55 protein-coding genes, 1 tRNA gene, 1 rRNA gene and 1 pseudogene (1 of these 58 only partly in view) are annotated in these 54657 nt (G+C 74.1%); 16 read left to right on the top strand and 42 right to left on the bottom strand.

Features of this window, described 5'->3' with window-relative positions; genetic code table 11:
- Together EAH89_RS23810 and EAH89_RS32755 are read left to right on the top strand one after the other, a co-directional pair.
- Positions 1-219: the 3' portion of a cache domain-containing protein gene (locus EAH89_RS23810; RefSeq protein ID WP_140886204.1), read on the top strand. The gene continues 180 nt to the left of window position 1, outside the view; the window shows 219 of its 399 coding nt (coding positions 181-399); its start codon lies off the left edge, out of view; it ends in the stop codon at positions 217-219.
- Positions 183-1667: pseudogene (locus EAH89_RS32755) on the top strand (cache domain-containing protein); the annotation flags it as partial. The gene EAH89_RS23810 and the pseudogene EAH89_RS32755, both read left to right, overlap by 37 nt.
- A 321-nt stretch (positions 1668-1988) precedes the next feature.
- Here EAH89_RS32755 and EAH89_RS23790 read toward each other — a convergent pair.
- Both EAH89_RS23790 and EAH89_RS23785 read right to left on the bottom strand, forming a co-directional pair.
- Positions 1989-2462 carry a VOC family protein gene (locus EAH89_RS23790; RefSeq protein ID WP_140886202.1) on the bottom strand — a complete coding sequence of 158 codons (474 nt, stop codon included), beginning with the start codon at positions 2460-2462 and terminating at the stop codon, positions 1989-1991.
- A gap of 7 nt (positions 2463-2469) precedes the next feature.
- Positions 2470-2886, bottom strand: a complete 417-nt coding sequence (locus EAH89_RS23785) for a VOC family protein (protein WP_140886201.1) — start codon at positions 2884-2886, stop codon at positions 2470-2472.
- A gap of 60 nt (positions 2887-2946) precedes the next feature.
- On the opposite strand from EAH89_RS23785, the gene EAH89_RS23780 reads away from it, so the two are divergent.
- The 4 genes from EAH89_RS23780 to EAH89_RS23765 all read left to right on the top strand — a co-directional run bounded on the left by EAH89_RS23780 (position 2947) and on the right by EAH89_RS23765 (position 6957).
- Entirely contained in the window at positions 2947-3642 is a 696-nt protein-coding gene (locus EAH89_RS23780) for a winged helix-turn-helix transcriptional regulator (RefSeq protein WP_140886200.1), read from the top strand.
- A 50-nt stretch (positions 3643-3692) separates the two neighbouring features.
- On the top strand, positions 3693-6101 hold the full coding sequence (locus EAH89_RS23775) for a heavy metal translocating P-type ATPase (RefSeq protein WP_140886199.1): 2409 nt from the start codon (positions 3693-3695) through the stop codon (positions 6099-6101).
- A 22-nt stretch (positions 6102-6123) separates the two neighbouring features.
- Entirely contained in the window at positions 6124-6525 is a 402-nt protein-coding gene (gene cueR, locus EAH89_RS23770) for a Cu(I)-responsive transcriptional regulator (protein ID WP_140886198.1), read from the top strand.
- A gap of 135 nt (positions 6526-6660) precedes the next feature.
- Positions 6661-6957, top strand: a complete 297-nt coding sequence (locus EAH89_RS23765) for a hypothetical protein (RefSeq protein ID WP_140886197.1) — start codon at positions 6661-6663, stop codon at positions 6955-6957.
- A gap of 85 nt (positions 6958-7042) precedes the next feature.
- On the opposite strand, the gene EAH89_RS23760 is transcribed toward EAH89_RS23765, so the two are convergent.
- The 8 genes from EAH89_RS23760 to EAH89_RS23725 all read right to left on the bottom strand — a co-directional run bounded on the left by EAH89_RS23760 (position 7043) and on the right by EAH89_RS23725 (position 14208).
- Positions 7043-7738 carry a 4-carboxy-4-hydroxy-2-oxoadipate aldolase/oxaloacetate decarboxylase gene (locus EAH89_RS23760; RefSeq protein WP_140886196.1) on the bottom strand — a complete coding sequence of 232 codons (696 nt, stop codon included), beginning with the start codon at positions 7736-7738 and terminating at the stop codon, positions 7043-7045.
- Positions 7735-8463 carry a PIG-L deacetylase family protein gene (locus EAH89_RS23755; protein ID WP_140886195.1) on the bottom strand — a complete coding sequence of 243 codons (729 nt, stop codon included), beginning with the start codon at positions 8461-8463 and terminating at the stop codon, positions 7735-7737. Before EAH89_RS23755 ends, EAH89_RS23760 begins: the two co-directional genes overlap by 4 nt.
- An 11-nt stretch (positions 8464-8474) precedes the next feature.
- Complete coding sequence (locus tag EAH89_RS23750) at positions 8475-9341, bottom strand: amidohydrolase family protein (protein ID WP_140886194.1); 867 nt, start codon at positions 9339-9341, stop codon at positions 8475-8477.
- A gap of 8 nt (positions 9342-9349) precedes the next feature.
- Positions 9350-10324: a tripartite tricarboxylate transporter substrate binding protein gene (locus tag EAH89_RS23745; protein WP_241667179.1), complete on the bottom strand. Its 975-nt coding sequence runs from the start codon at positions 10322-10324 to the stop codon at positions 9350-9352.
- Positions 10325-10392: 68 nt separating this feature from the next.
- Positions 10393-11274, bottom strand: a complete 882-nt coding sequence (locus EAH89_RS23740) for an NAD(P)-dependent oxidoreductase (protein WP_140886193.1) — start codon at positions 11272-11274, stop codon at positions 10393-10395.
- Between the two features lie 10 nt (positions 11275-11284).
- The gene (locus EAH89_RS23735; RefSeq protein ID WP_140886192.1) at positions 11285-12184 is read right to left on the bottom strand and encodes an ABC transporter substrate-binding protein; all 900 of its coding nucleotides are present in this window, start codon (positions 12182-12184) and stop codon (positions 11285-11287) included.
- Between the two features lie 51 nt (positions 12185-12235).
- Complete coding sequence (locus EAH89_RS23730) at positions 12236-13243, bottom strand: LysR family transcriptional regulator (RefSeq protein WP_140886191.1); 1008 nt, start codon at positions 13241-13243, stop codon at positions 12236-12238.
- The gene (locus EAH89_RS23725; protein ID WP_140886190.1) at positions 13240-14208 is read right to left on the bottom strand and encodes a Gfo/Idh/MocA family protein; all 969 of its coding nucleotides are present in this window, start codon (positions 14206-14208) and stop codon (positions 13240-13242) included. The genes EAH89_RS23730 and EAH89_RS23725 overlap by 4 nt, the downstream gene beginning before the upstream one ends.
- 143 nt (positions 14209-14351) lie before the next feature.
- Between EAH89_RS23725 and secD the strand changes: the two genes are divergently transcribed.
- The 4 genes from secD to EAH89_RS23705 are packed head-to-tail and all read left to right on the top strand — an operon-like array spanning position 14352 to position 19150.
- Positions 14352-15953, top strand: coding sequence for a protein translocase subunit SecD (gene secD, locus EAH89_RS23720; protein ID WP_140886189.1), 1602 nt, complete (start codon positions 14352-14354; stop codon positions 15951-15953).
- 14 nt (positions 15954-15967) lie between these two features.
- Complete coding sequence (gene secF / locus EAH89_RS23715) at positions 15968-16981, top strand: protein translocase subunit SecF (protein ID WP_140886188.1); 1014 nt, start codon at positions 15968-15970, stop codon at positions 16979-16981.
- A complete protein-coding gene (locus tag EAH89_RS23710; RefSeq protein WP_140886187.1) occupies positions 16978-17946 on the top strand; it encodes a tripartite tricarboxylate transporter substrate-binding protein in 969 nt (322 codons plus the stop codon). Before secF ends, EAH89_RS23710 begins: the two co-directional genes overlap by 4 nt.
- A gap of 52 nt (positions 17947-17998) precedes the next feature.
- On the top strand, positions 17999-19150 hold the full coding sequence (locus EAH89_RS23705; RefSeq protein ID WP_140886186.1) for an EAL domain-containing protein: 1152 nt from the start codon (positions 17999-18001) through the stop codon (positions 19148-19150).
- A 51-nt stretch (positions 19151-19201) separates the two neighbouring features.
- On the opposite strand, the gene EAH89_RS23700 is transcribed toward EAH89_RS23705, so the two are convergent.
- The 30 genes from EAH89_RS23700 to EAH89_RS23560 all read right to left on the bottom strand — a co-directional run bounded on the left by EAH89_RS23700 (position 19202) and on the right by EAH89_RS23560 (position 47014).
- Positions 19202-19984 carry a DUF4394 domain-containing protein gene (locus EAH89_RS23700; RefSeq protein ID WP_140886185.1) on the bottom strand — a complete coding sequence of 261 codons (783 nt, stop codon included), beginning with the start codon at positions 19982-19984 and terminating at the stop codon, positions 19202-19204.
- A gap of 108 nt (positions 19985-20092) precedes the next feature.
- Positions 20093-20809 (bottom strand): anti-sigma factor, encoded by a 717-nt coding sequence (locus EAH89_RS23695; protein WP_140886184.1) that lies wholly within the window; start codon positions 20807-20809, stop codon positions 20093-20095.
- Positions 20806-21339 carry a sigma-70 family RNA polymerase sigma factor gene (locus tag EAH89_RS23690; RefSeq protein ID WP_241667178.1) on the bottom strand — a complete coding sequence of 178 codons (534 nt, stop codon included), beginning with the start codon at positions 21337-21339 and terminating at the stop codon, positions 20806-20808. Before EAH89_RS23690 ends, EAH89_RS23695 begins: the two co-directional genes overlap by 4 nt.
- 7 nt (positions 21340-21346) lie before the next feature.
- Positions 21347-22531, bottom strand: a complete 1185-nt coding sequence (locus tag EAH89_RS23685) for an iron-containing alcohol dehydrogenase (protein WP_140886182.1) — start codon at positions 22529-22531, stop codon at positions 21347-21349.
- Between the two features lie 71 nt (positions 22532-22602).
- On the bottom strand, positions 22603-23064 hold the full coding sequence (locus EAH89_RS23680) for a hypothetical protein (protein WP_140886181.1): 462 nt from the start codon (positions 23062-23064) through the stop codon (positions 22603-22605).
- Positions 23065-23072: 8 nt separating this feature from the next.
- On the bottom strand, positions 23073-24815 hold the full coding sequence (locus EAH89_RS23675) for an amidohydrolase (RefSeq protein ID WP_161993727.1): 1743 nt from the start codon (positions 24813-24815) through the stop codon (positions 23073-23075).
- Positions 24816-24914: 99 nt separating this feature from the next.
- Positions 24915-25991 (bottom strand): ABC transporter ATP-binding protein, encoded by a 1077-nt coding sequence (locus EAH89_RS23670; RefSeq protein ID WP_140886179.1) that lies wholly within the window; start codon positions 25989-25991, stop codon positions 24915-24917.
- Positions 25988-26986 carry an ABC transporter ATP-binding protein gene (locus EAH89_RS23665; protein ID WP_140886178.1) on the bottom strand — a complete coding sequence of 333 codons (999 nt, stop codon included), beginning with the start codon at positions 26984-26986 and terminating at the stop codon, positions 25988-25990. Before EAH89_RS23665 ends, EAH89_RS23670 begins: the two co-directional genes overlap by 4 nt.
- Positions 26983-28413 carry an amidohydrolase family protein gene (locus EAH89_RS23660; protein ID WP_140886177.1) on the bottom strand — a complete coding sequence of 477 codons (1431 nt, stop codon included), beginning with the start codon at positions 28411-28413 and terminating at the stop codon, positions 26983-26985. Before EAH89_RS23660 ends, EAH89_RS23665 begins: the two co-directional genes overlap by 4 nt.
- Positions 28414-28472: 59 nt before the next feature.
- Positions 28473-30065, bottom strand: a complete 1593-nt coding sequence (locus EAH89_RS23655; protein WP_140886176.1) for an ABC transporter substrate-binding protein — start codon at positions 30063-30065, stop codon at positions 28473-28475.
- Positions 30066-30085: 20 nt separating this feature from the next.
- Positions 30086-30967, bottom strand: a complete 882-nt coding sequence (locus EAH89_RS23650; RefSeq protein ID WP_140886175.1) for an ABC transporter permease — start codon at positions 30965-30967, stop codon at positions 30086-30088.
- Positions 30964-31905, bottom strand: a complete 942-nt coding sequence (locus EAH89_RS23645; protein ID WP_140886174.1) for an ABC transporter permease — start codon at positions 31903-31905, stop codon at positions 30964-30966. The genes EAH89_RS23650 and EAH89_RS23645 overlap by 4 nt, the downstream gene beginning before the upstream one ends.
- 3 nt (positions 31906-31908) lie before the next feature.
- Complete coding sequence (locus EAH89_RS23640) at positions 31909-33549, bottom strand: amidohydrolase (RefSeq protein WP_140886173.1); 1641 nt, start codon at positions 33547-33549, stop codon at positions 31909-31911.
- A complete protein-coding gene (locus EAH89_RS23635) occupies positions 33546-34328 on the bottom strand; it encodes a class II aldolase/adducin family protein (protein ID WP_140886172.1) in 783 nt (260 codons plus the stop codon). Before EAH89_RS23635 ends, EAH89_RS23640 begins: the two co-directional genes overlap by 4 nt.
- Positions 34329-34503: 175 nt before the next feature.
- Entirely contained in the window at positions 34504-34947 is a 444-nt protein-coding gene (locus EAH89_RS23630; RefSeq protein WP_161993726.1) for an acyl-CoA thioesterase, read from the bottom strand.
- Positions 34948-34955: 8 nt separating this feature from the next.
- Positions 34956-35648 (bottom strand): class I SAM-dependent methyltransferase, encoded by a 693-nt coding sequence (locus EAH89_RS23625; protein ID WP_140886170.1) that lies wholly within the window; start codon positions 35646-35648, stop codon positions 34956-34958.
- Positions 35645-36352 (bottom strand): RraA family protein, encoded by a 708-nt coding sequence (locus tag EAH89_RS23620; RefSeq protein ID WP_140886169.1) that lies wholly within the window; start codon positions 36350-36352, stop codon positions 35645-35647. The genes EAH89_RS23625 and EAH89_RS23620 overlap by 4 nt, the downstream gene beginning before the upstream one ends.
- Before the next feature lie 129 nt (positions 36353-36481).
- Positions 36482-37027 (bottom strand): hypothetical protein, encoded by a 546-nt coding sequence (locus tag EAH89_RS23615; protein ID WP_140886168.1) that lies wholly within the window; start codon positions 37025-37027, stop codon positions 36482-36484.
- A gap of 205 nt (positions 37028-37232) precedes the next feature.
- Positions 37233-37952, bottom strand: coding sequence for a phosphate regulon transcriptional regulator PhoB (gene phoB, locus EAH89_RS23610; RefSeq protein ID WP_140886167.1), 720 nt, complete (start codon positions 37950-37952; stop codon positions 37233-37235).
- 3 nt (positions 37953-37955) lie between these two features.
- Positions 37956-38687: a phosphate signaling complex protein PhoU gene (gene phoU, locus EAH89_RS23605; RefSeq protein ID WP_140886166.1), complete on the bottom strand. Its 732-nt coding sequence runs from the start codon at positions 38685-38687 to the stop codon at positions 37956-37958.
- Positions 38688-38707: 20 nt separating this feature from the next.
- Entirely contained in the window at positions 38708-39490 is a 783-nt protein-coding gene (pstB, locus tag EAH89_RS23600) for a phosphate ABC transporter ATP-binding protein PstB (RefSeq protein WP_140886209.1), read from the bottom strand.
- A gap of 138 nt (positions 39491-39628) precedes the next feature.
- Positions 39629-40519, bottom strand: coding sequence for a phosphate ABC transporter permease PstA (gene pstA / locus EAH89_RS23595; protein ID WP_140886165.1), 891 nt, complete (start codon positions 40517-40519; stop codon positions 39629-39631).
- A 5-nt stretch (positions 40520-40524) separates the two neighbouring features.
- Positions 40525-41502: a phosphate ABC transporter permease subunit PstC gene (gene pstC, locus EAH89_RS23590; RefSeq protein ID WP_140886164.1), complete on the bottom strand. Its 978-nt coding sequence runs from the start codon at positions 41500-41502 to the stop codon at positions 40525-40527.
- Positions 41503-41531: 29 nt separating this feature from the next.
- Positions 41532-42572 carry a phosphate ABC transporter substrate-binding protein PstS gene (pstS, locus tag EAH89_RS23585; protein ID WP_408906319.1) on the bottom strand — a complete coding sequence of 347 codons (1041 nt, stop codon included), beginning with the start codon at positions 42570-42572 and terminating at the stop codon, positions 41532-41534.
- A 189-nt stretch (positions 42573-42761) separates the two neighbouring features.
- Positions 42762-43184 (bottom strand): hypothetical protein, encoded by a 423-nt coding sequence (locus EAH89_RS23580; protein WP_140886163.1) that lies wholly within the window; start codon positions 43182-43184, stop codon positions 42762-42764.
- A 13-nt stretch (positions 43185-43197) separates the two neighbouring features.
- Positions 43198-43500 carry a DUF883 family protein gene (locus EAH89_RS23575; protein WP_140886162.1) on the bottom strand — a complete coding sequence of 101 codons (303 nt, stop codon included), beginning with the start codon at positions 43498-43500 and terminating at the stop codon, positions 43198-43200.
- A 96-nt stretch (positions 43501-43596) separates the two neighbouring features.
- Positions 43597-45510, bottom strand: coding sequence for a sensor histidine kinase (locus EAH89_RS23570; RefSeq protein ID WP_140886161.1), 1914 nt, complete (start codon positions 45508-45510; stop codon positions 43597-43599).
- A gap of 5 nt (positions 45511-45515) precedes the next feature.
- Entirely contained in the window at positions 45516-45674 is a 159-nt protein-coding gene (locus EAH89_RS31485) for a NepR family anti-sigma factor (RefSeq protein ID WP_408906318.1), read from the bottom strand.
- A gap of 53 nt (positions 45675-45727) precedes the next feature.
- Positions 45728-46381 (bottom strand): sigma-70 family RNA polymerase sigma factor, encoded by a 654-nt coding sequence (locus tag EAH89_RS23565; RefSeq protein ID WP_241667176.1) that lies wholly within the window; start codon positions 46379-46381, stop codon positions 45728-45730.
- A 93-nt stretch (positions 46382-46474) separates the two neighbouring features.
- Positions 46475-47014, bottom strand: coding sequence for a sigma-70 family RNA polymerase sigma factor (locus tag EAH89_RS23560; RefSeq protein ID WP_140886160.1), 540 nt, complete (start codon positions 47012-47014; stop codon positions 46475-46477).
- Between the two features lie 131 nt (positions 47015-47145).
- Between EAH89_RS23560 and EAH89_RS23555 the strand changes: the two genes are divergently transcribed.
- The 6 genes from EAH89_RS23555 (at position 47146) to EAH89_RS33175 (ending at position 54142) form a co-directional block, all read left to right on the top strand.
- Positions 47146-47862 (top strand): response regulator, encoded by a 717-nt coding sequence (locus EAH89_RS23555; RefSeq protein WP_140886159.1) that lies wholly within the window; start codon positions 47146-47148, stop codon positions 47860-47862.
- Between the two features lie 114 nt (positions 47863-47976).
- The gene (locus tag EAH89_RS32005) at positions 47977-48393 is read left to right on the top strand and encodes a CsbD family protein (protein WP_194152363.1); all 417 of its coding nucleotides are present in this window, start codon (positions 47977-47979) and stop codon (positions 48391-48393) included.
- Between the two features lie 85 nt (positions 48394-48478).
- Positions 48479-48640: a DUF1328 domain-containing protein gene (locus tag EAH89_RS23545; protein ID WP_043834752.1), complete on the top strand. Its 162-nt coding sequence runs from the start codon at positions 48479-48481 to the stop codon at positions 48638-48640.
- A gap of 10 nt (positions 48641-48650) precedes the next feature.
- Positions 48651-49355 carry a hypothetical protein gene (locus EAH89_RS23540; RefSeq protein WP_140886158.1) on the top strand — a complete coding sequence of 235 codons (705 nt, stop codon included), beginning with the start codon at positions 48651-48653 and terminating at the stop codon, positions 49353-49355.
- A 61-nt stretch (positions 49356-49416) separates the two neighbouring features.
- Positions 49417-51273 carry an ABC transporter ATP-binding protein/permease gene (locus tag EAH89_RS23535; RefSeq protein ID WP_140886157.1) on the top strand — a complete coding sequence of 619 codons (1857 nt, stop codon included), beginning with the start codon at positions 49417-49419 and terminating at the stop codon, positions 51271-51273.
- A gap of 136 nt (positions 51274-51409) precedes the next feature.
- Positions 51410-54142, top strand: coding sequence for a response regulator (locus EAH89_RS33175; protein ID WP_140886156.1), 2733 nt, complete (start codon positions 51410-51412; stop codon positions 54140-54142).
- A 113-nt stretch (positions 54143-54255) separates the two neighbouring features.
- Here EAH89_RS33175 and EAH89_RS23525 read toward each other — a convergent pair.
- Positions 54256-54332 (bottom strand) — tRNA-Met (locus EAH89_RS23525).
- Positions 54333-54367: 35 nt separating this feature from the next.
- A 5S ribosomal RNA gene (rrf, locus tag EAH89_RS23520) occupies positions 54368-54482 on the bottom strand.
- Positions 54483-54657: the final 175 nt, after the last annotated feature.

Genomic DNA, 54657 nt, shown 5'->3' with positions numbered 1-54657 from the left:
CGCTTCGAGGCGGAGGAGAAGGCGGGCCGGATGGACCGCGACGCCGCCCAGGAGGCCGCCGCCGCCGCCATCCGCGCCATCCGCTACAGCGGCCAGGAGTACCTCTGGATCAACGACGCCGAGGTGCGCCCGCNGCCTCCTGGCCCATCGCGCTTCGCCTCCACCTCTGCACGCTCGTTGCCGTGCTCGGGCTGGTCGGCCTTGCCGCCTACGAGGTGAGGGGCCGCTCGGAGGAGCTGGAGCGGAACCGGATCGGCCTGCTGCGCGCCGTGGTGGACACCGCGCTCGCCACCGCGAAGCGCTTCGAGGCGGAGGAGAAGGCGGGCCGGATGGACCGCGACGCCGCCCAGGAGGCCGCCGCCGCCGCCATCCGCGCCATCCGCTACAGCGGCCAGGAGTACCTCTGGATCAACGACGCCGAGGTGCGCCCGCGCCTCGTCATGCACCCCTTCCGCCCCGACCTCGAGGGCAAGGACGTCGCCGATCTGCGCGACCCCACCGGCTTCGCCCTCTTCAGCGCCTTCGCCGAGCGCGTGCGGACGTCGGGCGGCGGCGTCGTCGGCTATCTCTGGCCGCGGCCGGGCGCGGAGGCGCCGGTCGAGAAGCTCTCCCTCGTCGCGGGCTTCGCCCCCTGGAACTGGGTGATCGGCACGGGCGTCTACGTCGACGACCTGCGCGCCGCGCAGCGCGCGCTGATGCTCCAGGGCGCGCTGGCGGCCGGCCTCGCGGCCCTGGTCGTCGCGCTCCTCATCTCCCTCGTCGCCCGCAGCATCACGCGGCCCCTCGCCGTCACCACGGCCGCGACCGCCGCCATGGCCGACGGCGACCTCGACCGCCCCGTGCCGGGCACCGACCGCGGGGACGAGCTGGGCCTGCTCGCCCGCGCGCTGGAGACCTTCCGCGAGGGCGGGCTGCGCACGCGGCGCCTGGAGGCACAGGCGCGGGCCGAGCGCGCCGCGCGGGACAGCCGCCAGGCCGCGATCGAGCGCCACACCCAGGACTTCGGCGCCTCGGTCTCGGGCGTCCTCGCCATGCTCGCGCGCTCGGCCGACGAGATGCGCGGCGCGGCCGGCGAGATGGCCGCGGTGGTGGAGCGCACGCGGAGCGGCGCGACCAGCACGGCCGCGGGGGCGGAGGACTCCTCGCGCAACCTCGCGACCGTCGCGGCCGCGACCGAGGAGCTGAGCGCGACGGTGGCCGAGATCGCCCGCCAGATGGCGCGCAGCACCGAAGCCGCCCGCGCCGCGGTCCGCCGGGTGGAGGCGACGGACGCCGCGGTGCGCGGGCTGAGCGACGCCGCCGGGCAGATCGGGGAGGTGGTGAGCCTCATCACGGAGATCGCCGGGCAGACGAACCTCCTCGCCCTGAACGCCACCATCGAGGCTGCGCGCGCCGGGGAAGCCGGGCGGGGCTTCGCGGTGGTCGCCTCGGAGGTGAAGCAGCTCGCGGCCCAGACCGCGGGCGCGACGGACCGCATCGGCGAGCAGATCCGCAGCATCCAGTCCGCCACCGGCGAGGCCGTGGCCGCCGTGCGCGAGGTAAGCGAGGCGATTGACGAGGTGGAGACGATCGCAACCGCCATCGCCGCCGCGGTGGAGCAGCAGGGCGCGGCAACGCGCGAGATCGCCTCCAGCGTGGGGAACGTCTCGCAGACCACCGACGAGGCGACCCGCTCCATGCGCGGGGGCGCGTCCCGGGCCGCGGCGCCCGCGCCCGCCTCGTCGCCCCGGGGCTGCCCGAGGGCGGGGAGGAGGTGGAGATCCGCGACGCCAGCCGCGGCGGCGCCGCCCTCGCCTCTGCCTGGGAGCCCGCGCCCGGCACGCCGCTCGAGATGGCGGTGCCCGGCCTCGACGGCACCCTCCCCGCCCGCGTGGTCCGCAGCGGCAACGGCGCGGTCGCGATCGCCTTCCGCCAGGACACGACCAGCATGGGCCTGGCCGACCGGATGCTGGAGCGCATCGCCGGGCCGCCGCTCGCCGCCTGAGCCCTCAGGCGGCCTCCAGCGCGGCGATGTCGAGCCGCGTCATCCCCATCATCGCGCGCATGACCCGGTCCGCCCGCGCCCGGTCGGGGTGGCGCAGGAGCTCCGGCAGGACGCGGGGCACGACCTGCCAGGAGAGGCCGAAGCGGTCGGTGAGCCAGCCGCAGCGGCCGGTCTCCCCGCCCTCCGAGAGGGCCTCCCAGAAGCGGTCCACCGCCGCCTGCTCCTCGCAGGTCACGGTGAGGGACACGGCGGGGGAGAACGGGAAGGCGGGGCCGCCGTTGAGCAGGACGACCTCGTGCCCGTCGAGCGTGACGGTCGCGACGAGGACGGCGCCCTCCGGCCCGGGCCCCTCCGCTCCCTGGCGAAGCGGGGGACCGGCCTCGGCCGCGCGGCCGGCGCGGCGGAAGGCGGCGACGTAGAAGGCGGCCGCCTCCTCCGCCCTTCCGTCCAGCCAGAGGCAGGTGGCGATGCCGCCCATCCCCGCCTCAGCCCGCCGCCGCGGGGAGGGCCGCGAGGTCCATCCACATGGGCTCCCAGATATGCCCGTCGGGGTCCTCGAAGCTGCGGCCGTACATGAAGCCATGGTCCTGCTTCGGCCCGGGATCGGCGGCGCCGCCCCGCGCCGCGGCGGCCTCGACCATCGCGTCCACCTCGGCGCGGCTGTCGCAGGAGAGGCAGAGCAGAACCTCGCTCGCGGCGCGCGCGTCGGCCACGGGGCGCGGCGTGAAGCCCCGGAACTTGGCGTGGGTGAGGAGCATGACGTGGACGGTGTCGGAGAAGACCATGCAGGCCGCCGTGTCGTCCGAGAACCGGGCGTTCCGCGCGCCGCCGATCGCCTCGTAGAAGGCGACGGAGCGCGGCAGGTCGGCGACCGGCAGGTTCACGAAGATCATCCGGGCCATGGCGGCCTCCCCTCCCCTTGTGCTTGACGAGGCTGGCACGCAGGGTCACTTTCCGCAACCATGAAGTTAGAAAAAGTAACCTCCACTGAGCGGCGCCGCTGGTACGACGACGCCTGCGCGGCCGCCCACGCGCTCGACCTCGTCGGGGAGCGCTGGGCGCTGCTCGTCATGCGCGAGCTGGTCTTCGGCCCCCGCCGGTTCAGCGACCTGCGGGCCTCGCTGCCGGGGATCAGCGCCAACGTCCTCACCCAGCGGCTGGAAGGGCTGGAGGCCGCGGGGGTGGTCGCGCGGCGCCGCCTGCCGCCCCCCGCCGCGGCCCAGGTCTACGAGCTAACGCCCTGGGGGCGGGAGAGCGAGCCCATCTTCGTGGCGCTGGGCCGCTGGGCCGCGCGGTCGCCGCTGCACGACCCGACCCGGCCCCTCAGCGCGGCCTCGCTCCTGCTCTCCCTGCGGACGATGCTCGATCCCGACCGGGCGGAAGGGATCGAGGCGCGGATCGGGCTGCGGCTGGGGCGGGAGGCCTTCGCGCTCCACCTGCGGGAGGGGCATCTGGGGGTGGCGGCGGGCGAGGACCCGGCGGCGGACGCGGTGATCTCGGGCGAGCCCCCGGCCCTCGCCGCGGCCCTCTACGGCGGCCAGGCGCTGGAGGCGCTGGAGGAGGCGGGCGCGCTGCGGGTCGAGGGGGACCGGGTGCTCGCGCGCTGGTTCGTCACCCTCTTCCCGCTGCCGCCGAAGGCCGGGCCGGCCGCGGCTTGACCTTCCCATGATGGGAAGCCCCATCTTCCCCTCGAGGAAGGATCCCCCCGATGAGCACCATCGAAGCGACGCGCCTGAGCCTGCCCGTGGAGGGGATGAGCTGCGCCTCCTGCGCCGGGCGCGTGGAGCGGGCGCTGGCCGCCGTGCCGGGGGTGGAGGGCGTCTCCGTCAACCTCGCGACCCACCGGGCGACGGTGGAGGGCGCGGCGCTGGACCGGGCGGCGCTGCGGGAGGCCGTGGCGCGCGCCGGCTACGCCTCGCCCGAGGCGGTCACGGAACTCGACGTCGAGGGGATGAGCTGCGCCTCCTGCACCGGGCGGGTGGAGCGGACGCTGGCGGCGGTGCCGGGCGTGGACGGCGTCTCGGTGAACCTCGCGACCCACCGCGCCACCGTTCGCCACGCACCGGGCGCGGTGGGGCGGGACGCGCTGGAGGCCGCCGTGGCCGGGGCCGGCTACCGCCCCGTGCCCGAGCCGGCGCCCGACGCGGCCGCGGCGGAGGAGGCGCCCCCGCCGGGCGCGGGGGAGGAGGCGGGGCTGCGGCGGGACGCGCTCCGGGCCATCGCGCTCGCCGCGCCGCTCTTCCTCGTGGAGATGGGGGGGCACCTGCTGCCGGCGCTGCACCATGCCGTGGACGGGACGGCCTGGCGCTGGCTGGGACTTGCCCTGGCGACGGCGGTGATGTTCGGGCCGGGCTGGCGCTTCCACCGGACGGGCTGGCCCGCGCTGTTCCGCGGCGGGCCGGAGATGAACAGCCTCGTCGCCCTCGGCACGCTCGCGGCCTGGGCCTATTCGGTCGTGGTGACGCTGGCGCCCGGGCTGGTGCCGGAGGGGCAGCGGCACGTCTATTTCGAGGCCTCGGCGGTCATCGTCGCGCTGGTGCTGCTCGGGCGCTGGCTGGAGGCGCGGTCGCGCGGGCGGGCCTCCTCGGCCATCCGGCGGCTGCTGGATCTGCGGCCGGCGACCGCGCGGGTGGAGCGCGGCGGGGCGGAGGAGGAGGTGCCGGCCTCGGCGCTGCGCGTCGGCGACGTGATGCGGCTGCGGCCGGGGGAGCGGGTGCCGACGGACGCGGTGGTGCTCGAGGGCGAGAGCCATGTCGACGAGTCCATGGTGACCGGCGAATCCGTGCCCGTCCGCCGCGGCCCCGGCGACGCCGTGGTCGGCGGCACGGTGAACGGCCGGGGCGCGCTGCGGCTGCGCGCGACGGCGGTGGGCGCGGGCACTGTCCTCGCCCGCATCACGCGGCTGGTGGAGGAGGCGCAGGGGGGCAAGCTGCCGGTCCAGGCGCTGGCGGACCGGGTGACGCGGGTCTTCGTGCCGGCGGTGATCCTTGTCGCGGCGCTGACCTTCCTCGGCTGGCTGGCGGCGGGCGCCGGCCCGGCGGGGGCGCTGGTGCCGGCGGTCGCGGTGCTGATCATCGCCTGCCCCTGCGCGATGGGGCTCGCGACGCCGGTCGCGGTCATGGTGGGCACGGGGCGGGCGGCCGCGCTCGGCGTGCTGTTCCGGCGGGGCGCCGCGCTGCAGGCGCTGCGCGAGGTCTCGGTCGTCGCGATGGACAAGACGGGCACGCTGACCGAGGGGCGGCCGGTGCTGACCGACCTGGTTCCCGCGCCGGGCTTCGAGCGGGACGCGCTGCTGCGGCTCGTCGCCGCGGCGGAGGCTTCGAGCGAGCACCCGCTGGCCGGGGCGCTGCGGGAGGCGGCGAAGGGGATGGAGCTGCCGCGCGCCGCGAAGGTCGAGGCCGTGCCGGGCATGGGGCTGCGGGCCGAGGTCGAGGGGCGGCGGGTGGAGGTCGGCGCGGACCGGTTCATGGCCTCGCTCGGCCTCGACGTCGCGCCCTTCGCGGCGGCGGCGTCGCGGCTGGCGGAGGCGGGCCGCTCGCCCGTCTTTGCGGCGGTGGACGGGCGGCTGGCCGGGGTGCTCGCGATGGCGGACCCGCTGCGCGCGACGACGCCGGCGGCGCTGGCCGCGCTGCGCGGCATGGGGCTACGCCTCGCGATGGTGACGGGCGACAACCGCCGCACGGCGGAGGCGGTGGCGCGGCCACTCGGCCTCGACGCCGTGGAGGCGGAGGTGCGGCCCGAGGGCAAGGTGGAGGCGGTGCGCCGGCTGCGGGGCGCGGGGCGGATCGCCTTCGTCGGCGACGGCGTGAACGACGCGCCGGCGCTGGCCGCGGCGGACGTCGGCATCGCGATCGGCACGGGCACGGAGGTCGCGATCGAGAGCGCGGAGGTGGTGCTCATGTCCGGCGACCCGCGGGGCATCGCGACGGCGGTCTCGCTCAGCCGCGCGACGATGGCCAACATCCGGGGGAACCTGTTCTGGGCCTTCGCCTACAACGTGGTGCTGATCCCCGTCGCGGTGGCCGGGCTGCTCTCGCCCGTGCTGGCGGCGGCGGCGATGGGGTTGTCGAGCGTCTTCGTCGTCGGCAACGCGCTGCGGCTGCGGCGCGCGTCGTGAGGCGCGGGACGGGGCGCGGCGCATGAGGATCGGCGAGGCGGCGCGGGCGTCGGGCGTCTCGGCGAAGATGATCCGGCACTATGAAGCGGTGGGGCTGCTGCCGGCCGCGTCGCGCCGGGAATCCGGCTACCGCGACTACGGCGAGGCGGAGGTGCACGCGCTGCGCTTCATCCGCCGCGCGCGCGACCTCGGCTTCTCGCTCGCGGAGATCGCGGGGCTGCTCGCGCTCTGGGCGGATCGCGGGCGGGCGAGCGCGGAGGTGAAGCGGCTCGCGCTCCGGCACGTCGCGGATCTCGAGCGGAAGGCGCGGGACCTCTCGGCGATGGCGGACACGCTGCGGCGGCTGGCGGCGAGTTACCACGGCGACGCGCGGCCGGACTGCCCGATCCTCGAGGACCTCGCGGGGCACGCGCCGGGCGCGTGAGGCGACGGGGCGGAACGGCGGGCGGCGCTTCCCGGTAACGTGATGGTGACGAGCGTAGGCATGCCGGAACCGTTCAGGAATGCTCCGTGTAACGGGGGGCGATTCCGCGCCTTCCGAACGGGGGATGAGGACCAGATGATCAGGCTGCATTCGATGATGGGCGTCGCCGCGGTCGCGCTCGGGCTGCTCTCGGCCTGCGGGCAGACCACGCCGCCGCCCACGCCGACGACGGAGCCGATGCGCGGCGGCGCGCTGCCCGTCGGCCCCGCGAGCGCGGGCACCGGCAACACGGCCATCACGACCGAGCCGATGCGCGGCGCGCCGCTGCCGACCGGCACCGCGCGGCCGAACGCCGCGGGCAGCCCGGTCGGGATCGGCACCGAGCCGATGCGCGGCGGCTCGCTGCCGACGAGCACGGACCAGCGCCGCTAGGGCGCGCCCGGGCGGGCGCCGCCCGCTGAAGATCGCGACGAGGGCGGGGGCCGCGGGTCCCCGCCCTTTTTTCGTCGCGCGGGCGTCAGAGGTCCTCGAGGCGATCGACGTAGCGCAGGCCCGCCTTCTCCAGCGCAGGGCGCATGTCGTAGAGGTCGAGGCCGAGCACGCCCGAGGCGAGTTTCGCGCGCTTCGCCTCCTCGTTCGCCTGGCGACCCTCGGCGGCGGCGAGCGTCGCGGCGATGTCGGCGGCGGGGACCACCACCACGCCGTCGTCGTCGGCCACCACCACGTCGCCGGGCCGCACGGCGACGCCCGCGCAGACCACGGGGACGTTCACCGCGCCGAGCGTCGCCTTCACCGTGCCGCGGGCGGAGACGGCGCGCGACCAGACGGGGAAGTCCATCGCGCGCAGCGCGGCCACGTCGCGCACGCCGGCGTCGATGACGAGGCCGCGCACGCCGCGGGCCTTGAGCGAGGTGGCGAGGAGGTCGCCGAACATGCCGTCGGTGTTGTCGGTGGTGCAGGCGACGACGAGGATGTCGCCGGGCCGGCACTGCTCGACGGCCACGTGGATCATCCAGTTGTCGCCGGGCTGCGCCAGCACCGTGACGGCGCTGCCGGCGGCCGCTGCGCCCGGCCAGGCCGGGCGCATGTAAGGCTTCATCAGGTGGGGCGCGCGGCCGGACGCCTCGTGCGTGGTGGAGACGCCGAGCGGCGCGAAGCGGTCGATGGTGGCGAGGTCGGCGCGCGGGTTGTGGCGGACGACGACCGGCGTCATGCCAGCACCTCGACGGCGTCGGGGAAGATCGTCTGGTAGGCCTCGCCGTACTTCATGGACTTCCCGGAGTTGCGGCCGCCCTGCATGCCGCGGTTCAGCGCGACGCGCTCGTAGTAGTCCCAGAGGTGGCGCTGGGCGGGAAGCTGCTCGAAGGCCTTCCACTTCTGGTCCCATACCTCGGTGATGTTGAGGATGCGGTTGGGCTTGAAGTCGCACTGCTCGGGCTGGTGCGGCTCGAACTGGAAGACCTGGGGCGCGGAATAGGTGACGCCCCCGGGGCCGGGCTTGTGGCCGGCGGCCTGGGCCACGATCCGCGCCTCCTGCGCGATGCGCGAGGCCTCGGGGTGGTCGACGTTGTAGGGGTCGCGGATCGCGTGGGTGAGGACGAAGGAGGGGTTCACCTCGCGGTAGACGTCGATCAGGCGGTCCATCATCGCGGGGGTGACGTGGAGCGGGTAGTCGCCGGCGTCGAAGAACTCGATCTCGGCGCCGAGGATTTCCGCCGCGGCCTCGGCCTCGGCGCGGCGGCCCGCCTTGCAGGCCTCCAGCGTCATGCCCGGCTGCTTCCAGGCGCCCTGGCTCTCGCCGCGCTCGCCGTAGGAGAGGCAGACGATCTTCACGCGGTAGCCCATCCTCGCGTGCAGCGCGATGGCGCCGCCGGCGCGCCAGACGAAGTCGCCGGGATGCGCCGTGACGACGAGGCCGCTTTTCTGGGTTCCGGACATCGCGGGGCTCCTCAGCTCGCCCAGTAGAGGGTGTTCGGGTTGTCGACCAGGATGCGGCGGCGCTGCGCCTCGTCGGGGGCGGCGAGGCCGAGGAGGTCGACGAGGTCGCCGTCGTTGGGCATGTCGCCGGCGATGTTGGGGTGCGGGAAGTCGGTGCCCCAGAGGGTGCGGTCGGGCGCCGCCTCGATCAGCTTCTGGGCGAAGGGCACGGCGTCGTGGAAGGGGGCGCCCTGCGAGGTCACGCGCTCCGGCCCGCAGACCTTCACCCAGGCGAGCGGGTTGCGCATGAGGTCGAGCAGGCGGCGGAAGGGCTCCTGCTCAAGCCCGTTCCTCGCCTGCACGCGGCCCATGTGGTCGATGACGAAGGGCACCTTGATGCGGGAGATGCGGGGCGCGTGCTCCACGATGTCGCCGGCGTCGAGGTGCAGCACGACGTGCCAGCCCAGCGGCTGGATGCGGTCGAGCACGCGGTCGAAGACGTCGAGGTCGGGCGTGCCGCCGAGGTGCTTGACGAAGTTGAAGCGCACGCCGCGCACGCCGCCCTCGTTCAGTTCCTCCAGCGCGCGGTCGGTCACGGTGCCGTCTACGATGGCGACGCCGCGGTAGGCGCCGTTGCTGCTCGCGATGGCGTCGATCATCGCGCTGTTGTCGGTGCCGTGGCAGCTCGCCTGCACGATCACCGCGCGGTCGATGCCGAGGATCTTGTGGACGCGGCGGAGGTCCTCCACGGGCGCGTCGGGCGGGGTGTAGGAGCGGTCGGGGGCGTAGGGGAACTTATCCGCGGGGCCGAAGACGTGGCAGTGGGCGTCGCAGGCGCCCTCGGGCAGCGCCAGCGTGGGCGTCTTCGTGTTCGGGTCGGGGGGCTGGCAGGTCTTCATGGCCGGGCTCACTGCTTTTCAATTCCGGCGCGCTCGATTACCGCGCGCCACTTCTCGGTCTCGCTCGCCATCAGCTGGGCGAGCTGGGCGGGGCTGTTGCCCTTGGCCTCGACGCCGGCCTCCAGCAGCTTCGAGCGCACGGCGGGGTCGGCCAGCGCCGCGTTCAGCTCGCGGTTCAGGCGCTCGATGACGGGGGCCGGGGTGCGGGCGGGGGCGACGACGGCGTTCCAGGAGGTGACGTCGAAGCCGGCGAGCCCGGCCTCCTGCAGGGTGGGCACCTCCGGCAGGTTGGCGGCGCGGGTGGCGGAGGTGACGGCGATGGCGCGGAGCGAGCCGTCCCGGATCTGTCCCATCAGCGGCGCCACGATCTCGAAGGCCGCCGTCACGTCGTTGCGCAGCAGGCTGGTGAGCAGGGCGGGCGTGCCGGAGAAGGGCACGGTGGTGGCGTCGACGTTCGCCGTGGTCTTGAACAGCTCGGCCGCCAGGTTCTGCGTGCTGCCGACGCTGATGGTGCCGATGTTGGTGTTCTGCGGGTCCCGCTTGAGCGCCGCGAGGAGGTCCCCCGCGGTGCGGATCGGGGAGTTCGGCGCGACGAGGATGGCGATGGCGAAGGTGCCCATCAGGCCGATCGGCGCGAAGTCGCGGACGGGGTCGAAGGGCAGGCTGCGGAAGAGGGACTTGCTGATGGCGTTGGCGTTGGTGGCCACCATCAGCGTCGCGCCGTCGGCGGGGGCGGTCAGCAGGGTCTGGCCGGCGACGATGCCGCCGGCGCCGGGGCGGTTTTCGATGACGACGGGCTGCTTGATGCGCTCGGACAGGGCGGCGCCGACCGTGCGGGCGGTGAGGTCGGCGACGCCCCCCGCGCCGTTCGGGACGATCAGGCGGACGGGCTTGTCGGGCAGGGCCTGGGCGCGGGCGGCGGCGGGCGCGGCGAGGGCCAGGGCGGCCCCCAGGCGCAGGGTGTCGCGGCGGGTGACGGGCATGCGCGTTCCTTCTCGTGTCGGGCCCTTGCCGGGCCGGCTCGTTGCGGGCGGGTTCGTGCCCGGGGCGGCTACTCGGCCGCCTGCTTGCGGTGCATCGCCTCGGCGAGGCCGTCGAGGAGGGCGTCGAGGTCGGTGGTGGCGAGGAGGGCCGGGCCCATCTCGCGCCCGCGGGCGGCGGCCCAGTCCTGGCGCTCGGCGATGGGGGCGCTGAGGAGGGGGGCGACGCCGGCCTCCTCCACGGTGCGGGCGACCTCGCGCATCTCCTCCGCGCGGCGCTTGCCGTGGAGGAGGGCGCGGCTGATGACGTAGCGGGCGAGGCCGCGCCAGTCCTCGTGCGGCAGCGTGTCCGAGAGGGAGCGGAGGACGTCCGCCTCCACGCCGTAGTGGCGGGCGGCGAGCAGGCACTCGGTGGTCAGCGCCTCCAGGCCCTTCACCATGACGCTGCGGCACATCTTCACCGAGGAGGCGCGGCCGATCTCCTCGGAATAGGGCTTCAGGTCCATCCCGAAGGGGGCCATGGCCTCCATGAAGGCCGCGGCGTGCGGGCCGCCGAGGAGGATGGGGGTGCGCAGGCCCTTGGGGGGCACGCTGGCCATGACGGCGGCCTCCACGTAGCGGCCGCCCGCCTCCTCCACCGCGCGCCCGTTGGCGATCTTGGTGGAGGGGGAGACGGAGTTCACGTCCACCACCAGCGGCGCCCCGGCCAGGCCGCCGGCGAGGGACCCGGCGGCGGCGAGGGCGGAGCCGGCGGTGACCGCGACGAAGACGACCTCGGCCGCGGCGGCGGCCTCGGCGGCGCTCGCGTGGAGGGTGGCGCCGGACGCGCGGGCGCGCTCGCGGGCGGCCTCCTGCACGTCGAAGGCGTGGATGGCGTCGGCGCCGCCGGCGCGGAGGTCGCGGGCGAAGAGGCCGCCGACCTCGCCGAAGCCGATGATCGCGAAGCGGGTCATGGGGGGATCCTTACTCGATGCCGGGGGGCAGGCCGGCCCAGGCCTCGTCCACGGTCAGGGGGCGGGGGAGCATGCCCTGGTCGGCCATGTAGCGGAGGGCGAGCTCGATCGCGGGGCGCAGCGCCGCGCGGGTGGCGGGCGGGGGGCCGCGCTCGCCGGGCGGGACGGAGGCGGCCGAGGCGCGGACCATCCGGAGGAGTTCGAGCACGAGCTCGGGGCGCCTCTCCGCGATTTCGGCGCTCACGGTCAGGAGGTGGTTCACGGGGACGAAGCCGTGGCGGGCCCAGAAGGTCTCGGCGGCGGCCGCGGGGTCGGGGAAGACGGTGCGGAGGCCCGGGTCGTCCGGCACGTCGTTCCCGACGATGGCCGCGTCGATCTCGCCGGCGCGCAGCATGGCCAGCAGATCGGCGCCGGGCGGCGCGCGCTCGGCCCAGGGGGGATCGGCGATGCCCTCGACATGGGCGCTCTCGAAGGTGACCCAGCGGCTGGCCGAGGGGGGCGGGCCGCCGTGCTCGGCGACGATGCCGCGCAGCCACATGCCCGTGGTCTGGCTGTAGGCGCGCACCCCGACGCGGCGGCCGGCGAGGTCGGCGGGGCCGGCGATGTCGCTGCCCGCGCGGCAGAGCAGCGCGGATTCCTGGAAGCGGGCGGCGAGGACGACGGGCAGCAGCACGAGGGGCCGCCCCATGGCGCGGGCCTGGAGGAAGGTGGCGATGGCCATCTCGGAGACGTCGAAGCGCCCCTCCCGCACCATGGGCGCGAAGGCGCGGCTGATGACGGGGATGTCCGCGAGGTCGAGGCGGAGGAGGTCCGAGGCGACGGCGCCCTCCTTCAGGGCGCGGGTGCGGGGATAGGTGCCGATGGCGGCGCGCAGCGTGGCGGGGGCCGGCGGGGGGGCGGGGGGCGTCACGGCGGGTTCCTCCTGGCCGAAGGCCTCTGTCCGGGCCGGGTGATCTATACCCTAACCCCCTGCCCTTCCCCTTGTCCTATCGCTTTCCGCGCCGGAACTATAAGGTGGGATTATAGCGGTGAGGCCGCGCTGGCCGATCTCGGCGAGATGGGCGCGCAGGCAGCCGACGAAGGCCGCGCCGCCCGGGGGGATGGCGCGGTCCTGCGGCAGGATGAGGCCGGCGGGGCGCGGGGGCGCGGGGACGGGCAGCGGCACCACGCGCAGCGTGCCGCGCAGCAGGTCCCCGGCCATCATCAGGCGGGGCATGACGGCGATGAGGTCGGTCGCGTGCAGCATCTCCCGGATGAAGCCGTAGGAGCTGGAGCGGAGCGAGGCGGCGGGGGCCAGGTCGAGGAGGGCGAGCAGGCCCTCGATCTCCTGGCCGACGCGCTGGCTGACGGTCGGCAGGATCAGCTCGTAGCGGCGCAGCGCCCCGGGGGTGACCTCGGGGAGGGCGAGGATCGGGTGGCCGTCGCGGGCGAGGACGGAGATGGGCTCCTCCCAGAGCGGCTCGCGCGGGAAGCCGTCGGGCACGGCGGGCTCGTAGAGGCGGCCGACGATGAGGTCGATCTCGCCGGCGGCGAGCTTAGGGAGGAGCTCCTCGGTGCGGCCCTGCTCGAGGCGGACGCGGATGCCCGGGTATTCGGTGGTGAGGCGGGTCAGGGCGCCGGGGAGGACGCCGGTAGCGGCGACGGGGAGAGTGCCGATGGCGACCGTGCCGCCGCCGGGCTCGGAGAGGCGGTCCAGCTCCTCGTCGAGGCGGTGGAGCTCGGCGAGGATGCGGCGGGCGGCGGCGGCGAGGAGGGTGCCGGCCTCGGTGGCGCGCACCCCGCGGGGCAGGCGGTCGAAGAGGCGCTGTCCCGTGATCTCCTCCAGGTCCTGCAGGGTGCGGGTTAGGGCGGGCTGGCTGATGCCGAGGGTGGCGGCGGCGCGGAGCAGGCTGCGCTGCGCGGCGATGGCCTCCACCGCCCGGAGGTGGTGGAGCTTCAGGCGCTGGTCGAGGTAGCGCCGGAGCGTCACGCGCCCGCCGCTTCGATGGAGGCGCGGACCGCCTCCTCCACCCGGAGCGCGGCGTCCAGCGCCGCGCGGCCGGCGGCGCCGTCGGCCTCGACGGGCGCGCGGTCGAGGCAGGCGGCGGCGAAGGAGGCGTGCTCGGCCTCCAGGCTGTCGCTCTCGGCCCAGGTGGCCGTGAGGAGGCCGTGGCCGGGGATCTGCTCCAGCGGCGCCCCCTCCCCCTTCCGCACCCAGGCCATCTCGCGCTTGAGGTGGTCGAGGTTGAGGTAGCCGGCGTCCCCGAAGAGGCGGAGGCGGCGCTCCATGTGGAGCGAGACGCGGCTGGCGGTGATGGTGGCGGCGGCGCCATTGCCGAAGCGGAGGCGGGCGTTGGCGATGTCGATGGTGGGGGAGAGGACCCGGGTGCCAACCGCGTCCACCCCGACCAGCGGGCTGCCGGCGAGGGCGAGCGCCAGGTCGAGGTCGTGGATCATGAGGTCGAGCACGACGGAGACGTCGAGGCTGCGGGGGCGGAAGGGGGCGATGCGGACCGCCTCCAGGTAGAGGGGGCGGCCGACGCGGGCGGCGAGTCCCCCCTCGGCCCGCAGCGCCCGCATGCCGCCCGAGAAGCGCTCGAGCTGGCCGACCTGCAGGACCACGCCCCTCTCCTTCGCCAGGGCGATGAGGTCGTCGGCCTGCTCGAGGGTGGCGGCGATGGGCTTCTCCACGAGGACGTGGCGGCCGGCGAGGAGGGCGGCGCGGGCCAGGCCGTGGTGGAAGGCGGTGGGGGCGGCGACGATCACGGCCTCCGCGGCCTCGATCACCGCCTCCGCGGAAAGGGCCGGGCAGCCGGCCTCGGCGGCGACGCTGGCGGCGCGAGCGGGGTCGGTGTCGTGCAGGCCCACGAGGTCGATGCGCGGGCCGCCGGCGGCCTTGAGCGCGTGGAAGCGGCCGAAATGCCCGGCCCCTAGGATGCCCAGACGAAGGCGCATGTCTCAAAATCCCACGGAATGCCGCGGGCTGTAGCAGGCTTGGCCGAGGGTTGCATCGGGGGCGGCCGGGACGCATCTTCCGCCGCCCTTTTTGTGGCATACTCGGGTTCTCACACACGGTTCGACGGGGGGCCGCAAAGGCCATGTTGTATTTCGCGCGGTGGAAAGTCGCCGCGATCCTGGGCGTCATCGCCCTGGGGCTGATCCTTTGCGTCCCGAACATCGTTCCGCGGTCGGTGCTGCCGGCCTGGGCGGCGCGGCAGATCTCGCTCGGACTCGACCTGCGCGGCGGGTCCTACCTCCTGCTGGAGGTGGACATGAACGCGGTGGTCAAGGAGCGGGTGGAGAGCCTGGTGGACGCGGCGCGGACGCGGCTGCGCACGGCCAATATTGGCTACGCCAACCTGGCGGGCGACCCGAACAACCGGCGGATGAGCCTTCGCGTGCGCGACCCGGCCCAAGCCGAGGCGGCGGCGGCGGCGATCCGGGAGCTGGCGAACCCCGTGCCCGTGCGGGGCTCCACCACCGCGACCGAGCCCGACATCGCCGTCACGGCGGCGCCCGACGGCACGGTGACGGCGACGCTGTCGGACGCGGCGCTGGTGGCGCGGGGGAGCGGGGCCGTGGAGCAGTCGCTCGAGATCGTGCGGCGGCGCATCGACGAGACCGGCGTCTCCGAGGCGCTGATCGCGCGCCAGGGGCAGAACCGGATCCTGGTCCAGCTTCCGGGCGTGGAGGATCCCAACCGGATCAAGGACCTGCTGGGCCGCACGGCGCGCATGACCTTCCACCTGCTGGACGAGAACGCGAACCCCGCGGCCGGCGCGCCGCCGCCGGGGGTGCAGTTCCTCCAGGGCGAGGAGCGCGGCGGGCAGGCGCCAAGCCGCTACGCCGTGCGCCGGCGCGTGGAGGTGGACGGGGCCAACCTGTCCGACGCCCGCGCGGGGCAGGACAGCCGGAACAACGAGTGGGTGGTGAACTTCACCTTCGACTCCGTCGGCACCCGCCGCTTCGCGGAGGTGACGCGGCAGAACGTGGGCCGGCCCTTCGCCATCGTGCTCGACGACAAGGTGATCACCGCGCCGGTCATCCGCGAGCCCATCACGGGCGGGCGCGGGCAGATCAGCGGCAGCTTCAACGCGCGCACGGCCAACGACGTGGCGGTGCTGCTGCGGGCCGGCGCGCTGCCGGCGCCGCTGACGGTGGTGGAGGAGCGGACGGTCGGGCCGGAGCTGGGGGCGGACGCGATCCGGGCGGGCATGCTCGCGCTCGCGGCCGGGGCGCTCTTCGTCTTCCTCTACATGGGCTTCGCCTACGGGCTGCTCGGCTGGTTCGCCAACATCGCGCTCGTCGTGAACATCATGCTCATGCTGGCGGCGCTGTCGCTCCTGCAGGCGACGCTGACGCTGCCGGGGATCGCGGGCATCGTGCTGACGCTGGGCACGGCGCTCGACGCCAACATCCTCATCAACGAGCGCATCCGCGAGGAGACGCGGGCGGGGCGGACGCCGGTTCAGGCGCTGGAGGCCGGGTTCACCAAGGCGTCCGGCACCATCATGGACAGCAACCTGACCAACCTGATCGCCATGGCCTGCCTCTACGCCTTCGGTTCGGGGCCGGTTAAGGGATTCGCGGTCACGGTGGCGATCGGCACGGTCGTGCAGATGTGGACGGCCACCACCCTGGTGCGGCTGATCGTTTCCTGGTGGTTCCGGGCCACGCGCCCGCGCGCGCTGCCGGTCTGAGAGGGGTTCGAACCATGCTCGGCTTCCTTCGCCGCCCCCTCTTCCGCCTGGTGCCCGACGACACCCGGATCCCCTTCATGCGCGGGCGGATCGCGGGGCTCGTGGTCTCCGCGGTGCTCTCCACCGCTTCCGTCGTCCTCGCCTTTTACCCGGGGCTCGAGAAGGGGATCGACTTCAAGGGCGGGATCGTCATGGAGGCCCGCACGCCCGGGCCCGCGAATCTCGGGCAGCTTCGCGGCGTGGTGTCCGGCCTCGGCCTCGGCGACGTCGGGATGCAGGAGTTCGGCGACGCCTCCACGGTCCTCATCCGCCTGCCCGTGCAGGGGGAGGAGGCGGCGACGCAGCAGGCGGTGTCGCGCGTGCGCAGCGCGCTGGAAGGGGCCGCGCCCGGCACGCGGATCCTGCGGACGGAGGCAGTCGGCAACCGCGTCTCCGACGAGCTGTTCCAGGGCGGGCTGATCGCGCTGGCCATCTCGCTCGGCGCGATGCTCGTCTACATCTGGTTCCGCTTCGAGTGGCAGTTCGCCATCGGGGCCATCGCGACCCTCGTGCTCGACACGACGAAGGTGGTGGGCTTCCTGGCCGTGACCCGGCTGGAGTTCAACCTGACGACCATCGCGGCGATCCTGACGATCATCGGCTTCTCGGCGAACGACAAGGTCGTGGTCTACGACCGGATGCGGGAGAACCTCCGCAAGTACAAGACGATGCCGCTGCGCGAGCTGATCGACCGCTCGATCAACGAGACGCTGAACCGCACCCTCGGCACCTCCATGACGCTCTTCCTCTCGGCGCTGCCGCTCGCGCTGTTCGGGGGCGAGACGCTGGCGGGCTTCGCCTGGGTGATGCTGTTCGGGATCATCATCTCGGCCTCCTCCTCGATCTTCATCGCGGCGCCGATCCTTCTCTTCCTCGGCGAGAAGAGCCTCCGGCGCGGGGTGGAGGCGGTGGTCAAGGCCCCGGCGCCGGCCGGCGCGAAGCGGCCGGCGCGGGAAGCGGCTGGGACGGTGGCGGAGCCGCGGGGGTGAGGACACGGCGCGCGATCCTCGGGGCGGCGGGCCTCTCGGCCCTGGGTGCGGCAGGGACGGCCGGCGCGCAGCGCGCCGCGCCCTACGCGCCGCCCGAGCGCGCGCGCGACCTGACCCTGCTGGTGGGGGCCGAGGGCGGCAGCGGGGCGGACCTCTGGGTCCGCGGCTTCGCGCCCTTCCTCGAGCGCCACATGAAGGAGGTGCAGGTCCGGGTGGTGAACCGCCCGGGCGAAGGGGGGCTGGCGGCGCTGCGGGAGCTGGCGGCCGGGCCGCCCGACGGCTCGGTGCTGGCCTACGCGCCGACCCCCTTCCTGGTGGCGCGGATGGTGGAGCGGCGGGCGACCGGGCTGATGGAGCGGCTGCGGCTGCTCGGCGCCGTGACGGAGGAGCCGGTGGCGCTGGTGGCGGCGCCCGGCACGGAGTTGTCGGCCCTGCGGGACCAGGGGAGCGACCGGCCACTGGGCCTGCCGCCGCCGGTCAGCGCCGCCTCCATCCTGGCGGTGGACCTCGCGCCCTTCCTGAAGCTCGAGCAGCTCCACTTCCCCTCCGCCGCGGCGGCGCGGCAGGCGGCGGCCTCGGGGAACGTCGCGGCCGCGCTGCTGACGGTGCCGGAGGCGCTCGTGGCGGTGCGGGAGGGGCGTCTCGCGGTGCTCGGCCTCGCGGCCGGGGCGCGGCACCCGCAGATGCCGGAGGTGCCGACGCTGCGCGAGGAGGGCGTCCCGCTGGACGGGGCGCTGCGGCGCGGCCTCGCGGTGCCGGCGGGGATCGAGGCGCGGCCGGCGGGGCACATCGCCCGCGCGCTGCGCGCCGCGGCCGCCGACCCGGAGTTCCTCGCCCAGGCGGAGTGGCGCGCGGTGCTGCCGCGCTTCCGGGACGAGGCGGAGTGGGGGGCGATCGTTGCGCGGGACCTGGCGGAGCTGCGCCTGCGCTGGGAGACCTCGCCCTGGCAGGTCGTGGGCGGCTGAGCGGCCGGGCGGGAAGGAGCGGTCCGGGGATGAGAGCGCGCGGAGGGATCCCGTGAGCGGGGGGGACGGCGCGGCGGCGGCGCCGGGCGCGGAGCTCCTCGCGGTGCTGCGCAGCCCGCGGCTGCTTCGCCTCGTGCAGGACGGGCTGTGCCGGATCGGCGCGCCGCCCGCGCTCGTCCTCGCGCCCGAGGAGGCGCTGGTGCGGATCGTGGCGCCGGGCCGCCCGCCGCTCGCGGTCCTGCTGGAGGAGCAGCCGGGGCGGCGCGGCTGGGGGGCGCTGCGGGCAGTGTCGGAGGACCCCTTCGGCGAGGTGACGGTGCTCATGCTCGGGGGCATTGACGGGCTGGAGGACGCGCCGGGCATCCTCGCCGCGCTGCGCCGCCTGACCGGGCGGCCGGAGGGGGGCGAGGCGGCGGAGGTGGCGGCGCTGCGGCTCGGCCTCAGCCGCGGCGAGGTGGCCATGCGCTACCAGCCGATCGTGCGGATTGCCGACTGCGCGCCGGTGGGGGTGGAGGGGCTGGTGCGCTGGCTCCGCCCTGACGGGCGGCAGGGCGCGACGCCGCTCGGGCCGGATTCCTTCCTTCCCATGGCCGAGCGCGGCGGGCTGTCGGTGCCCGTCGCGCGGGCGGTCGGGCGGATGGCGGCGGAGGAGATGAACGCCCTCCGCCCCGGGCTCGAGCTGCCCGTCTCGATCAACCTGCCGCTCGAGGTGCTGCTGCGGGCCGATACCGTGCCCTGGCTGGCCCGGCTGCTGCGCGGCGCCCGGATGCGGCCGGAGGCGCTGAGCATCGAACTGACGGAGACGACGCCGGTGCGCGACCGCGCGGTGCTGCGGCGGGCCGTGGAGCGGCTGCGGGGCGCCGGGCACGCGGTCTGGATCGACGACATGACGCTCGACCGGCGCGACGCGCTGATGGACCTCCCCTTCTCCGGGGTGAAGCTCGACCGGCACCTGGTGGGCGCGATGCCGGCGAGCCGGCGCGCGCGGGCGGAGGTGGAGCGGCTGGTGGCGATGGCGCGGCGGCGCGGGATGCTCGTGACCGCGGAGGGCGTGACGGACGGGGCGCTGTGGCGGGCGCTGCAGGCCCGGGGGGTGGACCACGCCCAGGGCTTCGCGGTGGGGCGGCCGCTGCCCGCGACGGGGCTGCCGGCCTGGGCCTCGGCTTGGCGCGCCTCCGGCCCGCCGCGGGGGCGGGCGGAGTAGCGCGCCCGGCGCGGGCCGGCCCGCCCTTCCCGGCGGGCCGCGCCCTTCGGCTCAGCGCATCGCCGCGATGTCGATCACCTCGCTTGCGCCGGCCACCGGGCCGAGAACGGTGGGGGTGCCGTTCTCGAGGTTCACCGTGTGCAGCACGCCGCCCGCGAGAAGGTAGGCGGTGTTGGTGCTGCCCTCCGCGAGGATGTCCATGGCCGCCGTGGCGGGAACGCCGCCGCCGACGCGGCCGCGCACCTGCTGCACGCCGTCGTTCGGGGGCGCCTGGAGGTTGAGCTGGCCGAGCACGCTGTCGATCGTCAGCAGCATGGTGGCGGTGGCCCCGGCCATGCTGTTCGTGTAGGCGCCGGCGGTGACGCGCGGCATGGTCTCGGCGAGCGGCGTGCCGGCCTGGTACTTCAGCTGGCCGTCGCGGACCACGGCGCCGGTCTCGACGTTGACGCGGAAGTTCACGCCGCTGGCGCCCATCAGGCGCAGCCGGTCGGCGACGGGGTTGAAATCCACCACCGCGCGGCCGCCGGCGTCGAAGGCCTCGGAGAGCTGGCTGACCTTGGTGGCCATGCCGGTCATGGGGTCGATGGTGACGATCTGGCCGCTGGCGGTGACGCCGTAGAGCTTGCCGTCGGCGGGGCGCACGTCGATGCCGAGCAGCGCGCCGTCGGCGCCGCGGACGCGGACGGGGGCGGAGGCGCGACGGCCCTCGGTGTCGATGCGCACGAGGCTGCCCTCGGCGGTGAGGCCGACGAGGGTGGCGGCGCCGGCCGGGGCGGCGGCGAGGCCGAGGAGGGCGGCGCCGGCGAGAGCCAGGCGGCGGAGGCTGTGCGTCATGGGTCGCTCCTTGCGGGACAGGGGCGAAGGGATCGCCCCGCTGCCTGCGCTACGGGGCGGCGGCGTTCCTGGACGCAGGCGGAACGGTCACAGGGTGGTGAGGGCGCCTCAGGTGCCGGCGGCCGGGGCGAGGCGGCCGATGAAGAGGATGGGGCCGGTCGGGCGGCCGGTGGGGGAGCCGCCGGGGGGCTCGAGGGTGATCTCGATGAGCATGCCGGGCTCGGGCCGGACGAGGCCGGGGGCGATCCGGGCCTGCCCGCCCTCCGGCACCAGGCCGAGCGAGGTGGGGGCCGTGGCGCCGGGCGGCAGGGCCCAGAGCTGCTGCACGCGGCCGGGCTCGACGGGCCGGGGGTTGAGGCTGGCCAGGCGGAGGCCCGCGCCCTCGGTCTCCACGAGCCAGGCCGGCTGGTCGCGGCTGGTGAGCAGCACGGTCATCATCCGCGGGGGATCGGCGGGGCGGAGGAAGAGGACCGCGGCGAGGCCGGCGGCGACGGCGGTGGAGCCGGCGGCCCAGGTCTTCCAGAAGCGGTCCGGCCGGGGCGGCGGGGCAGCGCGGCCGGGGATGGCGCGGAGGGGGACGACGGGCGCGGGCGCGCGCGTCGCGACGGAGGCCTCGATGCGGTCCCAGAGGCCGTCGGGCGGCGTCTCGGGCGGCGCGAGGCCGGCGAGCGGGGCGAGGCGGGCCTCCCAGCGGGCGACGGTCTCGCGGAGGGCGGCGTCCACCGGCAGGGCGCGGGCGACCTCGGCGGCCTGGCGCGCGTCGAGGGTGCCGAGGACGTGCTCCGCGGCCAGGGCGTCCAGCGCCTCGGGATCGGAAGGGATCATGCGAGGCAGCCCCTGAGGCGGGCGAGGCCGCGGCGGATCCAGGCCTTCACGGTGCCGAGCGGCAGGTCGAGCCGGGCCGCGATCTGGGCGTGGGAGAGGCCGTGGACGAAGGCCAGGAGGATGCCCTCGCGGTTGCGGGCCTCGAGGGCGGCGAGGCAGTCGCGCAGCCGCCCGGCCTCCTGGGTCTCGCAGAGGCGGTCCAAGGCCTCCGGCGCGACGGCGCCGTCGCCGAGCGTGGGGTCGTCGGTCGGCGTCTCGCGGCCGCGGGCGCGGGCGAGGTCGAGGGCGGCGTGGCGGACGATGGCGGCGAGCCAGGCGCCGGCCTCGCCGCGGGCGGGGTCGAACTGGCGCGCGCGGGCGGCGATCTTCACGACGGCGTCGTGCAGGGCGTCGGCGGCGGCGTCGCGGTCGCGCAGGATCGCCATCGCGACCCCGAAGAGGCGCGACGCCTGGGCGTCGTAGAGGCGGCGGAGCGCGCCGGCCTCGCCCTCGGCGACGCCGCGGATCATCGCCGCGGCGTCAGCGGTCAAGCCCGTGTCAGGCATAGGCCTCCCGGTACAGGGCGACGATCTCGGCGGCGTCGGGGACGCGGGGGTTGTTGGCGGGGCTGCCGGAGGCGAGGGCCTGGGCGGCCATGGTGTCGAGCAGCCCGTCCCAGCGCTCGGCCGCGATGCCGTGGGCGGCGGGGGTGGGGACGGCGAGGTCGCGGTTGAGCGCCTCCAGCTCCTCGACGAGGCGGACGGCGGCGGACTGGTCCCCCTCCCCTTCCTTCGCGACCCCCATGATGCGCGCGGCCTCGGCGTAGCGGGGCAGCGCGGACTGCAGGCCGAAGCGGGTGACGGCCGGCAGCAGCATGGCGTTCGACAGGCCGTGGGGCACGTGGAAATGCGCGCCGATCGGGCGCGACATGCCGTGGACGAGGGCGACGGAGGCGTTGGAGAAGGCGAGGCCGGCGAGCATGGCGCCGCGCATCATGGCCTCCCGGGCCGCCTCGTCCCGCGCGCGGCCCGCGCTGCTCGCGTCGGCATAGGCGCGGCGGAGGTTGGGGGCGATGAGGCGCATGGCGAGGCGCGCGTAGTCGTCGCTGAAGGGGTTGGCGCGCTTGCTGACGAAGGCCTCGAGCGCGTGGGTGAGGCTGTCCACGCCGGTGTCCGCGACCGTGCGGGCCGGGACGGTCCAGGTCAGCTCGTGGTCCACGATGGCGGCGAGCGGGAGGGCGCCGAGGCCCGCGATGAGCATCTTCTCGTCGCGCGCGGTGTCGGTGATGACGGTGAAGCGCGTGGCCTCGCTGCCCGTGCCGGCGGTGGTGGGGATGCAGAGGACGGGCACGGCGCCGGTGTTGGCCTGGGCCGGGGCCTTGAAGGCGCGGATATGCGTGCCCTCCGGCGCCGCGGCGAGGATGGCGATGGCCTTGGCGGTGTCCATGGGGCTGCCGCCGCCGAAGCCGATGAGGCAGTCGTAGTCGCCGGACCTGAAGGCCTGGACGCCGGCTTCCACCACGGTATCGGTGGGGTCGGGCACGGTGTCGCTGAAGACGGCGGCGGCGATGCCGGCGGCGCGGAGGGGGGCGAGGCAGCGCTCGACCGTGCCGGAGGAGGCCATCCAGGGGTCGGTGACGACCAGCGGGCGCGACAGGCCGAGCTGGGCCAGGACCTCGGCCACCTTGGAGACGGAGCCGCCGCCCGAGAGGATCAGGCGGGGGGCGACGAGCGTGACGTGCATGGGCGGGCGTTCCCCTCTGTTGGGGCGCATCATGCGGGCGGGCGGGCGCGGCGTAAACGGCGGGGCCGGGCCTAGAGCGGCTGCCAGAGCGCCGCGTCCAGCCGGGCGTGGCTGGAGAGGCCGGGCACGGGGCCGGGTTCCTCCCCGAGGAGAAGCACGCCCCGGACGAGGACCGGGCGGAGCGGGTGGTCGATGTCGACGCCGGGCGCGCGGAGATGGACCACCACGATGTCGTCGGGCCAGCTCAGCGAGGGCGCGCAGAAGGGGCATTCGGGCATCGGGTCGCGGGAGAGGACGAAGTAGGCGGCCTCCGCCACCATGGGAGGCGTCATGTGGCCGCGCATCTCCACCACCTCCCCGGCGCGCGCCGCGGCGGGGCCGATCTCGACGCCCAGCAGGCCGGTGAGGGCGAAGAGGTCCTCCCATTCGACGGGCTCGGCGGCGGCGGCGGCCCAGTCGGCGGCGGGGGCCGCGCCGAGGACGCCGTGGGCGCGGAGCGGCGGGCGCGGGGCGCGGGCGAGGCGGAAGTCCATGGCCGCGCTCAGGCCTCGTGCAGGATGCGGCCGTCCACCATGGTCAGCGTGCTGCGGAGGTCGCGGATGCGATCCTCGGGGACGGTGAGGTAGTCGTCGGACAGGACCACGAGGTCGGCGAGCTTGCCGGGCTCGATGGAGCCTGCGCGGTCGTCCATGAAGTCCACGTCCGCGCTGCCCATGGTGTAGAGGCGGAGCGCCTGCTGGCGGGAGACGGCCATGTCCGGCCCCAGCGGCTCGGTGACGCGGCCGCGGATCTCGACCTTGCGGGTGACGAGCCACCAGAGGGCGACGTAGGGGTTCCAGTGCGCGACGGGCGCGTCGGTCCCGGCGCCGGCGGGGATGCCGCGGTCGAGCACCGCTTTCGTCGGCGTGCACCAGGCGGCGCGCTCCGGGCCCCAGTAGCGCAGCATGTTGTTGGCTAGGCGCACGGACTGGTCCTGCACGGTGACGCGGATGCCGAGCGTCTTCATGCGGTCCAGCGAGGCCGGCCGGGACAGCATGACGTGCATGGCGGCCCAGCGGAGGTCGGCGATGGGGTGGTCCTGCGCGACCTTCTCCCAGAGGTCAAGGACGTGGTCGGTCGTGGCGTCGCCGACCATGTGGACCTGGAACTGCCAGCCGCGGCTGGCGGCGAGGCGGAACATCTCGAGCGCCTCGGCGTCGCCGCCGGCGGGGCCGAGGAGCTTGCCGCGGAAGGCGGGGTCGGTCTGCTCGCCCTCGACGATCTGGTAGGGGTCGTAGGTCCAGGCGCCCTCCACCCCGCCGTCGTAGAGGTACTTGAAGCCGCCGACGCGGAGCCAGTCGTCGCCGAAGTTGGGCGCCATGACGGCGGAGCGGGCGCGCACGTCGGCGAGGCCCGTGGCGCGCTGCATGATGCGGACGCGGTGCCGCATGCCGCCCATGCGCCAGAGGTCCATGTAGGCGCCGATCTCCTCCGGCGTCGCGCCCGGCTCGGTGGAGGCGGTGACGCCGAGGCCGGCGAGCACCGTGCTGAAGCGCGCCAAGCCCTCCGTCAGCCTCTCCCGCGACATGAGGGGCAGGAGGCGGCGGACGAGGTTCATCGCCGGCCCCTCGATGAGGAAGCCCGTGGGCTCGCCGCCGTCGCGCACGATGACGCCGCCGCGCGGGTCCGGCGTGTCGCGCGTGATGCCGGCGAGGCGGAGGGCGGCGGAGTTGACGACGGCGACGTGGCCGCCGCGCGGGATGAAGACGGGATGGTCGGGCGAGATGCGGTCGAGCTCGCCGCGCGTGGGCATCCGGCCCTCGGCGATCTGGCCCTCGTGCCAGCCGGAGGAGGCGATGACCCATTCGCCGGGCGGCGTGGTGGCCACGCGGGCGGCGAGGGCCTTGAGGATGGCGTCGAGGTCGCGCGCGTCCTCGAGGGCGACGTTGAAGATGTCGCGCGCGGCGCCGATCGTGTGGAGGTGGCTGTCGCGCAGGCCGGGGATGACGGTCGCGCCGCGCAGGTCGATGACGCGCGTGCGGGCGTTGGCGAGCGCCATCACGGCGGCGTCGGCGCCGACCGCGAGGATGCGGTTGCCCGCGACGGCGACGGCCTGGGCGGTGTCGCCGGCCGCGTTGACCGTGAGCACGCGGGCGTTGCGGAGGATGACCTCGGCGGGGACGATCGGGTCGGCTGCGCGGCCCTCGCCGGGGAGGAAGGTGAGGCCGAGGCTGGCGAGCGCGCTGGAGACCAGCGCCCGGCGCTTCTGGGCGAACCAGCCCCTGCCCGCTTCCCGTTCCCGCATCGCCCGGTCTCCGGCATTAATGGCGGGGAGCATGGGCGCGGGGCGGCAGGGCCGCAAGCGCGGAGGCCCGGGGCGCTTTCTCTCGTCAGGCCGCCGTGGTCAGGCGGAGGCCCGGGACGCGCGCGCCGCCGCGTAGGCCGCGAGCCGGCGCGCGGCCATGGGCGGCACGCCCGCGCCGGCCTCGGCGTTGAAGCGCGGGAGGTCTTCCGCGAAGTGGCAGGCGCTGGTGTGGCCGGGGGCGATCTCGCGGAGCGGCGGGTCACTCTCGCGGCAGACGGGCTGCGCGTGGGGGCAGCGCGTGTGGAAGCGGCAGCCGGGCGGGATGGCCATGGGGCTGGGCAGGTCGCCGGCGAGCGGGCGCACGCCGCCGCGGCGCGCGGGATCGGGGCGCGGGATCGCGGCGAGGAGGGCGCGCGTGTAGGGGTGGCGCGGGTCGGCGAAGAGCGCGTGCTTGGGCGCGACCTCCACGATGCGGCCGAGATACATCACCGCCACGCGGTCGGCGACGTGCTTCACCACCGCGAGGTCGTGCGCGATGAAGAGGTAGGAGAGGCCGAGGCGTTGCTGCAGGTCGCGCAGCAGGTTCACGACCTGCGCCTGGATGGAGACGTCGAGCGCGGAGACGGGCTCGTCGCAGACGACGACCTCGGGCTCCACCGACAGGGCGCGGGCGATGCCGATGCGCTGGCGCTGGCCGCCGGAGAACTCGTGCGGGAAGCGGTTGGCGTGGAAGGGGCGCAGGCCCGTCAGGCGCAGCAGTTCCTCGACGCGCGCGCGGCGGGAGGCGGCGTCGCCGAGGCCGTGGACGGCCATGGGCTCCGAGATGGCGTCGGCGACGGTCAGGCGCGGGTTGAGGCTCGCGTAGGGGTCCTGGAAGACGATCTGCAGGCGGCGGCGGAGCGCGCGGAGCTTCGCGCCGGTGACCGCGGTGACGTCCTCGCCCTTGAAGTGGACGCGGCCGGCGGAGGGCTCGATGAGGCGCATCACGAGGCGGGCGGTGGTGGACTTGCCGCAGCCGCTCTCGCCGACGAGGGCGAGCGTCTCGCCGCGGTGGAGGGAGAAGGACACGCCGTCGACCGCGCGCACGGCGCCGACCTGGCGGGCGATGACGAGGCCCTTCTTGACGGGGTAGTGCTTGGCGATGCCGTCCGCCCGGAGCAGGGGGGCCTCGCTCATGCCGCGATGTCCAGGATGTTCTCGACGGGCGCGCGGATGCAGGCGGCGCGGTGGCCGGGCGACAATTCGCGCAAGGGCGGGTCGGCCTCCGTGCAGGCGCGGGTGGCGAAGGGGCAGCGCGGGTGGAAGCGGCAGCCTTTCGGGAAGGCGAAGGGCGGGGGCACGCTGCCGTCGATGGAGAGGAGGCGCTCGCGGTCCTCCTCGATGCGCGGGATGCTGCCGAGAAGGCCGATCGTGTAGGGGTGCTGCGGGTCGTTGAAGATGTCGGCGGCGGTGCCGCGCTCGACCACGCGGCCGGCGTACATCACGGCAACCTCGTCGGCCATCTCGGCCACGACGCCGAGGTCGTGGGTGATGAGGATGACGGACATGCCGGTTTCCTGCTGCAGGTCGCGCAGGAGGTCGAGGATCTGGGCCTGGACGGTGACGTCGAGGGCGGTGGTGGGCTCGTCGGCGATCAGGAGGCGGGGGCGGCAGGACAGCGCCATCGCGATCATCACGCGCTGGCGCATGCCGCCCGAGAGCTGGTGCGGGTACTCGGCGAAGCGGCGTTCCGGGGAGGGGATGCGGACGCGGCGGAGCGCCTCGATTGCGCGGGTCCTCAGCTCGTCGTCGCTCGCCTTTGCGTCGTGGGCGCGCATGGCCTCGGTGATCTGGTCGCCGATGCTGTGCACCGGGTTCAGCGAGGTCATGGGCTCCTGGAAGATCATCGCGATCTCGCTGCCGCGGACGGCGCGCATCTGGGAGGGCGAGAGGGCGGCGAGGTCGCGATCCTCCAGCACGACCCGCCCCTGGGCGAGGCGGCCCGGGCTGGGGACGAGGCGCATGATGGAGAGGGAGAGCATGGACTTGCCGCAGCCGCTCTCGCCGACGATGCCGAGCGTCCGGCCGCGGGGGACCTCGAGCGTCACGCCGTCCACCGCCGCGATCTCGCCGGAGCCGCTGGGGAAGGTGGTGCGGAGGTCCTCGACGCGGAGGAGGGTGTCGCCCGTCATACCCAGTTGAAGCTCGGCGGGCTGATGGCCTCGACCGGGCGGTGCGCCCAGTCCTGGGAGGGCGCGCGGTCGAGGATGCGCTTCTGGGCGTCGTGCAGGTGGGCGGCGGCCGCCTCGTAGTCCATCGTCAGCACCATGCCGTCCTTCACGACGAGCTGGCCGTCCACGTAGACGTCGCGCAGCGCGCGGTCGCCGGCCGCGTAGACGAGGCTGCGCAGCGGGTCGCGGCCCGGGCGCATCTGCGGGTGCGCGGCGTTCACCAGCACGATGTCCGCGCGGCAACCGGTGGCGAGGCGGCCGATGTCCTCGCGGCCGAGCGCCTTGGCGCCGCCGATGGTGGCGGCGTCGAAGATCTCGGTGGTGGTGACGGCACGGGGGTCGGTCGCCTGGGTGCGGGCGAGGTAGCCGACGAGGCGCATCTCATCGAGCATGTTGTGCGGGTAGGTGTCGGTGCCTAGCCCCATGTTCACGCCGCGGCGCTTGTAGCGGCCGAAGTTCTTCATGGTGATGCCGCGCCGCGCGAAGACGGTCGGGCAATGCGCGACGGTGGTGCCGGTCTCGGCCAGGCGCCCGAGGTCGGTGTCGGTGTGCCAGCGCGTCGAGGGGTGCTCGTCGAGGAAGATGCCGTGGCCGATGATGGCGCGGTCGTTGAGCAGGCCCATGCTGTCGAGCCAGCCGATCGGCGTCATGCCGTGGCGGCGGGTGATCTCGTGGAACTCCACGACGGACTGCGCGGCGTGGATCTGCCAGGACAGGCCGCGGGCGCGGGCCTCCTGGCTGCTTTCCCGCAGCAGGCCGGGGGCGCAGGTGTCGATCTGGGCAGGGACGACCATGCCGAAGAGGCGGCCGCTCTCGTGCTGCTCGGCGCGGTCGATGAGCTGGAGGGCCTCCGCCATCGCCTTCTCGCCGGCGGCCTCGTCCCACTCGTACTCCACGACGTGGCCGTTCTTCGTGAACCAGCGCGCGGACTTGAACATGGGGGCGACGCAGACGCGCATGCCGGATTCGGCGAGGAGGTCCAGCCAGCCGGGATGGGCCATGGAGAGGTCGGCGACGGTGGTGACGCCGGAAAGGAGGAGCTCGCTGAGCGCCACGCGCACGCAGGAGGGCACGGCCTCGGCGTCGGCGCGGAAGATCGGCATGAACTCGTAGAGGGAGGAGTTGTAGAGGCCCGGCGAGCCGATCTCGTCCAGCAGGCCCTTGTTCATGGGCTCGCTGGAGGGGTGGGAATGGATGTTGACCAGGCCGGGCATGACCATGAGGCCGGCGCCCTGGATCTCCTCCTCAGCCGGGCCCGTGTAGCCGCGGCCGACGAAGGTGATGGTGCCGCCGTCGAAGGCGACGTCGCTGTCCTGCATGTAGACATGGCGGCCCGCGGAGGCGTCCCAGGCGACGACGACGTCGGCGTTGCGGATGACGGTGGTCATGGTTCTTCCCCGGTGCAGAAAGTGGGGTGGCCGCGACCGGCGGCCACCCGTGGGAGGCGTCAGCGCGTGAGGCGGATGTCGAGGCCCTTGTAGAGGCCCACCCCGTAGATGCCGTGCGGGCGCACGCCCTCGGTGCGGGCGGAGGCAGCGATCCAGAGCTGCTCCCGCGCGATGGGCAGCCAGACGTTGGCGGCGGTGATGCGGCGCTGCGCCTCGCCGATCGCCCTCATGCGGTCGCCCTCGGCGAGGCCGGTCTTGGCGATGCGCAGCAGGCGGTCCGTCTCCGGGTCGTTCCAGTTCATCCGGTTCGGCGTCGGGCGGTTGGTGCTGTCGAAGTAGAGGGAGAAGCCGTCGGTCGCGGAGATGTAGGGGTAGGACATCATGAAGGCGTCGAACTCCTGCGTCGCCAGCTTGCCCCAGCCCACCGTCGCGTCCCAGAGCTGGACGCGCATCTCGATGCCGACGCGGCGGAGGTCCGCCTGCATCGCCTCCGACATGCGGCGCCACTCGTTCGTCTGCAGGCCGTAGAGGAGGAAGGAGGCGCGCTCGCCGTTCTTCACGCGGATGCCGTCGGGACCGGGCGCCCAACCGGCCTCGTCGAGGACGCGGCGGGCCTCGTCGGCGTTGAAGCTCGGCACCATCTTCGCGGCCTCGGCGTCGTAGCCGATGGTGCGCGGGTTGAGGTAGGCGTCGGCCGGGTCGGCGGCGCCGAAGAAGGTGGCCTGGACCACCGCGTTGCGGTTCACGCCGAGGTTGACCGCGCGGCGGATGGCGGGGTCGCTGACGACGGGCTTGTCGACCTTGAAGCCCATGAAGAAGTCCCAGAAGTAATTCTCCTGGCGCGTCAGCTTCACGGTGGGGACGTTGCGCAGGCCCGCGATGGCGAATTGCGGGATGTACTGCGTGACGTCGCCCTGGCCGGACTGGAGCGCCGCGAGGCGGGTGTTGGCCTCGGGGATGATGCGCCAGATCACGCGGTCGATCTGCGGGGCCGGGTTGTTGTAGATCGGCGGGCCCCAGCGGTAGTTCGGGTGGCGCGTCAGCACGAAGTCCTGGCGCGGCGACCAGGAGCCCCAGCAGTAGGGGCCGGTGCCGTTGAAGCCCTGCACGCCGAAGTTCGCGCCGAGCTTCTCGACCGTCTGCTGGTCGACGATGGCGGCGAAGAAGAGGGTGAGCTGGTAGAGAAGCTCGCCGTAGGGCTCCTTCAGCTTGTACTCGACGGTGTAGTCGTCGATCGCCACCACTTCGTCCACGGGGCCGGCGCGCCAGCGGATGGGCGAGCGGGTGGAGGGGTCGACCCAGCGCTTGATGGTGTAGACCACGTCGCGCGCGGTGAAAGGCTTGCCGTCGCAGAAGGTCACGTCGCGACGGAGCTTGAAGGTGTAGGTCTTGCCGTCCTCGGAGACGGTCCAGGATTCGGCGAGGCCGGGGCGCACGGTGCGCTGGTCCCAGTCGAGGGAGACGAGCGTGTCGCTCATCATGTAGACGACCTCGCCGGCGCCGCGGGCGGTGGAGCGCGGCGGGTCGTAGTTGTCGGCGTCGATCTCGCGCAGCACGACGAGCGTGTTGCGGGGCGCGGCCTGGGCCAGGGCGTCGGCGGCGGGCGCCGCGGCGCCGAGCGCCATGAGCCCCGCGTAAAGCCACCTTTTCATCGCTAGTGCCTCCTCTGTTGCTAGGTGCGGAGCCGGGGGTCGAGCGCGTCGCGCAGCGCGTCCCCCAGCACGTTGAAGGCGAGCACCACCGCGAAGATGGCGATGCAGGGGATGACCGCGATGTGCGGCGCGAAGAACAGGAAATTGCGGCCGTCGCTCGCCATGGCGCCGAGTTCCGCAATCGGCGGCTGCGCGCCGAGGCCCAGGAAGGAGAGGGCGGAGCCGAGCAGGATCACCTGGCCGAAGCGCAGCGTCGCGAAGACGAAGATGGAGGAGAGGCAGTTCGGCGCCACGTGGCGGAGGATGATGCGCTGATCCGACATGCCCGTGGCGCGCGCGGCCTCGATGTAGTCGAGCCCCATGACGGCGAGCGCTGAGCCGCGGACGATGCGGGCCATCAGCGGGATGGTCGCGACCGACAGCGCCAGCACCACGGCCTGGATGCCCGGGCCGAAGATGGCCGCCAGCGCCAGGCCGAAGAGGATGGCGGGGAAGGAGAGCATGATGTCCATCAGGCGCATCAGCAGCCCGTCGAGGCGGCGGTAGAAGGCGGCCGCGAAGCCGATCAGCGCGCCGATCCCGCCGCCGAGGGCGACGGAGGCGAGGCCCATGAGGAGCGTGATCCGCAGCCCGTAGAGGACGCGGGTGACCATGTCGCGGCCCTGGCTGTCCGCGCCGAGCGGGAGGCCGGGGGAGCCGGGCGGCTGCATGGCGAGAGAGAGGTCGTTGTCGAAGGGGTCGGTGGGCGAGAGGACGGGGGCGAGCAGCGCCGCGCCGATCACCAGCAGGACGAGGACGAGGGCGAAGGCGGCCGCGGGCTCGCGCAGCAGGCGCGCGAGGGTGCCGGGGCGCCGCGGCGGCGCGGCCTCCGGCTGGACCAGGGGTTCGGCCGTCGCGCTCATGCCGTGCGCATCCGCGGGTCGAGGGCGGCGTAGAGCACGTCCACCACGAGGTTGATGAGGATGAAGCCGAGGGAGAGGACGATGATCGTGCCTTGCGCCATCGGGAAGTCGGCGGAGAGGATGGCGCCCACCGCGAGGCGGCCGACGCCGGGCCAGGAGAAGACCGTCTCCGTCACCACCGCGCCGCCGAGGAGGAAGCCGATCTGCAGGCCGATGAGGGTGACGACGGGGATCATGGCGTTGCGGAGCGCGTGGCGGGTCACGACGCGGAACTCGCCGAGGCCCTTCGAGCGGGCGGTGCGGACGTGCTCCACGCCGAGCACGTCGAGCACCGCGGTCCGGGTCATGCGCGCCACGGGACCGATGAAGGTGCCGCCGAGGGTGAGCGCCGGGAGGATGATCGCGGTCAGCCCGTCCGCGGTCCAGAGCGGGCCGCCGCGGCCGGTGAAGGGCAGGAGCTGGAGGCGGAAGCCGACGTACCAGATGAGGACGAGGCCGAGGAAGAAGACGGGGATGGAGCCGCCGGCCACCGCGAAGGCGGTGATGAGGCGGTCCACCAGCCGGCCGCGGCGGTAGGCGCCGATCGTGCCGAGCGCGATGCCGATGGGGATGGACCAGATGAGGCTCGCGAACATGAGCTCCAGCGTCGGGCCCACGGTGTTGCCGAGCTCCTGGATGACCGGGACGTTGTTGATGATGGAGACGCCGAGGTCGCCGTGCAGCAGGCGCCAGAGGTAGAGGCCGAACTGGACATAGAGCGGCTTGTCGAGGCCCATGTCGGCCCGCAGCGCCGCGACCACGTCGGGCGTGGCCGAGGGGCCGGCGCGGACGAGGGCGGGGTCGTTGGGCACGACCTGCATGAGCAGGAAGCCCACCAGCATCACCCCGAAGAGCAAGGGGATGGCCATCAGCAGCCGCTGGACGGCGTGGCGCCCCATGCGTCAGGCCATGGCCAGGGAGCGAAGCGCCCCGTGGCGGTCGAAGATCGGCACCCCGCCGCGGAGCGTGAGGTCGGCCTCGGTGGTGAGGACCTCCTCGGGGTCGATCGCGAAGATGTCGCGCGAGAGCACGGCGATGTCGGCGAGCATGCCCGGCTCCAGCGTGCCGCGGCGGGTCTCGGCGAACTGCGAGTGGGCGCCGCACCAGGTGTAGCAGTGCACGGCCTGCTCGGCGGTCAGCGCCTCGGCGGCGCCGAGGACGGTGCCGCGGTTCGTCTTGCGGGTGAGCATGGTGAAGAGGTTGATGAAGGGGTCGACCGTGCAGACCGGGCTGTCGGAGGAGGCGGCAGGGTGGTGGCCCTCCTCCAGCCAGGTGCGCATGGGGTAGGCGTTCTCGCTCCGCTCCGGGCCGAGGTTCCTCACGTAGAGGTCGCCGAACTCGTATAGGAAGACCGGCTGGGGCACCGGGATGATGCCGTGGGCCTTCATACGGGCGCGCTGGCCCGCGTTGAGGAAGCCGCAGTGCTCGATGCGGTGGCGGCGCCCGGCGAGGGGGGCGTCGCCCTCCCCGGCCCTCTCCATGCCGACCAGCACCTGCTCGATCGCGGCGTCGCCGATGGCGTGGATGTCGAGCTGCCAGCCCTGGCGGTGATAGAGGGCGAGGAGGCGGTGCATCGTCTCGTCGGGGAACATGAACATGCCCGTCCCACCGCCCGCGCTCTCGAGGTAGGGGTCGAAGAAGGCGGCGGTCAGGCCGCCGGCCGAGCCGTCGCCGAAGACCTTCACCGCGCCCCAGGCGAGCCGGTCGTCGGTGTGGTCGGGGCGCAGGCCCTCGTTCCAGGCGCTCTCCGCGATGCCCTCGGGGTTGCCGGCGAGCACCTGCCACATGCGCTGGATCAGGCGGTCCTCGGCGAGGGCGCGGCGGTAGGCGGCGATCTCGTGCAGGCCGGCGGTCATGCCGACGTTCATGTCGGAGGCGGTCGCGAAGCCGCGGGAGGCGAGGTCGTGGCCGGCGGCCTCGATGGCCGCGACCATGTGGTCCTCGGAGGGAAGCGGGATGGCGTCGATGACGAGGCGCTTGGCGCGCTCGAGGAAGAGGCCGGTCAGCGCGCCGCCCTTGCGCTCGATGGCGCCGCCCTCGGGGTCGGGCGTGTTGTGGCCGACGCCGGCCGCCTTCATGGCGGCGGTGTTGGCGACGCCCATGTGGCCGCAGGTGCGGACGATGTAGACGGGGTTGTCGGGGGAGACGCGGTCGAGCTCGGTGGCCGTCGGGTGGCGGCCGATGTCGAGCGCGCCGTGGTCGTAGCCGCGGCCGAGGATCCAGGCGCCCTTGGGGGCGCCCTTCACGGCCTCGCCGATGCGGCGCAGGACCTCGTCGAGGGTGCGGACCTGTTCCGCCCGGAGGTTCACCTGGCTGAGGCCGAGGCCGTAGGGCAGCAGGTGCATGTGGGCCTCGTTGAAGGCCGGGATGGCGACCCGGCCCTCGAGGTCGAGGCGCCGCGTGCCGGGCGGGGCGGCGGCCTCCACCTCCTCCGCCGTGCCGACGGCGGCGACGCGGCCGTCGCGGACCAGCAGGGCCTCCGCGAAGCCGCCGGCGAGGCCGCGGAAGACGCGGCCGCCGTGGAGGAGGAGGTCGGTGCTCAAGAGCGCCAGTCCCGGCCCTGGCCCTCGATGAGGGGAAGGGCGGATTCCCAGGCGAACTGCGCGTGGGTCAGGGTGTGCGGGCCGTTGAACTGGGCGGCGGTCTTCAGGCGCACCTCCTCGGGCGGGAAGACGAGCTCGGCGCCGCCCGAGAGGGCCGCGATCTGGGCCTGGCAGGCGCGCTCGAGGTAGTAGATCCCGTTCCAGGCCTCGGGGATGGTGCGGCCGCCGACGAGCAGGCCGTGGTTGAGCAGGATCATCGCCTTGTTGGTCGGGCCGAGGTCGGCGACGAGGCGGTCGCGCTCGTCGAGATCCAGCGCCACCCCTTCGTAGCCGTGCGTCGAGATCCCGCCGTAGAACTTCAGCGCGTGCTGGCTGATCGGCAGCAGGCCGTGCTTCTGGCAGGAGACGGCGATGCCGGCCGCGGTGTGGGTGTGCACCACGCAGGTGAGGTCCTCCCGCGCCCGGTGGATCGCGGAGTGGATGGTGAAGCCGGCGGCGTTCACGCGGCGCGACTGCGGCTCGTCCTCCAGCACGTTGCCGTCGAGGTCGATCTTCACGAGGTCGCTCGCGCGCATCTCGTGGAAGAGCACGCCGTAGCGGTTGATGAGGAAGTGGTGGTCCGGGCCGGGGATGCGGGCGGAGATGTGGGTGTAGATGAGGTCCGTCATCCGGTGGTGGGCCACCAGGCGGTAGAGGGCGGCGAGGTCGCAGCGGATCGCCCATTCCTCGGGCGGCATGCCGGCGGGCGCCTCGCTCTCGGCGCGGATCGCAACGTTCATCGGGGGTCCTCCGTGCGGGCCGGGAGGTTCCCCCCCCTACCCGGGGGCGTCAACCCGGATATTGGATACCGGGACGGGGGCGCCGCGCCCTCCGGACGGCGGCTGCCGCCGGGGGGCGCAGGGTGCCGCCGCTTTGGGCGGGGATCGCCGGGCCGGTGCCTTCCGGGCCGGCGCCTCAGGCGCGTCGCAGCGCCAGGCGCTCGGGCGGGGGCCCGGGAGGCGAGGCCGCGAAGGCGGCGCGGTTCTCGGCGGGCCAGGGGCGGACGCGGCGGAGGGCGAGGTCCACGCAGAGGAAGAGGAGCTCGCAGCGCGCGCTCTCGAAGCCAGCCTCGGCGTGGAAGAGGCGGTGGCGGACGAGGAGGCGCTTCTCGTCATGGGCGAGGACCTCGCTCGTCGCCGAGAGAGGGTCGTCCAGGCGGACCTCGCGCGCGTAGGCGACCCAGTTCTCGGCGGCGAAGGTGCCGAGGCCCTTCGCGCGGAAGGGCTCGCCGAGGCGGAGCGCGGGCCAGAGCGCGTCGGTCGCCAGGTCGAAGACGGCGACGTAGAAGGCGAGGTTCATGTGGCCGTAGTGGTCCACCCATTCCGGGCGGACCCGCGCCAGGACCGGACGATCGGTCACGGGGCGCGTCACGCCGGCTTGCGGATGATCCATTTCGGGTTCTCGACGACCATCTCCAGCCCGTGCTTGCCCGCGAACTCGTCGGCGGCCTGCTTCACGCCGGGCCAGGGGTAGTCGTCGCCGATGAGGATGCCGCCGGGGCGGAGGAGGGCCCAGTAGTTCTCGATGTCGCGCCGCACGGGGTCGTACTCGTGGGCCGCGTCGATGTGCACGAGGTCCGGGCGGATCCGGAGGCGGCCGAGGATGACGGCGGCGTTGTCGCTCGTCTGGGCCAGCGGCACCACGCGCTCGGCGTGGCCGCTGTGGACCATGTTCGAGAGGAACTGCCAGTAGAGCGAGGGCCAGCCGTGGACGAGGCCGATGCTGTCCATGATCCGGTCCGGCCGGTCGCGGTTCCAGTGCTCGTGGCTGCCGAGGAAGGTGTCGATCGAGATGAGGGCGGAGTCCGGCCGCGCCTTGCGCATCGCCTCCGCGAGGAAGGCGGTGGACTGGCCCTTCCAGACGCCGATGTCGAGCGCGATGCGCGGCGTCGCCTCCGCCACCACCCGGGCGAGGGCGGGGTGGACGCCGTTCCAGCCCTGGAGGTCGAGGGCGCGGGAGGGCTGGAAGCCGGCGTAGACGTCCGTGCCGTGGATGGCCGCCATCACCTCGGCCGCGGCGGGGGTCAGGGCGGGGGCGGCCCGGGGGGCGGCCTCGCTCAATGGATCTCGTCCGCGCGGGAGAGGGCGTCGCGCAGGGCGGCGACGGTGAAGTCGCGGGAGGCGCAGAGGTCGAGGATCACCCGCTCGCGCCGCGAGAGAAGCTCGATGGCGGCCGGGATCTTCGTGACGGCGTCGTGCGGGATGACCACGGCGCCGTGGCGGTCGGCGTGGACCACCGCGTCGTGGTGGCAGGCCATGCCGTGGACCGTCACCTCCTGGCCGTACTGCACGATGTGGACGTAGGCGTGGGAGGGGTTCACCGACCCCGCGATGAGCTGGAAGCCCTGGGCGATCATGTCGAGGTCGCGGATGGAGCCGTTGGTGACGCAGCCCTGGGCGCCGATGGCCTTGTGGATGTTGGTGTTCACCTCCCCCCAGAAGGCGCCGGTGCCGGGGGTGTCGTCGAGGTCCTGCAGGACCACCACGCTCGGCATGGCGGCCTCGGCCACGTACTCGTACCAGCCGATGCGGGCGGCGCGGTCCACCTCGGCGGCGCGGCCGGAGGGGGCGGCGGCGCGGATGGTGCCCGTGCGGGCCAGGCCGCAGATCGGCGGCAGGCTGGTGGAGGCGGGGACGAGCATGCGAAGGGTGAAGCCGTGGCCGCGCCGGTGGGGGGCCACCATCTCGAGCGCGTTGCAGATGGTGGGCGTGTCCCAGGCCCGCAGCGCCTCGAGGTCGGCGGCGGTGAAGGGGTATTCGGGCATCGGCGTCTCCGGTTCCTCCCCGGGGCGCCTCGGGCGGCCCTTGGGGGGCGCAGCATCGCCGCGCCGGGCCGGGAGGGCAATCGCGGGGGGCGGGGAAGCCGGGGGCGGAACGGGCCGCGGCGGGCGGGTTCAGGCCGGGGAGAGGGCGGGGCGGGCGGCGCGGCGGGCCTGGCTCTGGGGCGAGCGGAAGGCGATCGAGAGGCCCTCCACCGTCGCGGCCGGGCGGCCGTCGAGGAGGATGGTGCCGTCGGCGGTCAGGGCCTGGGCGCGGCGGCCGATGCGGCGGAGGTCGAGGCGATACTCCACCCGGCCGGGGCGGCCGACGGGCACGGGCAGGCGGCGCAGCTCGCCGGCCGCCACCGTCTCGGCCTCGCCGTCGAAGCCGAGCCAGAGGCCGTAGTGGATGAGCAGACGTCGGAGGACCGAGGGGTCGAGGGCGGAGTCGACCTCCTGCGGGTCGCCCCCCGCGGCCCGGACCAGGCCGAGGCCGTGGCGCCCGTCCCGCACCCCCATGGCGATGACGGCGCCGGGTCCCTCCCACAGGGGCTCGGGCGCGACGGCGCAGGAGATGGTAAGCCGCCCGTCCGCCGACAGGATCGCGGTCGTGCCGGCATTGTCGTTGGCGTGCACCGCGACCGGCATGCGCCAGGCGAGGAGGGGGGAACGGCCGGACATCGTGAAGCTGCCCTCGGATGAAATCTGCACATACTAGATCACAGATTCGCGAGCAAAGGGATTCACTTTTCAAAAAATGCAACCGGTGGGGTGTGGGCGTGTCGAAAATGCAATGGTCGCGGCAGGGGAACGCGTCCCTCCACCCGGGGGCGGCGCGGCCTTGCCCCCAGCCCTTCCCCCGCCCTTTTCCCCGGCGCGGCGGGCGCTACTCCACGTCCAGCGCGTAGCCGGCGCTGCGGACGGTGCGGATGACGTCGGCGTCCCCCTCCCCGTTCACGGCCTTGCGGAGGCGGCGGATATGGACGTCGACGGTGCGGAGCTCGACGTGGATGTCCCGCCCCCAGACGGCGTCGAGGAGCTGCTCGCGGGAGAAGACGCGGCCGGGGTGCTGGAGGAAGAATTCCAGCAGGCGGTACTCGGTGGGGCCGAGATGGAGGCTCCGGCCGCCCCGGGTCACGCGGTGGGCGTCCTGGTCCATGGCGATGTCCTGCCAGGCGAGGGCGCCCTTGCTGGCCGGGCCGGCGGCGCGGCGCATGACGGCCCGGATGCGGGCGAGGAGGGCCTCGATGGTGAAGGGCTTGCCGATGTGGTCGTCGGCGCCGGTGTCGAGCGCCCGGACGGCGTCGGCCTCTTCGGTCCGGGCGGTGACCATGATGATCGGCAGGTCGCGGGTCTCGGGGCGGCGGCGGAGCTGGCGGCAGACCTCGAGGCCGGACATGGCCGGCAGCATCCAGTCGAGCAGCAGGAGGTCGGGCTTCGCCTCGGCCACCCGGATGAGGGCCTCCGGCCCGTCCGTCGCCTCCTCCACCCGGAAGCCCTGCTTCTCGAGGTTGTAGCGCAGCAAGGTGAGGAGCGGCGCCTCGTCCTCGACCACGAGGATGGTCGGGCGCTGGCTCTCGGGAAGGGACGCCGATCGCGTGCCCATCGGTCAGGCCGGGGGGGACGGCGGGAGGTCGGCGGAGATGTCGGCCTTGGGGCGGTCCTCGGGGAGGATGGCGCCGCGGACGGCGTAGTGGACGGTCTCGGCGATGTTGGTCGCGTGGTCGCCGATCCGCTCGAAGTTCTTCGCGATGAAGAGCATGTGGGTGGCCGCCGTGATGTTGCGGGGGTCCTCCATCATGTGGGTCAGCATCTCCCGGAAGATGCCGGTGTAGATGTCGTCCACCGGGGCGTCGGCGGCCCAGACGCGCTCGGCGAGCTCCGCGTCCTCGCGCAGGAAGGCGTCGATGCTGTCCTTGAGGTTGCGCTGGACGAGCTGGGCCATCCACTGGAAGCCGTTCACGCCGCCGAGGAAGGGCTGGCCGGCGATGATGATGGCGCGCTTGGCGACGTTGCGGGCGTAGTCGCCGATGCGCTCGATGTCCTGGCTGATCTTCAGCGCCGCGATGATGAAGCGGAGGTCGCCGGCCATGGGCTGTCGGAGCGCCAGGAGGCGGACGCAGAAGGCGTCCACCTCGCGCTCGAGGGCGTCGATCGGGGCGTCGCGGCCGACGACCTCGCCGGCGAGCTCGGAGTCGCGGCGGACGAGCGCGTAGGCGCTGTCGGCCACCTGGCGCTCGGCGAGGCCGCCCATGCGGGCGATCAGCTCGCGGAGGCGGCGAAGCTCTTCCTCGTAGGACTTCACGATGCGGTCCGCCCGATGTTCTGCCTGCTGGTCCATGGTGCCCTCCCCTCCCCGGCTCAGCCGAAGCGGCCGGTGATGTATTCCTGGGTCCGCTTCTGGCGCGGCGCGGTGAAGAGGTCGGCGGCGGGGGCCACCTCGACCAGCTCGCCGAGGTAGAAGAAGGCCACCTGGTCGGCGCAGCGGGCGGCCTGCTGCATGTTGTGGGTGACGATGGCGATGGTGAAGTCCCGCTTCAGCTCGTCGATCAGCTCCTCGATCCGGAGGGTGCTGATGGGGTCGAGGGCGCTGGTGGGCTCGTCGAAGAGGATGACCTCCGGCCGCACCGCGATGGTGCGGGCGATGCAGAGGCGCTGCTGCTGGCCGCCCGAGAGGCCCATGGCGGAGCTGTTCAGCCGGTCCTTCACCTCCGGCCAGAGGGCGGCGCGGGTGAGCGCCCATTCCACGCGCTCGGCCATCTCGGCGCGGTTGAGGCTCTCGTGGAGGCGGATGCCGAAGGCGATGTTCTCGGCGATGGTCATCGGGAAGGGGGTGGGCTTCTGGAAGACCATGCCGATGCGGGCGCGGAGCGCGTTGAGGTCGAGGGCGGGGTCGATGATGTTCTCCCCGTCCATCATCACCTCTCCCTCGGCGCGCTGGCCGGGGTAGAGGCTGTACATGCGGTTGAGCACGCGCAGAAGCGTCGACTTGCCGCAGCCGGAGGGGCCGATCATGCCGGTGACCTGGCGGTCCGGCAGGTCGAGGGTGATGCCCTTCAGCGCCTTGTTGTCGCCGTAGAAGAAGTCGAGCCCGCGGATGGCGATGCGGGGGGCGTTCATGCCGGCGGTGGAGCGCGCGGCCATGCCGCCGAAGGAGCCGGTGCCGCCCTGGCGCGCCGGCGAGGCGGCACCCGCCTTCGGGGCGGCGACGGCGGCCGGGGAGGCGTTCTGGGTGGTGCCCGCGGGGGCGCTGCCGGTGGTGGCCTGGTGCATGGGGCGATCCTATCCGCGGGCCCGCAGCACGGCGCGGGCGACGATGTTCAGGCCGAGCACGCCGAGGGTGATCACCAACGCGCCGGTCCAGGCGAGGGTGATCCAGTCCTCGTAGGGCGAGCCCGCGTAGGCGTAGATGGTGATCGGCAGGCTCGACATGGGCTGCGCGAGGTTCACCGACCAGTTGAGGTTGCCCAGCGAGGTGAAGAGGAGCGGCGCCGTCTCGCCGGCGATGCGGGCGACGGCGAGCAGCACGCCCGTGAGGATGCCCGAGGTGGCGGCCCGCCAGCAGACGAGGACGATCATCTTCCACTTCGGCGCGCCGAGGCCGATCACGGCCTCCCGCAGGGTGTTGGGCAGGAGGCGGAGCATGTCCTCGGTCGTGCGCACCACGACGGGGACGACGATGATCGCCAGCGCCACCACCCCCGCCCAGCCGGAGAAGCCGCCGAAGGGCAGGACCAGGAACTGGTAGACGAAGAGGCCGATGAGGATGGAGGGCGCGGAGAGCAGCACGTCGGACACGAAGCGCACCGTGGTCCCGAAGCGGGAGTTGCCCGCGTATTCCGCGAGGTAGGTGCCCACCAGCAGGCCGATGGGCGTGCCGAGCAGGGTGGCGAGGACCACCTGGATGAGGCTGCCGACGATCGGGTTCAGCAGGCCGCCGCCGGAGCCGGGGGGCTTGGTCACGTCGGTGAAGACGCGCAGCGAGAGGCCGCCCGCGCCCTTCCAGACGAGGGTGGCAAGGATGGAGACGAGGAAGAGCAGGCCGAGCAGCGTGGCGGCGGTGCAGAGGAGGCGGATGGCCGTGTCCACCCGGGCGCGGCGGCGGCCGAGGGCGGCGGCGGCGCGCGGGTCCTTCGCGCGGCCGGGCACCGAGGGGATGGTGGTGGCGGGCATGCGCGTCAGGCCCCGGTCCGGGCGCGGAGCAGCCAGCGCGAGAGGGCCAGCACCGCGAAGGAGATGACGAAAAGGATGAAGCCGAGGGCGAGGAGGGAGGCGAGCTTGAGGCTGCCGGAGGCGCTCTCCCCGAACTCGAGGGCGACGAGGGAGGCGATGGTGTTGCCGGGCCCGAAGAGGGAGGTGGCGATGCGGTTGGCGTTGCCGATGACGAAGGTGACCGCCATCGTCTCCCCCAGCGCGCGGCCGAGGCCGAGCATGATGCCGCCGACCACGGAGACCCGGGTGTAGGGCAGCACGACGCGCCGCATCACCTCCCACCGCGTGGCGCCGAGGCCGTAGGCGCTCTCCTTGAAGACGCCGGGGACCTGGAGGAAGACGTCGCGCATGGTGGCGGCGATGAAGGGCAGCACCATGATCGCGAGGATGAGGGCGGCGGTGAAGAGGCCCGTGCCGAAGGGCGGGCCGGCGAAGAAGTCGCCGATCAGCGGGGCCTCGCCGAGCGTGTCGATGATGGCGGGCTGCACGGTGCCGGCCATCAGCGGCACGATCACGAAGAAGCCCCACATGCCGAAGATGATGGAGGGCACGGCGGCCAGCAGCTCGATCGCGGTGCCGACGGGGCCGCGCATCCAGGCCGGCGCCAGCTCCGTCAGGAAGAAGGCGATGCCGAAGGCGACCGGCACGGCCAGGAGGAGGGCGAGCACCGCGGTGACGAGCGTGCCGTAGATGGGCACGCCGGCGCCGTAGAGGTCGCCCACCGGGTCCCATTCGGTGGAGGCGAGGAAGGCCGCCCCGAAGGCGCGGAAGGCGGGGAGGCCGCCGAGGAAGAGCTCGACGATGATGGCGCCGAGCAGCACCAGCACGAGGACCGCGGCGGCCCGGCAGAGGCCGGCGAAGATGGCGTCGCCGCGGCCCGCCCCGCGCCGGGTGGCGGGGCGCGCGGGGGCGGCGGGGAGGACGTCGACGGCGACCTGGGCCACGTGGGGTTCCTCTCGGGCGTCCCGGCGGCTCAGCCCGCGGGCCAGGCGGCCTGGCCGTTCACCTCGAGCTTCGACCAGGCGGCGCGCACGGCGTTCTGCACGGCCTCGGGGAGCGGGATGTACTCGAGCTGGCGGGCCGCGTCGCCGCCGTTCGCGTAGGCCCAGTCGAAGAAGCGGAGCACGGCGCGGGTGCGGGCCATGTCCGTGGGGTTGGTGGGCAGGAGGATGAAGGTGGGGGAGACGATCGGCCAGGAGGCGTCGCCGCCCTGGTCCACGAGGCTGGCGGCGAAGCCGGGGACGGACCAGTCGGCGCTGGCGGCGGCCGCGCCGAAGCTCTCCATGCTCGCCTTCACATAGTGCCCGGCCTTGTTGCGGAGCTGGGCGGTGGAGAGCTTGTTCTGGGTGGCGTAAGCGTTCTCGACGTAGCCGATGCCGCCGCGGGTGTTGCGCACCGTGCCGGCGACCCCCTCGTTGCCGCGCGCGCCCGCGCCCGTGCCCCAGCGGACCGAGGTGCCGGCACCGACGCGGGACTTCCACTCCGCCGAGACGGCCGAGAGGTAGGAGGTGAAGACGAAGCTCGTGCCCGAGGAGTCCGCCCGGTAGACGGGGGCGATGGCGAGGTTGGGCAGGGCGACGCCGGGGTTCAGCTCGGCGATCCGGGCGTCGTTCCACTTGGCGACCTTGCCCATGTAGATCTCCGCCAGCAGCTCGCCCGTCAGGCGGAGCCCGTCGTCGGCGACGCCGGGGACGTTCACGATGGGGACCACCGCGCCCATGACGGTCGGGAACTGGATGAGGTTCCCCTCGGCGAGCTGCTGCGCGCTGAGCGGGGCGTCGGAGGCGCCGAAGTCGACGGTGCGGTTGCGGATCTGGTTGATGCCGGCGCCGGAGCCGACGGACTGGTAGTTGAGCTCGATTCCCGCGGCCTTCGCGCCCTCGCCCCAGCGCTGGTAGACAGGGTTGGGGAAGGAGGCGCCGGCGCCGGTCACCCGCATCGTCTGGGCGGCGGCGGGCCGGAGGGGGGCGGCGGCGAAGGCGGCGAGGCCGGCAAGGGCGGTGCGGCGCTGGATCACGGGGTGATCTCCGAAGGTTCGAGGCGGCCCGGGGGCCGGCGGGGGCCTTCTAGGCGCGGCGGGAGACGGCCGTGTTGCGGTTTCATGACGGATCGATGACACCCGCCCGCCCTCGGAGGGATTCCAAGAAAAAGGGCACCCCCCTTGCGGAGGGTGCCCCTGTCGCGGGCGCCGGGCGTCGCGGCGCTAGGTCCGGCGGCCCCAGAGCTTCGGCCAGAGGGCCGCGACGGCGATGCCGGCGAGCGCCATGAGGGGCGCCGCCTGGGTCGTGAAGCCGGCGACGGCCGACTGCGCCGCCCCCTGTAGCGCCACGTTGCGCACGGCCTGGGCCTCCATCGCCGCGCGCGGCGCGGTGTCGCGGGAGGCGAGCAGGGCGAGGATGCCCGCCACCACCAGGTCCAGCACGAGCACCACGAGGGCGGAAACGATCGGCCCGAAGTAGAGCAGGGCGACGTGGAAGAGGAGGACGTGGAGCATGGCGAAGGCGGCCAGCCCCATCACCCCCGCCGCGGCGTAGAAGGCCATGCGGGTGGCGGTGGCGGTGGCCTTCGCCTTCAGGCGGCGCCCTTCCGCCTGCGCCGCCATGCCGACCAGGCTGAAGGTCCGCATCGCGCGGCGCCCCTCAGCGGCCGAGGATACGGGCGAGGATGTAGCCGACGCCGGCGGCGATCAGCAGCGACTGCGCCGGGCGCTCGCGCACGCGGTCGGTCACGGCCTCGTACTGCACGCGGGTCGCGTCGGTCGCCCGGGCGGCGTAGCCCTCGGCGGCGTCCATCGCCTGGGACATGTACTTCTGGCGGTCGGCGAGCAGGTCCTCGACCTGCTTGCGGAGGGCGGCGAGCTGGTCCCCCACGCTGCTGGCGGTGTCGTTCACGGCCATCGCGGCGTCATCGACGGCTTTTCCGGCCTCGGTGTTGGCGGTCATGGGTCTCTCCTGCGGACACGATCGGGTCGGGGGGGCAACGCGGCCCCACGGGCCCGGTTGCGCGCCGGAACGGACGGGGGCGGGGGAGACCGCGGGTCAGCCCGACATGGGTCGGGGGGCGGGGTTCTCGCGCACCGGGAAGTGGACGCTCCAGAGGGTGCCCCCGCCCTCCCCCGCCTCGCGGCGCCCGCCCGTGAGGGGGCCGCCGAGCTGCTTGGCGAAGCCCTCCATGAGTTGAAGGCCGAGGCCGCGCGGGCGCTCTTTCCGGTCGGGGATGCCGATGCCGTCGTCGGCGATGACGAGCGTGACCTCGCCGCCCTCCTCGGCGAGGCTGAGGCGGATGGTGCCGCGGGTGTCGTCCGGGAAGGCGTGCTCGACCGCGTTGCCGACGGCCTCGGTGACGAGGAGGGAGAGGGAGACGGCCTGGTCGGTGGAGATGGCGATGTCCGCGACCTCGAGGCGCAGCGCGAGGCGCTCGCCGGGGGACTCGTTGTGCGAGGAGAACTGCTGGTTCGTCAGCTCCGTCAGGAAGGGGACGAGCGAGACCGTCTCGAAGGAGTGCTGCATGTAGAGGTGGCGGTGCAGGGTCGCGAGCGCGCGGACGCGGTTGCGGGCGGCGAGGAACTCCGCCGTCGCCGCGGGGTCGCCGATCCGCCCGGCCTGCAGGTTCAGCAGCGAGGAGACGATCTGGAGGTTGTTCTTCACGCGGTGGTGGATTTCGCCCATCAGCGCGTCGCGCTGCTCGAGGGCGGCGCGCAGGTCGCCCTCGCGGCGGGCGAGGGCGGCGGCGGCCTCGCTGAAGGCCTGCTCCACGGCCCGGACCTCGCGCGGCTCCGTGCCGGCGGGGCTGACGCGGAAGGCGGCTCCCGGGCGCCAGCCGCGGACGCGGGCGGAGAGGAGGCGCAACGGCCGGACCATCGCGAGGTCCGCCCCGATGACGATGGCCGCGAGGCAGGCGACGAGGAAGGTTGCCAGCTCCATGATCCGCTGGATGAGGACGGTGCGCGCGGCCTCGCGCACGAGGCCGACGGGCTGGCCGACGACGAGGCGGAGGCCGGGGCCGAGGCGCGCGCCCGCGTAGGCGAAGTGGCCGCGCGGCCCCTCGAGCACCTGGCCGTCGTCGTCGATCCGCTCGAGCACGCCGGGGTCGAGGGGCGTCGCGGCCCCGCCGCCCGGGGAGAGGACGCGGCCGTCGCGGTCCACCAGCCAGACGAGGCTGCCGTTCTCGCGCCCGCCGGCGAGGGAGACGTAGTCGTGGAGGACGACCGTGCCGAGGACGGCCCAGGGGGAGGCGCCGGGCGGCCGGGCGGGGGCGCGGCGATCCTCCGCGCCGGCAGCCCGGGTGCCGACCACGCCCGAGCCGGGCACGATGACGGGCAGCACCGGCACGCGGGCGCTCGTGCCCGGCAGGAAGCCGCCGAAGGCGGCCGATCCCTCGTTCAGCGCCTCCCGGAGGAGGGGGCCGGGGTCGAAGCCGGTGGGAAGGTTGCCGCAGAGCGGGGGACCGTCCGGGACGAGCACCGCGATCTCGGCGATGTCGCCGGGGTGGAGGTCGATGACGCGGCGGAGGGCGGGGTTGCAGGCCGCGGGCTCCTCGGTCGCGCGAGGGTCCTCCCGGGCGAGGGCGGTGAGGAGCGACTCGGCGGCGCCGAGGGCCGCGCCGTAGCGGACGGCCATCAGGGTGCGGAAGCTCTCGACCCCCCGGCGCCCCTCGGCGAGGGCGGCGCGGTGGTCCTGCAGGGCGTTGGTGATGGCGATCGAGGCGACGGGGATGCCGGCGACCATCAGCAGCACGATCATGCGGCCGCGGATGCCGCCGAGGACGGCGGCGAGCCCGTTGTTCAGGAGGGCCGTGTTGACGAGGCCACGGCGGGGCGCCGGGCCGGGCCGCGGGGCGCCGGCGAGGGGGCGGCCGGGCGGGGGCGGATTCGAAGGCGAATTCGGGGGCGGGTCTCCCGCGCGGCCCGCGGCGGGCGCGGCGGGGCCGGCCGTCGAGCTATCGTCCGGCACCGGGCTCAGCTCTGCTCGCGATCCTGCTCGATCAGGCGCAGAAGCTCCTCGGGGATCGGTTCCTGCATCACGTCGTCGAACATGTGGTGCAGCCCGCGCTGCAGCCAGATGTCAAAGGCGGCCTCGGGCGTGGCCTGGCCACGCCCGTTCGCATCGGCCTTCACGGGCTTCGGCACAGCGCCCCCCGCCTTTGGCTCTGGATTACTCTCGTCCATCCTCAGACTGGGGACGCGCGCCCCGCTCCGTCCTCACGGCGCGCAGTATGACGGCGCGTGGCGCGAGGGGAAGAGGAAACCTTGCGGGCCGCGACGGGGGTCTCGACGCCGCGCTCCTCGCCGGTCAGCCAGCGCTGGAGGGTCTGGCGGGCGCGGAAGACGCGGCACTTGGCGGTGCCGACGGCGCAATCCATAGCGGCCGCGACCTCCTCGTAGGAGAGGCCCTGCACGGTCACCATCACCAGCGCGGTGCGCTGCTCGGCCGGCAGGCGCCCGAGATGGCCGCGGAGCTCGCGCATCACAAGGCTGTCCTCCTGCGCGCCGGGGCGGGCGAAGGCGCTGCTGGGCACGTCGTCGATGTCGGTCGTCTCGCGCTTGCGGCGGACGTCGGAGATGAAGCGGTTGCGGAGGATGCGGAACATCCAGGCGCCGAAGTTCGTGCCGGGGGTGAAGCTGTCCTTGGCGGCCAACGCCGAGGTGACGGCGGCCTGGACGAGGTCGTCGGCGTCCGAGCGGTTGCGGGTGAGGGCCAGGGCCTGGACGCGGAGCCGGGGGAGGGTCGTGACGAGCAGCTTGTGGAAGTCGGCGACGGTGTGGGTGGCGCGGACGGCGACGGTTTCGGTGGCGGCGGTCTCGGCGGCGATGGTCTGGGTCATGGTGGCTTCCCCTTCGGCTATCTTCGCCGGACCAATGCGCCCCCCCCTGAATAGGTTACGCCTTTCCTTATCACAGGAACGCCAGGAGCGTTTTCAGGCGGTTGGGGGGTCCTGCCCCTCCTCGAGAGGGGTATTCTGGTGGCCGTACTGCAGGGCGAGGGCCTTCCGGGCGCGGGACAGGCGGGTTTTGAGGGTGCCGACCTGCACCCCCGCCACCCGCGCCGCGTCCTCGCCGGAGAAGCCGAGGGCGCCGACGAGGACGAGCGCCTCCTGCTGGTCGCGCGGCAGGTGGGCCATGGCGCGGGCGAGGCCCATCACCTCCATGCGGTGCTCCTGGCCGGCGGGTGTGCCCTCCTCGACCGGGACGCGGTCGAGGGCGCGCTTCTGGGCGGCGGCGCGGCGCCGGTTCTCGAACCAGGCGTTGCGGAGGATGGAGAAGGTCCAGGCGCGGAGGCTCGTGCCGGGCTGCCACTGCGACTCCGAGCGGAGCGCACGCAGCAATGTGTCTTGCACGAGGTCGTCCGCTGCGGCCGGATCGCGCGCCAGGAACCGCGCGAAGGCCCGAAGATCGGGAAGCAGGCGGATGAGGGCGGGGCGGAAGTCCTCGCCCCCGGGATCGTCTGGTTTCGTCATGATCCCGGTTGGTCTGGGCAGGCCTGAGCAGGAAAGGGGCGCCGCGCATGGACGTGGCGCCCAGTGAACCCATGTAGGCGGGCGGGCGCGTCGTAAAGACGGCTCGGTGTGCCAGCGGAGGACTATCACGGATGAATGCGGTCACGCAGGGGGAGTTGCTTCGTACCCTGCCCTTCGCGCGGCGCTATGCCCGCGCCCTGACGGGCGGGCAGGCGCGCGGCGATGCCCTGGTGGCGCAGGCGCTGCGCGCCGGGCTTCCCTCGGACGTGCCGGTCGAGCTGGCGCTCTTCGCCGGAGTGAGCCGGCTGGTGCCGGACAGCAGCGGCGAGCACATCAGCGCGAAGCAGCGCCAGCTTCTCCTGCTGACCGCGCTGGAGGACCTCTCGCTCACCGACGCCGCGCGCGCGATCGGCACCCCCCTGCCCCAGGCGCGGCAGATGCTCGAGGCGGCGCGGGACGCGCTGCGGGCGGTGGCGGCGACGGACATCATGGTGATCGAGGACGAGCCCATCATCGCGATGGACCTGCGCCAGCTCGTCGAGGCCTGCGGGCACAACGTGGTGGGCATCGCGACCGGCGAGGCCGAGGCGGTGGCGATGGCGCGCGCGCTGAAGCCGGGCCTCATCCTGGCCGACGTGAACCTCGGCCCGGGCGGCGACGGCATCTCCGCCGTGCAGCGCATCCTGCAGGAGCAGGACACGCCGGTGATCTTCGTGACCGCCTATCCCGAGCGGCTGCTGACGGCGGACCGGCTGGAGCCGGCCTTCATCATCAGCAAGCCCTTCGAGCCGATGGCGCTGGCCATCGCGACCTACCAGGCGGTCTCGGGCGGCATCCCGCTGGACTGAGGCCGCCGAGGCCCCGTCCCTCCCCGGCCGGCCCGCGCCCGGCAACTGGCCGCCCCCCGGTCCCGTTCCCCTGCCGATCCCCGCGCCCCGCGGGGCGAGCGGAGGAGAGCAGCGATGGACTGGGACCGGTTTGCCGGCGATTGGTCGGGCATGACCGACAAGGTCCGCCAGCAATGGGGAAAGCTGACGGAGGAGGACATCAGCCAGGCCGGCGGGAAGCGCGACCTGCTGATGGAGCGGATCCGCGAGCGCTACGGCATCGGCCCCGACGAGGCGAAGCGGCAGCTCGAGGAGTGGGGGGCGTCCCAGGACGGGGGCAACTCGGGCCAGTCGATCTCCACGGACCGGAGCACTGGGAACGCGGGCGCCAGGGACGCGGGCGCGGGGGACCAGGGCGCGGGCGACCGGAGCCCGCGTGACGTCAGCGCGGGGGGCACGGGCCCGAGCGACATGAACCCAGGCGACACGGGGGCGGGCGGTGCGGGCGCGGGCGCGGGCGGCGCGGCTAAGGGGCAGAACGGCGGGGTGTAGCGCGGCGGCAACGCGACGTGGCCGGGGGGCAACCGCCCCCGGTCTTCCACGTTCCTGCAACGGATTGCCCTTCAAGGAACCCACCATGCTCTACTGGACCGTCATTTTCCTGATCATCGCGCTCGTGGCGGGGGTGCTCGGCTTCGGCGGCGTGGCCTCGGCGGCCAGCGGGATCGCGAAGATCCTCTTCGTCATCTTCATCATCCTGTTCCTCGTGTCGCTCGTCGCGGGCCGCGGCTGGATCTGACGAGGGCCCCATGCGCCGCCGTTCGGCATGCCTGGCCGGCCTCGCGACGATCGTCGCGGGGCCGGCCTCTTTTTCGGGGCAGGTTCTGGCCCAGGGAACGCCCTCGGGAACATCGCCGCCGGGAGGCGCCTCGAGCCCGGCCGGTCGGCTCTGGTTCGATCCGACGCAGCTTCCCTCCTTCACGGGGGTGGTGGACCGCTACTTGCTGAACCCCGACGGCAAGACCGACCGGCTGCTGTTCCGGGAGGGGCCGCAGGTCATCTTCCCCGACAACATGGCGGCCGAGATGATGTCGGCGGTGCCGGTGGGGCGCTCCATCGTCGTCTACGGCATCCGCGCGCGGCGGGCGCCGGTGATCACGATGCTGGCCTGGGCGGTGGACGGCTCCGCGCCCGCGCATTTCGTCGAGCGCCCGACCTGGACCTTCCCCGTCTTCCACGCGGCCGACGAGGCGCTGGAGGCCTCGGGCACGGTGCGCGCGCCGCTGCTCACGGCGCAGGGCGACCAGATCGGGGTCATCCTGGACGGGGGCGTGGTCATCCGCGTGCCTCTGGCGGCGGCGACGGCGCTGGGCGACCGGCTGGCGGTCGGCAAGACCGTGGCCGCCACCGGCCGCGGCGCCTCGCTGCCGGAGCGGGGCAAGGCGCTCGACGCCGAGCGGATCGGCGAGGCGCCGGAAAAGCTCGAGCCGCTGCCGGCGGGGCGCCCCCAATGACGCGGCGACGCCCTATGATGGGCCCGTGTAACGAAACGGCCGGATTCGGGCGGGAGCGAGCGTGAGCGAAGCGGGTTCCAACGAGACCAGGCCGGCGGGCGAGCAGGCGGCCGCGACCCAGATCCAGACCGGCGCGGTGATGGCCTTCCTGCGGCTGGCCGGCGGCTTCTTCCGGGAGAAGAAGGCCCGCTGGCTCGGGGCTGGGCTGATGCTGCTGACCCTGCTGCAGATCCTCATCCAGATCCGGTTCAACCTCTGGAACCGCGACTTCTTCAACGCGCTCGAGAACCGGGACCGCAACGCCTTCCTCTGGCAGATGGTGCTCTTCCTCGGCCTGGCCGGGGCGTCGATGGTGACGGCCGTTTACCAACTCTACGTGAAGCAGCTCGTCCAGCTCCGCTGGCGCGAGTGGCTGACGAAGCGGCTGCTCGACCTCTGGATGACGAACGCGCGCCACTACCAGCTCGAGCGCGCGGGGGAGAGCAACAACCCCGACCAGCGCATCGCCGAGGACGCGCGGCTGAGCGTGGACCTGGCGGTGGACTTCGCGACGGGCCTGTTCAACTCGGCGATCATGCTCTGCGCCTTCATCGGCATCCTCTGGACGATCTCGGGCGCGCTGAACCTGACCATCGCGGGGCACGCGATCACCATTCCCGGCTACATGGTCTGGGCGGCGCTGGTCTACGCGGTCATCGGCTCGACCCTCACCTACTTCGTCGGGCGGCCGATGGTGCGGCTGAACACGGAGCGGATGGCCAAGGAGGCGGATTTCCGCTTCTCCCTCGTCCGCGCGCGCGAGAGCAGCGAGGGCATCGCGCTGATCGGCGGCGAGGCGGACGAGCGGCGGGGGCTGGTGGGCACCTTCGTGCACGTCGCGACCTCGGTGCGCGACCTCATGCGCAGCCAGCGCAACCTCATGTGGCTGACGAGCGCCTACGGGATGCTGACCTCCGTCTTCCCGACGGTGGTGGCGGCGCCCTCCTACTTCTCCGGCGCGATCACGCTCGGCGGGCTGATGCAGATCGGCTCGGCCTTCGGCTCGGTGCAGGCCTCGCTGAACTGGTTCGTCGACAACTTCCCGCGCTTGGCCGAGTGGCGCTCGAGCGTCGAGCGGCTGCTGAGCTTCCGGGAATCCCTCCGCGTGATCGAGGAGATGGTGTCCGAGCCCGACCAGCCCACGATCGTGCGGGTGGAGGAGCCGCCGGGCGAGGAGGAGCGGGTCGCCTTCCGCGACGTGCAGGTGGCCTTCTCCAACGGCTCGGTCGTCATCGCCGAGGCCACGGCCGAGATCCGGGCGGGGGAGCGCGTGCTGGTGAAGGGCGAGTCCGGCACCGGCAAGAGCACCCTCTTCCGCGCCTTCGCGGGGATCTGGCCCTGGGGGAGCGGCGAGATCTTCATGCCGCCGCGGTACGCCACGATGTTCATGCCGCAGCGGCCCTACCTGCCGCTGGGCACGCTGCGCGGCGCCCTCTCCTACCCACACTCGCCGGACACGGTGAAGAACGCGGTGGCGGGGCCGGCGCTGGCCCGCGTCGGCCTGTCGCACCTCGAGGAGAAGCTCGACGAGGAGGGGCGCTGGGACCAGATGCTGTCGCTCGGCGAGCAGCAGCGGCTCGGCTTTGCGCGGCTGATCATCCAGAAGCCGCGCTGGATCTTCATGGACGAGGCGACGGCGGCGCTCGACGAGGAGAACCAGGACGCGATGATGCAGCTCGTGCTCGACGAGCTGCCCGAGAGCGCCCTCATCTCGATCGGGCACCGGCCGGGGCTGGAGGCCTTCCACGAGCGCACGCTGCACCTCCAGCGCGGGCCCGAGGGCGCGCGGCTGGCGATGCGGACGCCGGCGCGGGTGCTGAAGACGCGCAAGATCAAGATCCGCAACCCCTTCCGGCGCCGGGCGCGGGTGACGGCCTGAGGCACCCCGGGAGCGCGGGCTCCCCCACGACGGGGCGTGGCGCGGGGCGTTCGTTCCGGCTAGGGTGAGGTCGTCCGGGAGGGGAAAATCCCCCGCCCGGGGATGAGGTGCCGCGGCGATGCAGGATGGATTGCCGGTGGCCGCGGGAGCGCCCTCCCCGGCCCCGGACGGCGCGGCGCCCCCCGGCGGGCCGAGGGCGGCGCCGCTCTCCCGCCACCTCATGCTTCTCGTCGCCGCCGTTTCGGTCCCGTTGACCCTGTTCGGCGTCGGGTCCCTCTGGGTTCAGTACGGGGCGGCGCGGCAGGGCGCGGAGGCGCAGCTCGTCGCGCAGGCGCGGACCATGGCGCGCCTCGTGGACCGGGAGTTCGAGCGGGCCGGCACGGTCGCGGAGATGCTCGCGGGCTCCACCGTGCTGGCGCGCGGCGACCTCGCGGCCTTCGAGCGCGAGATGCGCGCGGCCGCCGGCATGCTTTCGGCCGAGCTGCCGCCGGGCGCGGGGCAGGTGATGCTGCGCCTGGTGCGGGCCGACGGGGTTCGGCTGCTGGACACGGGATGGGCCGTGGGGGAGCGACGCGAGGAGGCGGCGGGGATGCTCCCGCACCTCGCCGAGGCCCTGGCGCGGGGGCGCGTCGCGACCTCGGACGTGTTCATCGCGCGGCGGCAGAACATCCCCCTTGTCGCGGTCGCGGCGCCGGTGCTGGCGGAGGGGCGCTACGCAGGCGAAGCCACGATCGGCATCGGCGTGCCCGTGCAGCGCTTCGCGGCCCTGCTGGCCGCCGCGGGCCTGCCGGCCGGCGGGACGGCCTGGGTGCTGGACCGCCAGGGCAGCGCGGTGGCGACCACCCGGAGCGGGGTGCGGGTGGGCGATCCGCTGGGCGGCGCGGGGGAGATGGCGGGGGAGGCCGGGCTGGTGCCCCGCCGCAAGCCGAAGACGGGCGGCGCCTTCACCACGGCCTACGCGCGGTCGCCGGAGAGCCGGTTCCTCGTGCGGCTCGACGTGCCGGAGGGGCTTTTCCTCGAGCCCTTGCAGTCGGGGCTGCTCCGCTCCCTCCTTCCGGGCGCCCTGGTGCTCGCGGGCGGGCTGCTGGTCTCGCTGCTGCTAGCGCGGCGCGTGGTCGCCGCCTTCCGCCGCGTTCCGGCGCTGGCGCTGGCGCGGGGCGATGGCGCCGCGCCGGGCGGGGCGGCCACGGGGCTGCGGGAGGCGGACGAGCTCGCGGTCACGCTCGCCGGGACGCTGGCGGACCGGCTGCGGGCCGAGGCCGCGCTGCGGGACAGCGAGGCGCGGTTCCGCACGCTCGCCGACGCCATGCCGCCCATGGTGTGGTCGGCGCGGCCGGATGGGCGGCACGACTACGTCAACGCGCGCTGGCTCGCCTTCACCGGCCATGGCGGGGACGCGGCGGGCGCGGGGGCGGACTGGCTGGAGCTGATCCACCCCGAGGACATGGCCGTGGTGGCGGGGCGCTGGTCGCGGAGCCTGCGCACGGGCGAGCCCTACGAGATGGAGGCGCGGCTGCGGCGTCACGACGGGGCGTATCGCTGGACGCTCTCGCGCGCGCTGCCGGTGCGCGACGCGGAGGGGCGGGTTCTCCGGTGGTTCGGCGCCTCGACGGACATCCAGGAGATCGTGGAAGCGCGGGAGGTGGTGGCGCGGGACCGCGCCCAGCTGGAGCGGCTCGTCCACGAGCGGACGCAGGACCTGGAGGCGACGCAGGCGCGGCTGGCCCAGGCGCAGCGGATGCAGGCGCTGGGGCAGCTCGCCGGGGGAATCGCGCACGACTTCAACAACGTGCTGCAGGCCGTCCAGGGCGGGGCCGCGCTGATCGAGCGGCGGCCCGGGGACGCGGCGCGGGTGGGGCGGCTCAGCCGGATGATCGTGGAGGCGGCGGAGCGGGGCGCCGTCATCACGCGACGGCTCCTGACCTTCGCGCGGCGGAGCGCGCTGCGGGCGGAGGCGGTGGACGCGGCGGGGTTGCTCGCGGACATGCGGGAGATCCTGCTGCACACCCTCGGCAGCGGCGTCGGCGTAGAGCTCGAGGCCGCCCCGGACCTGCCGACCCTGTTCGTGGACAAGGGGCAACTGGAGACGGTGCTGATCAACCTCGGCACCAACGCGCGGGACGCGATGGGCGGGGTGGGGTCGCTCCGGCTGGCGGCGGCGGTGGAGACGGTCGGCGACGAGGTGCATCCGGCGGGGGTGGGCCGCGGCACCTATGTGCGGATCTCCGTGGCCGACACCGGGGAGGGCATGGACGCGGCTACCCTCGCCCGCGCCTCCGAGCCCTTCTTCACGACCAAGCCGGTGGGCAAGGGCACGGGGTTGGGGCTTTCCATGGCGCGGGGCTTCGCGGAGCAGAGCGGCGGCGGGATCCTCATCGAGAGCGCGCCGGGACGCGGCACCACGATCCACCTCCTGCTGCCGAGGGCCGAGGCCGGCGCGCGGGAGAGAGGCGGCGTCCGCGAGCCGGAGCCGCCCGCCGCTCGGCAGCGCGCGAGGTTGCTGCTGGTTGACGACGACGCGGCCGTGCGGGAGGTGACGGCGGAGCAGCTCGAGGCGCAGGGCTACGCGGTTCGCGCGGCTCCGTCCGGGCCAGCGGCGCTGGAGCTGATCGACGGCGGATGGGAGCCGGAGCTGGTGGTGTCGGACCTTTCCATGCCGGGCATGGACGGTCTCGCGCTGATCCGCGAGATCCAGCGACGGCGGCCGGGGCTGCCGGCGATCCTGCTGACAGGGTTCGTGACCAACGCGGCGGAGATTGCCATCGGCGGGGCGCTGAGCGGGGGCTTCTCGCTGCTCAACAAGCCAGTGGACGGGCGGCGGCTGGCGGAACGGGTGGCGGTGCTGCTGGAGGCGGCGCCGGCATCCTAGGGCGTGGTGGTGCGAATGCACCAACGCCCCGGCGCTTGGGGCGTCGGGGCGTTGGTGTGGTGCTTGGTTGGTGAGGTGTGCGTTGGCGTCGCGTGGTGTGGTGCCGTGTGTTTTGGATGCGGGGACAGGATTTGAACCTGTGACCTTCAGGTTATGAGCCTGACGAGCTACCGGGCTGCTCCACCCCGCGTGAGGTGATGGTAGGATTGACGTTCCGGTCGGGTGGTCTGGCGCCGACCGACTCTCCCGTGTCTTAGGACACAGTACCATAGGCGCAGGGTGGTTTCACGGCCGAGTTCGGGATGGGATCGGGTGTGGCACACTCGCTGTAGGCACCAGGCCACCGGGCCGGAACGTCTGATGGTGTTCCCCTGGTGAGGGGGAGGATGGCGAGGTGTGAGGGGGTAGCGCGTTGGTGCTGCGTGCGGCGAGGGTTTGGGCCCTCACGCGGCGTGTGTTGAGGAGTTCGATCGGGCGATTAGGACCGCTCGGCTGCGCTTGTTACCAAGCTTCCA

It is taken from the genome of Muricoccus nepalensis (assembly GCF_006438825.1).
In the GTDB taxonomy this organism is placed as follows: Bacteria; Pseudomonadota; Alphaproteobacteria; order Acetobacterales; family Acetobacteraceae; genus Roseomonas; species Roseomonas nepalensis.
This window is presented reverse-complemented; position numbering and strand designations above follow the sequence as displayed.

What these genes read in the sequence shown, in the direction of transcription:
- EAH89_RS23790 (WP_140886202.1), bottom strand. Translation starts at nt 2,462, where the DNA reads ATGGGCGGCATCGCCACCTGCCTCTGGCTGGACGGAAGGGCGGAGGAG.
- EAH89_RS23785 (WP_140886201.1), bottom strand. Translation starts at nt 2,886, where the DNA reads ATGGCCCGGATGATCTTCGTGAACCTGCCGGTCGCCGACCTGCCGCGC.
- EAH89_RS23780 (WP_140886200.1), top strand. Translation starts at nt 2,947, where the DNA reads ATGAAGTTAGAAAAAGTAACCTCCACTGAGCGGCGCCGCTGGTACGAC.
- EAH89_RS23775 (WP_140886199.1), top strand. Translation starts at nt 3,693, where the DNA reads ATGAGCACCATCGAAGCGACGCGCCTGAGCCTGCCCGTGGAGGGGATG.
- cueR (WP_140886198.1), top strand. Translation starts at nt 6,124, where the DNA reads ATGAGGATCGGCGAGGCGGCGCGGGCGTCGGGCGTCTCGGCGAAGATG.
- EAH89_RS23765 (WP_140886197.1), top strand. Translation starts at nt 6,661, where the DNA reads ATGATCAGGCTGCATTCGATGATGGGCGTCGCCGCGGTCGCGCTCGGG.
- EAH89_RS23760 (WP_140886196.1), bottom strand. Translation starts at nt 7,738, where the DNA reads ATGACGCCGGTCGTCGTCCGCCACAACCCGCGCGCCGACCTCGCCACC.
- EAH89_RS23755 (WP_140886195.1), bottom strand. Translation starts at nt 8,463, where the DNA reads ATGTCCGGAACCCAGAAAAGCGGCCTCGTCGTCACGGCGCATCCCGGC.
- EAH89_RS23750 (WP_140886194.1), bottom strand. Translation starts at nt 9,341, where the DNA reads ATGAAGACCTGCCAGCCCCCCGACCCGAACACGAAGACGCCCACGCTG.
- EAH89_RS23745 (WP_241667179.1), bottom strand. Translation starts at nt 10,324, where the DNA reads ATGCCCGTCACCCGCCGCGACACCCTGCGCCTGGGGGCCGCCCTGGCC.
- EAH89_RS23740 (WP_140886193.1), bottom strand. Translation starts at nt 11,274, where the DNA reads ATGACCCGCTTCGCGATCATCGGCTTCGGCGAGGTCGGCGGCCTCTTC.
- EAH89_RS23725 (WP_140886190.1), bottom strand. Translation starts at nt 14,208, where the DNA reads ATGCGCCTTCGTCTGGGCATCCTAGGGGCCGGGCATTTCGGCCGCTTC.
- secD (WP_140886189.1), top strand. Translation starts at nt 14,352, where the DNA reads ATGTTGTATTTCGCGCGGTGGAAAGTCGCCGCGATCCTGGGCGTCATC.
- secF (WP_140886188.1), top strand. Translation starts at nt 15,968, where the DNA reads ATGCTCGGCTTCCTTCGCCGCCCCCTCTTCCGCCTGGTGCCCGACGAC.
- EAH89_RS23700 (WP_140886185.1), bottom strand. Translation starts at nt 19,984, where the DNA reads ATGACGCACAGCCTCCGCCGCCTGGCTCTCGCCGGCGCCGCCCTCCTC.
- EAH89_RS23695 (WP_140886184.1), bottom strand. Translation starts at nt 20,809, where the DNA reads ATGATCCCTTCCGATCCCGAGGCGCTGGACGCCCTGGCCGCGGAGCAC.
- EAH89_RS23685 (WP_140886182.1), bottom strand. Translation starts at nt 22,531, where the DNA reads ATGCACGTCACGCTCGTCGCCCCCCGCCTGATCCTCTCGGGCGGCGGC.
- EAH89_RS23680 (WP_140886181.1), bottom strand. Translation starts at nt 23,064, where the DNA reads ATGGACTTCCGCCTCGCCCGCGCCCCGCGCCCGCCGCTCCGCGCCCAC.
- EAH89_RS23675 (WP_161993727.1), bottom strand. Translation starts at nt 24,815, where the DNA reads ATGCGGGAACGGGAAGCGGGCAGGGGCTGGTTCGCCCAGAAGCGCCGG.
- EAH89_RS23670 (WP_140886179.1), bottom strand. Translation starts at nt 25,991, where the DNA reads ATGAGCGAGGCCCCCCTGCTCCGGGCGGACGGCATCGCCAAGCACTAC.
- EAH89_RS23665 (WP_140886178.1), bottom strand. Translation starts at nt 26,986, where the DNA reads ATGACGGGCGACACCCTCCTCCGCGTCGAGGACCTCCGCACCACCTTC.
- EAH89_RS23660 (WP_140886177.1), bottom strand. Translation starts at nt 28,413, where the DNA reads ATGACCACCGTCATCCGCAACGCCGACGTCGTCGTCGCCTGGGACGCC.
- EAH89_RS23655 (WP_140886176.1), bottom strand. Translation starts at nt 30,065, where the DNA reads ATGAAAAGGTGGCTTTACGCGGGGCTCATGGCGCTCGGCGCCGCGGCG.
- EAH89_RS23650 (WP_140886175.1), bottom strand. Translation starts at nt 30,967, where the DNA reads ATGAGCGCGACGGCCGAACCCCTGGTCCAGCCGGAGGCCGCGCCGCCG.
- EAH89_RS23645 (WP_140886174.1), bottom strand. Translation starts at nt 31,905, where the DNA reads ATGGGGCGCCACGCCGTCCAGCGGCTGCTGATGGCCATCCCCTTGCTC.
- EAH89_RS23635 (WP_140886172.1), bottom strand. Translation starts at nt 34,328, where the DNA reads ATGAACGTTGCGATCCGCGCCGAGAGCGAGGCGCCCGCCGGCATGCCG.
- EAH89_RS23620 (WP_140886169.1), bottom strand. Translation starts at nt 36,352, where the DNA reads ATGCCCGAATACCCCTTCACCGCCGCCGACCTCGAGGCGCTGCGGGCC.
- EAH89_RS23615 (WP_140886168.1), bottom strand. Translation starts at nt 37,027, where the DNA reads ATGTCCGGCCGTTCCCCCCTCCTCGCCTGGCGCATGCCGGTCGCGGTG.
- phoB (WP_140886167.1), bottom strand. Translation starts at nt 37,952, where the DNA reads ATGGGCACGCGATCGGCGTCCCTTCCCGAGAGCCAGCGCCCGACCATC.
- phoU (WP_140886166.1), bottom strand. Translation starts at nt 38,687, where the DNA reads ATGGACCAGCAGGCAGAACATCGGGCGGACCGCATCGTGAAGTCCTAC.
- pstB (WP_140886209.1), bottom strand. Translation starts at nt 39,490, where the DNA reads ATGGCCGCGCGCTCCACCGCCGGCATGAACGCCCCCCGCATCGCCATC.
- pstA (WP_140886165.1), bottom strand. Translation starts at nt 40,519, where the DNA reads ATGCCCGCCACCACCATCCCCTCGGTGCCCGGCCGCGCGAAGGACCCG.
- EAH89_RS23580 (WP_140886163.1), bottom strand. Translation starts at nt 43,184, where the DNA reads ATGCGGACCTTCAGCCTGGTCGGCATGGCGGCGCAGGCGGAAGGGCGC.
- EAH89_RS23575 (WP_140886162.1), bottom strand. Translation starts at nt 43,500, where the DNA reads ATGACCGCCAACACCGAGGCCGGAAAAGCCGTCGATGACGCCGCGATG.
- EAH89_RS23565 (WP_241667176.1), bottom strand. Translation starts at nt 46,381, where the DNA reads ATGACCCAGACCATCGCCGCCGAGACCGCCGCCACCGAAACCGTCGCC.
- EAH89_RS23560 (WP_140886160.1), bottom strand. Translation starts at nt 47,014, where the DNA reads ATGACGAAACCAGACGATCCCGGGGGCGAGGACTTCCGCCCCGCCCTC.
- EAH89_RS23555 (WP_140886159.1), top strand. Translation starts at nt 47,146, where the DNA reads ATGAATGCGGTCACGCAGGGGGAGTTGCTTCGTACCCTGCCCTTCGCG.
- EAH89_RS32005 (WP_194152363.1), top strand. Translation starts at nt 47,977, where the DNA reads ATGGACTGGGACCGGTTTGCCGGCGATTGGTCGGGCATGACCGACAAG.
- EAH89_RS23545 (WP_043834752.1), top strand. Translation starts at nt 48,479, where the DNA reads ATGCTCTACTGGACCGTCATTTTCCTGATCATCGCGCTCGTGGCGGGG.
- EAH89_RS23540 (WP_140886158.1), top strand. Translation starts at nt 48,651, where the DNA reads ATGCGCCGCCGTTCGGCATGCCTGGCCGGCCTCGCGACGATCGTCGCG.